At 33.9% G+C, this 57671-nt stretch carries 58 protein-coding genes (2 of these 58 only partly in view); 17 read left to right on the top strand and 41 right to left on the bottom strand.

Features of this window, described 5'->3' with window-relative positions; genetic code table 11:
- The 8 genes from AC23L6_RS02820 to AC23L6_RS02785 form a co-directional block, all read right to left on the bottom strand.
- Positions 1-640 carry the 5' portion of a DUF2851 family protein gene (locus AC23L6_RS02820; RefSeq protein WP_487560786.1) on the bottom strand. 632 nt of this gene lie to the left of the window's left edge, so only the first 640 of its 1272 coding nucleotides appear in the window; it begins with the start codon at positions 638-640; its stop codon lies off the left edge, out of view.
- 66 nt (positions 641-706) lie between these two features.
- Positions 707-1189, bottom strand: a complete 483-nt coding sequence (locus AC23L6_RS02815; RefSeq protein WP_487560784.1) for a 3'-5' exonuclease — start codon at positions 1187-1189, stop codon at positions 707-709.
- Positions 1190-1212: 23 nt separating this feature from the next.
- Positions 1213-2574 (bottom strand): pyridoxal-phosphate dependent enzyme, encoded by a 1362-nt coding sequence (locus tag AC23L6_RS02810; RefSeq protein WP_487560783.1) that lies wholly within the window; start codon positions 2572-2574, stop codon positions 1213-1215.
- Between the two features lie 89 nt (positions 2575-2663).
- Entirely contained in the window at positions 2664-4607 is a 1944-nt protein-coding gene (locus AC23L6_RS02805) for a putative porin (protein WP_487560782.1), read from the bottom strand.
- A gap of 130 nt (positions 4608-4737) precedes the next feature.
- Positions 4738-5586, bottom strand: coding sequence for a hypothetical protein (locus AC23L6_RS02800; RefSeq protein WP_487560781.1), 849 nt, complete (start codon positions 5584-5586; stop codon positions 4738-4740).
- Positions 5587-5605: 19 nt separating this feature from the next.
- A complete protein-coding gene (locus AC23L6_RS02795) occupies positions 5606-7012 on the bottom strand; it encodes a RagB/SusD family nutrient uptake outer membrane protein (RefSeq protein WP_487560780.1) in 1407 nt (468 codons plus the stop codon).
- A gap of 10 nt (positions 7013-7022) precedes the next feature.
- Positions 7023-10010: a SusC/RagA family TonB-linked outer membrane protein gene (locus AC23L6_RS02790; RefSeq protein ID WP_487570225.1), complete on the bottom strand. Its 2988-nt coding sequence runs from the start codon at positions 10008-10010 to the stop codon at positions 7023-7025.
- A gap of 223 nt (positions 10011-10233) precedes the next feature.
- Complete coding sequence (locus tag AC23L6_RS02785; protein WP_487560778.1) at positions 10234-12135, bottom strand: S8 family serine peptidase; 1902 nt, start codon at positions 12133-12135, stop codon at positions 10234-10236.
- An 88-nt stretch (positions 12136-12223) separates the two neighbouring features.
- Between AC23L6_RS02785 and rnhB the strand changes: the two genes are divergently transcribed.
- Positions 12224-12829: a ribonuclease HII gene (gene rnhB / locus AC23L6_RS02780; RefSeq protein WP_487560777.1), complete on the top strand. Its 606-nt coding sequence runs from the start codon at positions 12224-12226 to the stop codon at positions 12827-12829.
- On the opposite strand, the gene lipB is transcribed toward rnhB, so the two are convergent.
- Complete coding sequence (gene lipB, locus AC23L6_RS02775; RefSeq protein WP_487560776.1) at positions 12818-13528, bottom strand: lipoyl(octanoyl) transferase LipB; 711 nt, start codon at positions 13526-13528, stop codon at positions 12818-12820. The genes rnhB and lipB overlap by 12 nt on opposite strands.
- Positions 13529-13777: 249 nt before the next feature.
- Here lipB and lysS point away from each other — a divergent pair, with 249 nt between their 5' ends.
- From lysS to AC23L6_RS02755, 4 genes are all read left to right on the top strand, one after another.
- Positions 13778-15487, top strand: a complete 1710-nt coding sequence (gene lysS, locus AC23L6_RS02770) for a lysine--tRNA ligase (RefSeq protein WP_487560775.1) — start codon at positions 13778-13780, stop codon at positions 15485-15487.
- 176 nt (positions 15488-15663) lie between these two features.
- Positions 15664-16251, top strand: a complete 588-nt coding sequence (locus AC23L6_RS02765; protein ID WP_487560774.1) for a Crp/Fnr family transcriptional regulator — start codon at positions 15664-15666, stop codon at positions 16249-16251.
- A complete protein-coding gene (locus tag AC23L6_RS02760; protein WP_487560773.1) occupies positions 16251-17498 on the top strand; it encodes a hypothetical protein in 1248 nt (415 codons plus the stop codon). The genes AC23L6_RS02765 and AC23L6_RS02760 overlap by 1 nt, the downstream gene beginning before the upstream one ends.
- Positions 17499-17564: 66 nt before the next feature.
- Complete coding sequence (locus AC23L6_RS02755) at positions 17565-18116, top strand: fasciclin domain-containing protein (RefSeq protein WP_487560772.1); 552 nt, start codon at positions 17565-17567, stop codon at positions 18114-18116.
- A gap of 148 nt (positions 18117-18264) precedes the next feature.
- Here AC23L6_RS02755 and AC23L6_RS02750 read toward each other — a convergent pair whose 3' ends face one another.
- The 25 genes from AC23L6_RS02750 to AC23L6_RS02630 all read right to left on the bottom strand — a co-directional run bounded on the left by AC23L6_RS02750 (position 18265) and on the right by AC23L6_RS02630 (position 39115).
- Positions 18265-18951 (bottom strand): anaerobic ribonucleoside-triphosphate reductase activating protein, encoded by a 687-nt coding sequence (locus AC23L6_RS02750; RefSeq protein WP_487560771.1) that lies wholly within the window; start codon positions 18949-18951, stop codon positions 18265-18267.
- Entirely contained in the window at positions 18939-19103 is a 165-nt protein-coding gene (gene nrdD / locus AC23L6_RS02745) for an anaerobic ribonucleoside-triphosphate reductase (protein WP_487560770.1), read from the bottom strand. The genes AC23L6_RS02750 and nrdD overlap by 13 nt, the downstream gene beginning before the upstream one ends.
- The gene (locus AC23L6_RS02740) at positions 19087-21198 is read right to left on the bottom strand and encodes a ribonucleoside triphosphate reductase (RefSeq protein WP_487560769.1); all 2112 of its coding nucleotides are present in this window, start codon (positions 21196-21198) and stop codon (positions 19087-19089) included. Before AC23L6_RS02740 ends, nrdD begins: the two co-directional genes overlap by 17 nt.
- A 36-nt stretch (positions 21199-21234) precedes the next feature.
- Entirely contained in the window at positions 21235-21966 is a 732-nt protein-coding gene (gene ric, locus AC23L6_RS02735) for an iron-sulfur cluster repair di-iron protein (RefSeq protein ID WP_487560768.1), read from the bottom strand.
- Between the two features lie 220 nt (positions 21967-22186).
- Positions 22187-22558: a group III truncated hemoglobin gene (locus tag AC23L6_RS02730; RefSeq protein WP_487560767.1), complete on the bottom strand. Its 372-nt coding sequence runs from the start codon at positions 22556-22558 to the stop codon at positions 22187-22189.
- 3 nt (positions 22559-22561) lie between these two features.
- Positions 22562-23329: an ABC transporter permease subunit gene (locus AC23L6_RS02725; protein ID WP_487560766.1), complete on the bottom strand. Its 768-nt coding sequence runs from the start codon at positions 23327-23329 to the stop codon at positions 22562-22564.
- Positions 23322-24035, bottom strand: a complete 714-nt coding sequence (locus tag AC23L6_RS02720) for an ABC transporter ATP-binding protein (protein ID WP_487560765.1) — start codon at positions 24033-24035, stop codon at positions 23322-23324. The genes AC23L6_RS02725 and AC23L6_RS02720 overlap by 8 nt, the downstream gene beginning before the upstream one ends.
- Positions 24032-25267, bottom strand: a complete 1236-nt coding sequence (locus AC23L6_RS02715; RefSeq protein ID WP_487560764.1) for a nitrous oxide reductase family maturation protein NosD — start codon at positions 25265-25267, stop codon at positions 24032-24034. Before AC23L6_RS02715 ends, AC23L6_RS02720 begins: the two co-directional genes overlap by 4 nt.
- Entirely contained in the window at positions 25268-25696 is a 429-nt protein-coding gene (locus tag AC23L6_RS02710) for a nitrous oxide reductase accessory protein NosL (protein ID WP_487560763.1), read from the bottom strand. It lies immediately after the preceding gene.
- A gap of 4 nt (positions 25697-25700) precedes the next feature.
- Positions 25701-26291, bottom strand: a complete 591-nt coding sequence (locus AC23L6_RS02705; protein WP_487560762.1) for a hypothetical protein — start codon at positions 26289-26291, stop codon at positions 25701-25703.
- Between the two features lie 48 nt (positions 26292-26339).
- A complete protein-coding gene (gene nosZ, locus AC23L6_RS02700) occupies positions 26340-28322 on the bottom strand; it encodes a Sec-dependent nitrous-oxide reductase (RefSeq protein WP_487560761.1) in 1983 nt (660 codons plus the stop codon).
- 19 nt (positions 28323-28341) lie between these two features.
- The gene (locus tag AC23L6_RS02695) at positions 28342-28815 is read right to left on the bottom strand and encodes a c-type cytochrome (protein WP_487560760.1); all 474 of its coding nucleotides are present in this window, start codon (positions 28813-28815) and stop codon (positions 28342-28344) included.
- Between the two features lie 230 nt (positions 28816-29045).
- Complete coding sequence (locus tag AC23L6_RS02690; protein ID WP_487560759.1) at positions 29046-30005, bottom strand: transporter family protein; 960 nt, start codon at positions 30003-30005, stop codon at positions 29046-29048.
- A gap of 100 nt (positions 30006-30105) precedes the next feature.
- Positions 30106-31146 (bottom strand): cytochrome-c peroxidase, encoded by a 1041-nt coding sequence (locus tag AC23L6_RS02685; RefSeq protein ID WP_487560758.1) that lies wholly within the window; start codon positions 31144-31146, stop codon positions 30106-30108.
- A 61-nt stretch (positions 31147-31207) separates the two neighbouring features.
- On the bottom strand, positions 31208-32008 hold the full coding sequence (locus AC23L6_RS02680; RefSeq protein WP_487560757.1) for an MbnP family protein: 801 nt from the start codon (positions 32006-32008) through the stop codon (positions 31208-31210).
- Between the two features lie 131 nt (positions 32009-32139).
- The gene (locus AC23L6_RS02675; RefSeq protein WP_487560756.1) at positions 32140-32511 is read right to left on the bottom strand and encodes a hypothetical protein; all 372 of its coding nucleotides are present in this window, start codon (positions 32509-32511) and stop codon (positions 32140-32142) included.
- Positions 32512-32576: 65 nt separating this feature from the next.
- Positions 32577-33596 carry a GTP 3',8-cyclase MoaA gene (gene moaA, locus AC23L6_RS02670; protein WP_487565514.1) on the bottom strand — a complete coding sequence of 340 codons (1020 nt, stop codon included), beginning with the start codon at positions 33594-33596 and terminating at the stop codon, positions 32577-32579.
- Entirely contained in the window at positions 33574-34488 is a 915-nt protein-coding gene (moaCB, locus tag AC23L6_RS02665) for a bifunctional molybdenum cofactor biosynthesis protein MoaC/MoaB (protein ID WP_487560754.1), read from the bottom strand. The genes moaA and moaCB overlap by 23 nt, the downstream gene beginning before the upstream one ends.
- Complete coding sequence (locus tag AC23L6_RS02660; RefSeq protein WP_487560753.1) at positions 34489-34935, bottom strand: molybdenum cofactor biosynthesis protein MoaE; 447 nt, start codon at positions 34933-34935, stop codon at positions 34489-34491. It lies immediately after the preceding gene.
- A 2-nt stretch (positions 34936-34937) separates the two neighbouring features.
- A complete protein-coding gene (locus tag AC23L6_RS02655) occupies positions 34938-36014 on the bottom strand; it encodes a ThiF family adenylyltransferase (protein ID WP_487560752.1) in 1077 nt (358 codons plus the stop codon).
- Between the two features lie 6 nt (positions 36015-36020).
- Positions 36021-36263 (bottom strand): MoaD/ThiS family protein, encoded by a 243-nt coding sequence (locus tag AC23L6_RS02650; RefSeq protein ID WP_487560751.1) that lies wholly within the window; start codon positions 36261-36263, stop codon positions 36021-36023.
- Positions 36260-36826: a molybdenum cofactor guanylyltransferase gene (gene mobA / locus AC23L6_RS02645; RefSeq protein ID WP_487560750.1), complete on the bottom strand. Its 567-nt coding sequence runs from the start codon at positions 36824-36826 to the stop codon at positions 36260-36262. Before mobA ends, AC23L6_RS02650 begins: the two co-directional genes overlap by 4 nt.
- Positions 36826-37572, bottom strand: a complete 747-nt coding sequence (locus AC23L6_RS02640) for a sulfite exporter TauE/SafE family protein (protein WP_487560749.1) — start codon at positions 37570-37572, stop codon at positions 36826-36828. Before AC23L6_RS02640 ends, mobA begins: the two co-directional genes overlap by 1 nt.
- Positions 37572-37901, bottom strand: coding sequence for a winged helix-turn-helix domain-containing protein (locus tag AC23L6_RS02635; RefSeq protein ID WP_487560748.1), 330 nt, complete (start codon positions 37899-37901; stop codon positions 37572-37574). Before AC23L6_RS02635 ends, AC23L6_RS02640 begins: the two co-directional genes overlap by 1 nt.
- Positions 37902-37945: 44 nt before the next feature.
- Positions 37946-39115: a molybdopterin molybdotransferase MoeA gene (locus AC23L6_RS02630; RefSeq protein ID WP_487560747.1), complete on the bottom strand. Its 1170-nt coding sequence runs from the start codon at positions 39113-39115 to the stop codon at positions 37946-37948.
- Between the two features lie 324 nt (positions 39116-39439).
- Between AC23L6_RS02630 and AC23L6_RS02625 the strand changes: the two genes are divergently transcribed.
- Genes AC23L6_RS02625 through AC23L6_RS02605 form a run of 5 tightly spaced genes read left to right on the top strand, consistent with a single transcriptional unit; the run spans position 39440 to position 43175 of the window.
- On the top strand, positions 39440-39670 hold the full coding sequence (locus AC23L6_RS02625) for a hypothetical protein (protein WP_487560746.1): 231 nt from the start codon (positions 39440-39442) through the stop codon (positions 39668-39670).
- Between the two features lie 2 nt (positions 39671-39672).
- A complete protein-coding gene (locus AC23L6_RS02620) occupies positions 39673-40530 on the top strand; it encodes a hypothetical protein (RefSeq protein WP_487560745.1) in 858 nt (285 codons plus the stop codon).
- 2 nt (positions 40531-40532) lie between these two features.
- On the top strand, positions 40533-41378 hold the full coding sequence (locus AC23L6_RS02615; RefSeq protein WP_487560744.1) for a phospholipase D-like domain-containing protein: 846 nt from the start codon (positions 40533-40535) through the stop codon (positions 41376-41378).
- The gene (locus AC23L6_RS02610) at positions 41360-42142 is read left to right on the top strand and encodes a DNA methyltransferase (RefSeq protein WP_487560743.1); all 783 of its coding nucleotides are present in this window, start codon (positions 41360-41362) and stop codon (positions 42140-42142) included. Before AC23L6_RS02615 ends, AC23L6_RS02610 begins: the two co-directional genes overlap by 19 nt.
- Positions 42132-43175: a PDDEXK nuclease domain-containing protein gene (locus tag AC23L6_RS02605; RefSeq protein WP_487560742.1), complete on the top strand. Its 1044-nt coding sequence runs from the start codon at positions 42132-42134 to the stop codon at positions 43173-43175. Before AC23L6_RS02610 ends, AC23L6_RS02605 begins: the two co-directional genes overlap by 11 nt.
- Before the next feature lie 182 nt (positions 43176-43357).
- On the opposite strand, the gene AC23L6_RS02600 is transcribed toward AC23L6_RS02605, so the two are convergent.
- Positions 43358-43738: a hypothetical protein gene (locus AC23L6_RS02600; protein ID WP_487560741.1), complete on the bottom strand. Its 381-nt coding sequence runs from the start codon at positions 43736-43738 to the stop codon at positions 43358-43360.
- A 213-nt stretch (positions 43739-43951) separates the two neighbouring features.
- Between AC23L6_RS02600 and AC23L6_RS02595 the strand changes: the two genes are divergently transcribed.
- Positions 43952-44398, top strand: a complete 447-nt coding sequence (locus AC23L6_RS02595) for a GNAT family N-acetyltransferase (RefSeq protein ID WP_487560740.1) — start codon at positions 43952-43954, stop codon at positions 44396-44398.
- A gap of 63 nt (positions 44399-44461) precedes the next feature.
- Here AC23L6_RS02595 and AC23L6_RS02590 read toward each other — a convergent pair whose 3' ends face one another.
- Positions 44462-46276, bottom strand: a complete 1815-nt coding sequence (locus tag AC23L6_RS02590; protein WP_487560739.1) for a hypothetical protein — start codon at positions 46274-46276, stop codon at positions 44462-44464.
- 244 nt (positions 46277-46520) lie between these two features.
- Between AC23L6_RS02590 and nadA the strand changes: the two genes are divergently transcribed.
- The 3 genes from nadA to AC23L6_RS02575 all read left to right on the top strand — a co-directional run bounded on the left by nadA (position 46521) and on the right by AC23L6_RS02575 (position 49514).
- Entirely contained in the window at positions 46521-47450 is a 930-nt protein-coding gene (gene nadA, locus AC23L6_RS02585) for a quinolinate synthase NadA (protein WP_487560738.1), read from the top strand.
- Positions 47450-48997 carry an L-aspartate oxidase gene (gene nadB, locus AC23L6_RS02580; protein ID WP_487560737.1) on the top strand — a complete coding sequence of 516 codons (1548 nt, stop codon included), beginning with the start codon at positions 47450-47452 and terminating at the stop codon, positions 48995-48997. The genes nadA and nadB overlap by 1 nt, the downstream gene beginning before the upstream one ends.
- Positions 48998-49082: 85 nt before the next feature.
- Entirely contained in the window at positions 49083-49514 is a 432-nt protein-coding gene (locus AC23L6_RS02575) for a Spy/CpxP family protein refolding chaperone (protein ID WP_487560736.1), read from the top strand.
- 32 nt (positions 49515-49546) lie between these two features.
- Here the strand turns inward: AC23L6_RS02575 and hemL are convergent, their stop codons facing one another.
- From hemL to AC23L6_RS02550, 5 genes are all read right to left on the bottom strand, one after another.
- Positions 49547-50833, bottom strand: coding sequence for a glutamate-1-semialdehyde 2,1-aminomutase (gene hemL / locus AC23L6_RS02570; protein ID WP_487560735.1), 1287 nt, complete (start codon positions 50831-50833; stop codon positions 49547-49549).
- 4 nt (positions 50834-50837) lie between these two features.
- Positions 50838-51773, bottom strand: coding sequence for a glucosaminidase domain-containing protein (locus AC23L6_RS02565; RefSeq protein WP_487560734.1), 936 nt, complete (start codon positions 51771-51773; stop codon positions 50838-50840).
- Entirely contained in the window at positions 51766-52671 is a 906-nt protein-coding gene (locus tag AC23L6_RS02560) for a 1-aminocyclopropane-1-carboxylate deaminase/D-cysteine desulfhydrase (RefSeq protein ID WP_487560733.1), read from the bottom strand. Before AC23L6_RS02560 ends, AC23L6_RS02565 begins: the two co-directional genes overlap by 8 nt.
- Before the next feature lie 87 nt (positions 52672-52758).
- Positions 52759-54630, bottom strand: coding sequence for a T9SS sorting signal type C domain-containing protein (locus tag AC23L6_RS02555; protein WP_487560732.1), 1872 nt, complete (start codon positions 54628-54630; stop codon positions 52759-52761).
- Positions 54631-54829: 199 nt separating this feature from the next.
- The gene (locus AC23L6_RS02550) at positions 54830-55135 is read right to left on the bottom strand and encodes a hypothetical protein (protein WP_487570224.1); all 306 of its coding nucleotides are present in this window, start codon (positions 55133-55135) and stop codon (positions 54830-54832) included.
- A gap of 55 nt (positions 55136-55190) precedes the next feature.
- Between AC23L6_RS02550 and AC23L6_RS02545 the strand changes: the two genes are divergently transcribed.
- The 3 genes from AC23L6_RS02545 to AC23L6_RS02535 form a co-directional block, all read left to right on the top strand.
- Complete coding sequence (locus tag AC23L6_RS02545) at positions 55191-55367, top strand: C1orf53 family protein (RefSeq protein ID WP_487560730.1); 177 nt, start codon at positions 55191-55193, stop codon at positions 55365-55367.
- A gap of 68 nt (positions 55368-55435) precedes the next feature.
- Entirely contained in the window at positions 55436-57427 is a 1992-nt protein-coding gene (gene hutU / locus AC23L6_RS02540) for a urocanate hydratase (protein WP_487560729.1), read from the top strand.
- Positions 57428-57496: 69 nt separating this feature from the next.
- A protein-coding gene (locus AC23L6_RS02535; RefSeq protein ID WP_487560728.1) for a DUF4136 domain-containing protein crosses the window boundary here: on the top strand, positions 57497-57671 show its 5' end (the start). Its footprint extends 368 nt past the window's final position; the window shows 175 of its 543 coding nt (coding positions 1-175); it begins with the start codon at positions 57497-57499; its stop codon lies beyond the right edge, outside the window.

The raw sequence follows: 57671 nt of genomic DNA, 5'->3' as shown, positions 1-57671 counted from the left end.
GTTCAAAACTTTCTTTTCGTAGTATTGAAAAAGGAATAGATTGAGCAATTCGAAGAAACGTCTCTCCATTAGTATTCAAACCAAAATTTTTAGCTAAAAGACAAAACAAAAGAGCTTCCCAATCCTTACCTAACTTGAGTAACAATTCCTCTATCTGCTTTGATTTTCTTTCCAGACGTTCAAAAAAAAGTCGCTCTTGCCAATTTTTCAATTCGAATTCATCAATGGAGTGTAATTGTTTTTCACAAAAAATCCATGATTTGGGCGCTTTCAACGACGTATAATTATCCAGAACCTTTTTCGATACATAGTGCTTTAACTCTAAAACGGGTATCTCAGTGTTATCTTTTCTAAAAATTTCGGTATCGTGTTCCCAAACCACATGAAGAATGACACTATCATAAGCTTCATCTCTTTCGTGATGATGAACATACCAATCGGATGATTTTAGGTGAATTTCAATGTTTCCTGCCCATTTTTGATTGCCAATTGTAATTTGTGCATTAAAAAAGTCAGGCCCAGCCATTTGTAAATAACTCCCACTATTGATAATGGTAAGCGGCTCTCCATTTGAGGTTTTTAAATTTTCAATTTCAAAGTTTTTAAATTTCCAAAGATAATGGAGAAAATCTTCTTTCATTTTTTAGGCTTATAGATAATAGACTAAAGTACTAAAAAAATGAAAAAATCAAAACAAAATACTATTCTATTTCAATAAATATAGTTTGGCACAAGCTCTAGCATCAGAAAGTGCCTCGTGATGGTTTAGCGCAATATTCATTACTCTACAACAATCACTCAACTTAGTTGGTTTTAATCCTTTTGCTTTGTATATTTTAACGGTACATTCCCATCGTGAAGCAATATTCAAGTCTGAATACTCTAAACCATGAAGTGCCATAGTTTTTGCTAAAACATTCCTATCGAAACTTTCGTTATGAGCTACCACAATTTTATTTTGTAGTCGTTTCTTTATTTCAGGATACAACTCTGCAAATGATTTTGAATATAAGGTGTCTTTGGGATGAATTCCGTGAACTTGAATTGTAAATGGAGAATATACATTGTTTGGAGGTTGAATTAAAGTTACATATTCATCCACGATAACACCATTTTCAACAGACACAATTCCTACTGAGCAAGGATGATAGCCAGTTGCAGTTTCAAAATCTATTGCGACAAAAGTCATTGTATACTATTTATAAGATAAAATTATTTTATGGAACCAATTATATCCGACTTAGTGATGATGTGATGATTCCCATTTTCTAAATCTACTAAGACCGCCTGATTCTCTCTTGAGAATAACTTAGAAAGTTCTTCAATAGACGTTCCTAATTTCACAATTGGAAAAGGTTTACCCATGACTTCTTTGATAGGTTTATCGGCTACATCTTTATTGGCTACGTAACTTTGAAACAAATCGCTTTCATCTACAGAGCCTACAAATCCTGTAATATCAATCACTGGAATTTGAGAAATTTTATATTTACGCATGCGCTCTATGGCATGCGAAACTAATTCTTCGGTACGAACTACAATCAATGGTTTATCCCTATTGTCTTTGATAACATCCTCGGCTTTGGTCACATCTTCATCCAGAAAACCTCTTTCTCGCATCCAATCGTCATTGAACATTTTACCCACATAACGACTGCCCGAATCGTGAAATAAAACCACGATTACATCTTCTGGTTTAAAATGTTCCTTCAATTGCAGTAATCCTTTTATTGCGGCTCCAGCTGAATTCCCAACAAATATTCCTTCTTCTAAAGCAATTTTTCTAGTATAAACAGCTGCATCTTTATCTGTAACTTTTGTAAACCCATCTATGAGTGAAAAATCAACATTTTTAGGCAGAATATCTTCTCCAATACCTTCAGTGATATAGGAATAAATTTCGTTTTCATCGAATATTCCTGTCTCATGGTATTTTTTAAAAACAGAACCATAGGTATCTATGCCCCAAATTTTGATTTTAGGATTTTTTTCTTTTAAATATTTCGCTACACCAGAAATGGTACCTCCCGTTCCAACACCTACAATAAAATGAGTAATTTTACCTTTGGTTTGTTCCCAAATTTCAGGGCCAGTTTGTTCGTAATGAGCAATTGAATTTGATGGATTATCATATTGATTGACGTACCAAGAATTTGGAGTTTCCTCAGCTAATCTTCTTGAAACGGAATAGTACGAACGAGCGTCAGTAGGCTCGACATCTGTAGGACAAACGATAACCTTAGCTCCTACTGCTCTGAGAATATCCATTTTTTCTTTGGATTGCTTATCGGTAATGACGCAAATCAATTTATACCCTTTAACGATAGCTACTAATGCCAATCCCATTCCGGTATTTCCGGATGTACCTTCAATAATAGTTCCACCTGGTTTTAATCGACCGTCAGCTTCAGCATCCTCAATCATTTTAACGGCCATTCTGTCTTTGGCAGAGTTCCCAGGATTAAAAGTTTCTACCTTAGCCAAAACTAAAGCCTCAATCTCTGAGGTAATTTTTCTTAATTGAACTAAAGGCGTATTACCAATAGTCCCTAATATATTTTCAGAATAATTCATATATACGAACTTATATTGAATTTTTAATACTTCAACGCTCAAATATATGTATTTACTCTAAAATGGCGTGTAGCAATAATGTTAAGATTTTACTGAAAAAAGTTCCAAACTAATCCAAATCGGATTATAAAATCACGGTATGGATAATTGGGTGCAGAATAAAAGGTGTTGGTTGCAGAAAATGCAGAGTTGAAATGCTCTGCTTTGATAAAAATTCTAGTTTGACGAATTCTAGCATTTATAAAAAAATCACAATTGGCAAAGTCACCTATTTGCTTTTTGTTTTGAACAAAAAACTCAGAAATAATAGGGTTATAATCGTTTGCATAGTACTTTGTGAAATAGTTAAAAATAATCCCTGTTTGTAGATATAATGCTTTTTTAAAATAATAATTGGTAAAATACAGTGAATTTCTGGCTACTAACTCAGGAACATTTAAAACCTGATTGTCTTGATTTGTTTTTTGAAAAAGCAAGGTGTTGTCGAGTGCCAACTTCCAAAACTTAAACTCTTTATTTACTTTTAAGGAAAGATAATTTATTGTCTTATCATATTGCTCTGGAGCTACTAGCTGTATGGTATCATTGCTACTCGTATCTTGAAAATATAAAAAATCCTTCAAAGTACTTGCCTGCAATGTGGTATTCACCCATTTTGTTTTTGCATCAATAGTAATTGTATTATTTTTTTCGTTTTTAAAATCATTATACCAATTATAATGAACATAACTACTTTGATGTAAATTATAAATATGGTTTGGAAGTTCGTTATTGTTTTGATACTGAAAGCTTATCTGATTTTCATCGTTAATCTTATAATTAAGATGGGCTTCGATAGTAGTTAATGATTGATTTGTAATGGAATTTGAATACAAAAATTTGCCCTTCCACTTATTTTTTTGATATTCGTACTGCCCTCCAAAAGAATTAATTTCGTCATTTAATGAACTTGGAATTAATTGATTCGAAAGAACAAAAACAGAATTATAGTAATAATTATATCTAAAATCATCGATGAAAAACTGAAATTTTCCTAAAATAGTATTTTCATATTCTAAACCAATTTTATTGTATACTCTGTTGTATCGCACTTGGTCATTAATTCCTTTTGTAACAAAGGAATCACCAAATCTATTTACTTTTTTATCCCCAATAGTTGACGCTACTGTTGCTTGATTGTACTCGAAAAACTTGTACTCGTAATTAAATTGATGCTTTAGAGTCAAATTATTGCTACCTTCTTTTGAATTAATTCTAAAATTATGATCAAAAAATAGTCTTTTGCCTTTCATAAACGTTTTAGCATCCGTCAAAAACACCTCTAAACGTTGTCTTTCTTTATAATCAGGATTTTTACTTTCAAAATCTGAAGTCGTCGTAGTACCTCCATTCTCTCCATTCTCAGAATCTTGACCTGTAAAATGTAAATTTAAAAAATAACGCTTGTTTTTGGTATTATAGCTTGATGTGAAAGTAAAATTCCCATTACTTGAAAGCTGATTGATGTATTTACCCAAAGATCGCAAACCCTTATATGCCAGAGAGAAATTAAATCTTTCAGAAGTATTGAGAGTTATAAAAACATCCGAACTTTGTCCTTGTTGCATGACTGTCTTAAAATACATTTCGGTTAAAGGAGTAGCAACAGAATAATAATTAATATCTCCAACTTCAAGATAATTAAAATGCTTGGCTTTGTATCCAAACTCTGGGTAAGATGTAGAGCGAATTAATCCATAGTGCAATGTAGTGTAGGTATGTCCTTCGTTTGCAAAAGGCAATAGTCCAAAGTTGTCTTTTCTAAGATAATTGAATTCGTACTCCTTTTTAATAGTTAATGAAGTATCAACAAAGGTAGTATCTCTATCTAAAGAAATTATTTTATAGGAGCTAATGGGTGCTTTTTGAGCTTTTTCTTTCGCTTTTTGTTCCTCAGTTTTAATAAGGCTTCGCTTGGGTTTCTCTTGAACAGGTTCTTGCGAAAAAGCCAAAAGTGTAAAAACTAAAAATAAAGCCGAAAATGCAATTTTCATAATGAGATGTAATGTGGGGCAAAAATAAGTATTTGTTTCTTAATGGCATAAAATAGGATTAAAACTTACATCCTCAAATAAAAAAACCATCCGCATATTGGGATGGTTTTCTTTTAAAAATCTCTATTTACTATTTCTTCTCAGCATGTACTCTATAAGTACCTGTTTGAGAGGAACCTGTATTATCAGTACCAAAACGCAAACGATAGGTAAAATCAAGTGTTTTTAAACCTGCTGAAAACTTGCCAGGAAACCCTTCTACAAATACATCTCCATTTGCAGTTCCACCATCAAATAAATAATTATCTAAAAAAGGAGGAAACTTAATTTGGAAGTTAAAAGGATCTGAATCGTCTAAAATCAAAATAGTTTGTGTGCTTGGATCAGCATTATAGATGTTACCCATAATAACTTCATTATCATTTTCTCCTGCGGTAACCTCAGAATCATAACTATCTACTCTTTCTTCTACCCCATCTACTGTTTCATATTCAACAACACTATACGTCCCTAACATATCCTCTCTCACAAAAGGAGTATATTGATAGACATTCAAAGTGAATTGGTTGTCAAAATCAGCAACCACTGCCCCGCTAACTTGATCCAAATTTAATACTATGATAGAAGGAACTGTTTGTGAATATTTATCGTAAGAGCCAAATTTCACTTTTATGTATCCAACATATTTATTAGCTGGAATAAATAAACTAGCATTGTCTATGATATACTGATCTGTAGTTGCAGTACTTGAAGCATCAACGCTAACAGAAATGGTTCTATCAACACTAGAAGCTACTGTAACACCAACCTCCAGAGTAGTTTCGGAATTAGGAATGTCTTGAACATAATAATCCTTGGTTGTACCTCCAGTAAAATAAGCAATCTGCCCATCTTCCGAATTATAAACTTCAGCACTTGGATCGTTACATGAAGTAAAGCCCAAAAAAGCTAAAGCAATAAATAAAAATATTTTTTTCATTTTTTAATTGTATTATGAATTAATAAGTAGGATTTTGAGACAATTTATCATTGGCAAAAATTGCTGCCTGAGGTATGGGCAACGTAAATCTATAATCTCCAGCGGGTAAATCCTCCGCAGTTGGGTTCAAGACTACATCTGATGGAATTCTATCTATTCCTAGATTAAAACGTTTCAAATCAAAAAATCGATGTCCTTCAAAAGCCAATTCTTTTCTTCTCTCTAATAAAATTTTGTCAATCGCATCTGCTTGATTTAAAAATGTAATATCTGGAAGTGCTGATGGGGTTAGCCTTCTAGCAGCTCTTAGTGTGTTGATAGCATCTGCTGCTGCTTCAAAATCTGGAGCGGCTTTTAAAGCCTGAGCTTCAGAAAGAATCAAATACATTTCCGCAACTCGAACCACTTTTATATCTGCTAAACCGTAGTCTGTTTCAGGACCAGAATATTTACCCACTTTCCAATTGGTTTGTGTACTTCCTGGTTCTATCAAGGCACCAGGTCTTCTTCTTACATCATTAGATTGAAACTTACTGAACAAATCATTAGAAACATTGTAGAAAATGTCTCCATTGTTATCTTGAAAAATTCGTCCAACATTTCCATCTCCTGAAACCCTTGCTAACTTATAAACAACTTCAGCATTCGAGGCATCTGCCCAAATATCGATGTATTCTGATGCATCGGCAAGAGGAACTGCATTAATTACTTCAGTAGAGAATGTAATCGCATCATTATATTCTTTAGAATACAATGCAATTCTAGCACGGATTGCTTGAACAGCAAGAGGCGTAATTCGTGTAACATCACTGTTGTCACTTACTTCGTTCAATATACTGTAAGATGTCTCTAAATCTTTTTTCACAAAAGACATTACTTGGCCCACTGTATTTCTTGCCAGCTTTTCAAACACAATAGTTTTATTTACTATTGGAATGGCTAAAGCATTAGGGTCAGTATATGAGGTAGCAAAAAAACGTAATAAATCAAAATGAGCAATAGCTCTAATAGCTATTAATTCAGCATAAATTTTCTGTTTTTCTTTCTTCTCTTCTTCAGTTACTGCTGACACATTATCCATTTTAGACAGAACAATGTTGGCACTATTTATTGTCCCATAAAGACCTGAGTAATATGCTTCTGGTTCATCTGTAGCAGTATTAACAGACCATGTATGAACAGCGACACCTGCACCTCTATTTCCTATCCCTTTTCTACATTCATCTGTGAAATAAGCCGACCATTCTATAAAACTTTGTCCCCCAATCGCTCCATATACACCAGTTGTAGCTAGTCTCAATTGAGCCATAGTTGTGATAGCATTAGAATCGGTAATCTCATCTTTTGGATCTACATTAATAGCATCCTCACAGGCAACAAAAAGGATGGCAAATAATGGTATTAAAAATATATTTTTGATTTTCATAGGTATAGTATTAAAATTTAACATCAACTCCAAAAGTTACAATTCTTGGGGTAGGATATTCATAGGTAGCAATATTATTATCATCTTCTGGATCAAAACCAGTAAACTTAGTCCAAGTAGCTAAATTTTCAGCTTGAGCATATAATCTTACCCCATTGATTCCTTTAACTCTATCAAAGATTGATTTTGGTAAATTGTAAGCAACTGTAATATTTTTCAATCTTAAATAGGAAGCATCTTCAATATCCTTTGATGAAAATTCTCTTTGGTATTTATAACTCTGAACTTCAGTAATATCACCAGGATTCTGCCACATTGTCAACATAAGGGTTGATTGATTGTATTGTGCAAAGTTTGGATTTTCTTGAAAAAAGGTTTGGTTATTATATCTAAAATATTCAGCTGCGAAGGTGAATAAAGTAGAAAACTCAAATCCTTTATAGTTCAAACGAGATCCAAAACCTCCTGAATATACTGGTTCGTAACTACCAAATTTAGCTACTGAATCATCATCAGAATATTGATTTGTTATATTGTGATTCAAATCGTAATATAAAGGTTGACCATTAGCTGGATTTACTCCTGCCCATTCCACAGCATAATGGGAACCAAAAGGTAATCCTTCTCTAACTATCGAAGTTCCCAAAACATATTCGGTTACTTGACCTAAATCTTCAATTCTGTTTTTATTATAATTGAAATTTCCGTATAAGCTGAACGACAAATCGTTGTTTTTAATTAAATATCCCTCTAAAGATAAGTCAATTCCTTTATTACTCATTTTACCGGCATTAACATCAAGACTTCCTAGACCACTTTCTAAAGGCAATCTTTGCTCAATGAATAATTTTGAAGTATTATTATTATAATACTCAACTGTACCAGAAATCCTGTCGTTTAAAATTGAAAAATCAAAGCCAATATTTTTTTTCATACCCTCTTCCCATTGCAAATCAGGATTAGGAACAGAGGTTTGTACAATACTTGGATTGCCTCCGTACTGTCCAGTTCCCCATGTTGCTTCTTTTTGGAAAGAACCAATTCCAGCTTGATTTCCTGTAGTACCAATACTAGCTCTTACAATCAACGTTTGAAAAAAGTTTGTATTAGCCATAAATGACTCATTCATTACGTTCCAGTTAGCACCTGCTGACCAGAAAGTACCCCATTTATGTGCATCCGCAAATTTATTGGAAGCATCACGTCTCACAGATAAATCCAATTTAAAACGATCATCATAACCGTACTTCACAACCGTGAAGTAGGACAATAATCCATTCTCTGAATCTGAACCTCCAACAGTTGGACTTAATCCATTTCCAGGAGTATCAACAGTTCCAGTACCCGGTGTAATACCTTCGGGATAACCAACTAGAGCTGGATTGATTCCATATCCTGTAAAAGAACCTGAACGACCATGAGATTTATAGTATTCTAAGTAAGCTGCAGCTTCAATATCGTGTTTTTCACCAAAAGTATTGTTATATACTATTTTAGACGTAGTATTAAACTTTCCTAAATTAGTACTACTCTCACTGTAGGAACCTTGATTTCCTGGATCGGTGGTTAAACCAAATTGAGTTGTAGGATCTGTTGCAGCAACAAAGAAATCATTAGAAAAATCAACCCCAAAATCTATCCGTGCAGTTAAGTTCCTTACTATCTTTTTTTCTGCAAAAAGATTAATTACCGCTTTAACTTGATTATTATATTGTTGATTGACTAAAAGGTTTTCATAAGCATTTGCTCCCACTTTATTCAAACCTACATTTAATGTACCGTTTGGATTGTATAAAGCATCATAAGGACTTGCTAAATAAGCCGCAGCATATGGATTTTGCAAGAAAAGCCCACCTTCACTATCAATTAAATTTTGTTTAGAATAATTTAGTGATAAATTAATTCCAATTAATGAAGTTTCTGAGGTTTTATTCTCAAGATTTGTTCTCAGCGTAAAACGTTTTAAACTTGAACGTTGAGCTATACCCTGTTGATCAAAATAACTTAGTGAATTAAAAAAACGTGTTTTTTCAGTTCCACCTCTCATACTTATTTCTTGAGTATTAGTAACTCCAGTTCTGAAGAAAACATCTTTCCAGTTGGTGTTTACTTTAGATAATTCAGCAATTTCTCCATCGGTTAGTGGCGTTCCATTAACTCCACCTGTAGCCCCTTTACCATTTTTAACTAAGCGTTGAAAATTCAAAAGCTCATTTGAATTCATCATTTCAAATTTAGTTTTACCCACCTCTGAAAAACCAATTTGAGAGCGGTATGTAAATTGAGTTTCAGAGTCATATTTACCTTTTTTGGAGGTAATTACAATAACTCCTGCAGAAGATCTTGAACCATAAATAGAAGTGGCTGAAGCATCTTTTAGAATTGATACACTTTCAAAATCATTCGCATTTAAAGATGCAAAGTCACCAACAGTAATTGGCACACCGTCTAAAATGTATAAAGGTTCATTGTTACTACCAATAGAAGAAGTACCACGAATTCTTACTTTAGCAGATGAACCGGGTTGACCAGAACCTGATTGAACAGTAACCCCTGCAGCTTGACCTTGTAATATTTGGTCAAAAGAAGCTAGGGCTCTTGTTTCGATTTGCTTGGCAGCAACAGTTGCGATAGATCCTGTAACTTTACTTCTTTTTTCACCTTTATTATAACTATTTGTTACAATAACCTCGTTAAAGGTTGTCATCTCTTCCTCCATCTTAACATTTACCACATTAGAATTACCTACTGTCGCAGTAAAAGTCTTCATCCCTAAAAAAGTAAATACTAAAACCTCACCTGTTTTAGCTTGAATAGAGTACTTCCCATTAAAATCTGTTTGTGTACTACGTTTTACGCCTTTAATGGTGACGTTAACCCCAGGCAATGTTCCTTTTTGGTCGGTAACTGTACCTGATATTGTTTTTTCCTGTGCATAGGAAAAATTCATAATTAGTACCAATAACAGTACTAGAAATCTCGAAAACTTCGACCCCATATTTGAATTATTTGAATTAATTAGCCTGCAAACATCTTAAATATTTCTTAAATAAATGACAACTCAAATGTTAAAATTCACTTCTTCAAGATATTTTGTTAAAAAAAATTTAAGACGCTTGTGAATTTAGAGGCAATATTTGTCCCATTAATTAAATTCTCAATTATTTTTTAAAAATTGAAGCGAATCTAAACTATTGGATATTAACACTCTATCCGTAACTTTATTTGACGTTAATTTTTTGAGTATAATATTTAGCCCCTTGATTAATCTTTAGAAAATAAATCCCCGAAGCAAATGAAGATAAATCAAGACGAGTATTCAATATGTAAGAATTGTCTTTAAACTCTTGCTTTTTGACCATCCTTCCTTGAATATCATAAATGTATAAATCAATTTTTGAATTTTCATTAGATGTTAATTGAATATTTAGATTATTTTCAACTGGATTAGGATAAATAGCTATCGATTTAAATTCGTCTTTAGCAACAGATAAAGATTCAGTAACTCCATCAATGACTAATGAAAAATCCTGAGTTCCCCCAACTAAATTCCCTTTGTGAGAAATTGTTAGGGTATACTCTCCGCTTGCTTCTGGAACAGAAACGTATTCCACATTATCAACAGCATTATCTTCTTGTATTGCCGGCCCTTGTATGAATGAGGGATTTAAAACCCACGGATAATATACTTCAGCATCTTTTGTCAATCTTACATCAATGTCGTTCACCAAAACTGGAGTGGTATCATCAATAGTTCCTGTATTTACATTTCCTGAAGGATCATTCCAAACGACCGTAACATTGAGAGGCTTTGTACCTGTCACTTTAAGAGTTCGTTTATACACTTGGTCTTGATCTAAAGTTAATTCATCTATTACAGAAGAAGTTCCTTTTGAACTAATAACCTGTACCGCTTTTTCAGCATTGATTAATCCCCAACCAAATTTATAATCAGGACCAGGATCTTCTCCTGCTTCATCAGCAGTATTAATCATAAGCGCTCTCAAAGTAGCTGCTTTCATAAAAGCAGACTGTTTTTCAAAATAATGCTGTTGCATTAACAATAAACTTGCAGATACCGCAGGAGCTGCCATAGAAGTTCCTTGTTGCGATTTGTAGGATGTATCTGAAGCGGAAGATAATGAATACACACCAACTCCTTTAGCACTAATATCTGGTTTTATTCTAAAATCGTCAGTAGGTCCCCAACTACTAAAACTACTCATCACTACCGATTCAGGCCCTACATAATTAGAAACTTGATTGACAGCAGCTACGACCACTGCATTTTTAGAGTTTTTATTACCAATTAACAAATCACGTCCACCTTTTTTATCTTGTGTACTTCCTCTATCATTTCCTGCGGAAATTACTGCTTGAAAATAAGGGGCATTGTACATAATATCATCCCATTCTTTAGATTCGTCAATGTAAGCACCCGTATAATAAGTTGGAACTCCTGCGATTTCTAATCCGTAAGAATGATTGGAGACCAAAAGACCTTCTGAAGCTTCTGAAATTACTTCGGCCTCATCATTTGCAAAAGTATTAGCCCAAAGAGTCGCTTTGGAAGCTAATCCTTTTGCCTGAGTCGAACCAAATCCTGACCCTATCATAGTTCCAGAAACATGTGTACTGTGTTCTGTCGACTCGTTTGAAGTAGAAAAATTTGTTCCATCTTTGATAATAACTCTACCCGTCAATGCTTGATGTGTCGTTCTTACTGGGCCTCCATCCCAAATACCTACAACCATATTTTGACCGTCCAACTTTAGTCCAGCGCTTCCTCCTTCATTTATTCTATTCACTCTTGCGGTAATTGCTGATCCAGCATTGTGAGTAGTGTAATAAAGTGGTTTTCCTTCTTCAGAAATGCCAACAAGTTCTCTATAATTTCCTAGTTTGTTTATCTCAGCCGTAGCCCAATTTTTATTTTTAGCCTCAACCAATGCTATACTCTTTTTCAAAAAATATTTTTTTGAAAGTTTACTTTCTAAACTTTTGAGCTTTACCAAATCATACTCTTTAACGATTTGTTTTCTTTGCTCGGCAGTTTGAGCAAAAGTGACCATTGAAAATCCCAACAAAAGAATTGAGAGAGGTTTACGTAGTTTTATTTTCATCACAACTATTTTTTGCTAAACTACTAATAAAATTAAATTATAGTTAACTTTAAACCGATTTTAACCTTTGTATAGAGTTGAACTAAGTATGCTAAAACTCAATTTTTCTGGACTACTTTTAGAAACTGGCACAGACGAAGCTGGTCGGGGATGCCTTGCAGGTCCTGTAACTGCTGCTGCTGTTATTCTTCCAGAAAATTTTGAAAACAAGCTATTGAATGACTCTAAACAATTGTCTGAAAAAACTAGAGAAAAATTAAGACCAATAATTGAAGGACAAGCTATTTCATTTGCGGTAACCCATCTAGAACCTTTACTTATTGATGATATTAATATTCTGAATGCCTCTATAAAAGCGATGCAAGAGAGTATCCTAAAATTAAATCCAAAGCCTTCCTATATTATTGTGGATGGCAATAGATTTAAACCTGTTGCGGATATTCCACACAGTTGTATTATAAAAGGAGATTCTAAATTTATGAGTATTGCAGCGGCTTCTGTATTGGCAAAAACCTATCGGGATGAATATATGAATCGAATTCATGAAGAATTTCCCATGTACAATTGGAAGCAAAACAAAGGTTATCCCACCAAAGAACATCGGGAAGCGATTCGGGAATATGGCGTAACTAAATATCACAGAATGACTTTTCGATTACTGCCTGAACAGTTGAGCTTAGATTTAGGAGTTTAGATTTAGGAATTTTGCTTCAAATAAATCTGAGAAATGTTTCAGGATTTTTGCTTTTACTTCGTTCTCATCTACCACTTCAACTCCCAATTCTACATTTAAAGAAGTTACCGATTTACCTCTTATACCACAAGGAATAATGTTATCAAAATAACCCAAGTCGGCATTGACATTCAATGCAAATCCGTGCATGGTTACCCAACGGGAAGCACGAACACCCATAGCGCATATCTTTCTAGCAAATGGAGTTCCTACGCCCAACCACACTCCTGTTTCACCCTCACTTCGTCCTGATTCTATTCCGTATTCTGCCAAAGTTAGTATGATGGCTTCTTCCAGAAAACGCAAGTATTTGTGAATATCTGTAAAAAAATTTTCTAAATCCAAAATAGGATAACCTACAATCTGTCCTGGCCCATGATAAGTGATATCACCACCACGGTTAATTTTGTAGAACGTTGCTCCCTTTGCTTCTAATTGTTTCTCGGACAATAATAAATTGTCTAAATCGCCACTTTTCCCTAAAGTATATACATGTGGATGGTCTACAAAGAGAAAATAATTTGGCGTTGCAACTTGAAGTTCTTCTCTCCTATTTTTAATTTTGATATCAACCACTTCCTTGAATAAGTCTTCCTGATACTCCCAAGTTTCCTTGTAGTCTTTGAATCCTAAATCTTGAAGTTGAATGGTTTTGTTCATTTTAATTGGAGCGGAAAAGGTTTGCAGTTGCAAAGGTACAAAGTTTTAGCTTAGTTCTAAAATAGCCCCGATAGTAGCGACATCCTTATTCCTTTTTTGTCATTGCGAGCTTACGAAGCAATCAAAAAAGGAAAAGATACAGCGAATAGCGGGACAAAATAGCGTTGAAAGACCGAAAATTTCTGCTTCTAAAAACTTTGCAACTTTGGGACTTATAAAGTATCTTTGCGCTCTTAAAATCAGAATATAATGGCCTTATCCGAACAAGAAATCCTACGTAGAGAAGCACTCACCGAATTACGCAACCTAGGCATTGAGCCTTATCCTGCAGCAGAGTTCATTACTACCGCTCACTCTAGCGAAATTCTAAACAACTTTGAAAAATTTGAAGGTAAAGAAGTAGTTTTAGCAGGTCGATTGATGGGGAAACGCATCATGGGAAAAGCTTCTTTTGCAGAATTAAAGGATTCTGAAGGTCGTATTCAAGTGTATGTTTCGAGAGATGACATTTCGAATGATGAGGAGAAAACCATGTACAATGTGGTTTTCAAAAAGTTATTGGATATTGGGGATTTTATTGGAGTTCGCGGTACTGTTTTCAAAACACAGGTAGGCGAAATTTCAGTTCATATTTATGAATTAACCGTTTTGGCAAAAGCTTTAAAACCACTTCCTGTGGTAAAAATTGATGCCGATGGCAAAGCCCACGATGCCTTTGCAGACCCTGAACAAAGATACCGACGTCGCTATGTGGATTTAACCGTGAATGACCATGTAAAAGACACCTTTATCAAAAGAACGAAATTGTTCAATGCCATGCGTTCGTTTTTTAATGACAAAGGCTATTTAGAAGTAGAAACTCCAGTTTTGCAACCTATTCCAGGTGGAGCTGCAGCACGTCCTTTTATTACTCATCACAACTCACTGGATATTCCGCTCTATATGCGTATTGCAAATGAATTGTATTTAAAAAGATTGATTGTAGGTGGATTTGAAGGCGTATATGAGTTCTCTAAAAACTTCCGTAACGAAGGAATGGACAGAACGCACAACCCAGAATTTACCGCAATGGAAATATATGTAGCCTACAAGGACTACAACTGGATGATGAATTTCACCGAAAACTTGTTGGAACATTGCGCAATTGGCGTAAATGGGACTAGCGAAGTCACTTTTGGTGAACATACCATTAACTTCAAAGCACCCTATGCTCGCGTTACGATGACCGATTCTATCAAACATTTCACTGGTTTTGATATTTCTGGAAAAAGCGAAGCGGAATTGTTTGAAGCTGCTCGTGGAATGGGAATTGACGTTGATGCCACCATGGGTAAAGGAAAATTGATTGATGAAATTTTTGGAGCTAAATGTGAAGGTAATTACATCCAACCCACTTTTATCACCGACTATCCAAAGGAAATGTCTCCGCTTTGTAAACAACATCGTGACAATCCTGAGTTAACAGAACGTTTTGAATTGATGGTTTGCGGTAAGGAAGTTGCCAATGCCTATTCGGAATTGAATGACCCTATTGATCAAAGAGAACGTTTTGAAGACCAAATGCGTTTGGCTGAAAAAGGCGATGATGAGGCAAATGGCGTTATCGACGAAGATTTCTTGAGAGCTCTTGAATATGGAATGCCTCCTACTTCAGGTTTAGGAATTGGTATGGATAGATTAATGATGTTCTTAACCAACAACAGTTCTATTCAGGAAGTATTACTATTCCCGCAAATGCGTCCAGAAAAGAAACAGGTTCAAATTGAATTAGCAGATGAAGAAAAATTGATTGTTACACTTCTAAAAACGAATGACAACAAAATGGATTTGGGTGCTTTAAAAATCAAATCGGAACTGAGTGGAAAAAAATGGGATGCTGCAATGAAAGGCCTTGCAAAACATGGCTTGACAAAAGTTAGTGTTGATGGCGAAAATAAAATTGTGGAACTATTGGGATAGTTATTTTTACAGAATTAAACAAAAAGGGAATTCATAATGAATTCCCTTTTTTTATTACAATGAGTAGAAATTCTAATTTCATTTCAATAATTTTATTATTTTTATGGAACTAAATTCATAATTATTTGTTTCACTAATTATGAAATTCGCAAAAAACAGTATTATTTGAACATTCTATGCAAATAAATCTAGACTTACTTTTTTCTTGGGGTGCGATAGCCAAAGAATATAAAAAAAATGATATCATTTTTTGCGAAGATGAAATGGCCCTTTTTTATTATCAAATCATCGAGGGTAGCGTTAAAATGTTTAACTCTAATGATGATGGGAAAGAATTTACTCAAGGTTATTTTTGTAACGGACAAAGTTTTGGAGAGCCTCCTTTAATTATTGAAGAAACATATCCATCAACGGCGATTGCTTTTCAAGATAGCAAAATAATTAAATTATCTAAGGATAAGTTTCTTAAAATATTAGATGAATACCCTACAATTCAAAAAAAACTTCTTGTTCTATTGGCAAATAGAATTCATTCAAAAGCCAAAACATCTAAAGATATTATCAATCAAAAACCCGAATTTAGAATAATCGCTTTTCTAAATGCACACAAAGGCAACAGAAATGGTGCCAAAGAATTAGTTCCTTTCACACGACAAGAAATTGCAAATTTTACGGGTTTACGAGTTGAAACAGTTATTAGGGTATTCTCAAAAATGAGTGCCTGCAAAAAAGTAGAAATTATCAATCATAAAATATATTATTAATGTTCTTCAATAGTAAATTGTGGCTGAAGTTTTCTTTAATAAATCTATTAATCGTAGCCTTGCTTGGACTCTTAATGCGATATAAAATAGGTTTTGAATTTCCCTTTTTAGATCAAAAACATTTGCAACATTCCCATTCTCATTTCGCATTTACTGGATGGATTAGTCATACTCTAATGCTCCTAATGATTCAGTTTATTAAAACTAAAGCAAAATGGAGTGTAGAGAATAACAAAAACGTCAAGAAATACAATACTATCTTAATTGCCAATCTAATTTGCGCCTATGGAATGTTGATTTTCTTTATCATTGAAGGTTATGGAATGTTTTCCATTTTCTTTTCTACTGCATCTATTATAGTAGCTTGCATTTTTGGATATCATTATTACAAAGATTTAAAATTAGTCGACAAAGAAAGTCTATCTATAAGTTGGTTTAAAGCTGCTATAGGATTTAATATTTTATCTTCACTAGGAACTTTTGTGCTTGCCTATATGATGGCTACCAAAAATATTTATCAAGATGAGTATTTAGCTTCTATTTATTACTATTTACATTTTCAATACAATGGTTGGTTCTTCTTTGCTTGTATGGGATTATTTTTTGATTTTTTAAATCTGAAAAAATCTGAAAATGCATTCTATTCAAATTCATTTAAATTGTTTTTTGTGTCATGTTTTCCAGCCTATTTTTTGTCGACGCTTTGGTTAGATTTGCCATTTGGGATTTACATTCTTACTGTAATTGCTGCTTTTATTCAAGTTTTTACTTGGTTTAAACTACTCTTCATTTTGGTTAAAAACAAATTGGAAGTGCTAGAAAACTATCCGTATTTCTTACGTTATATTCTACTTTTCATTGGCTTTGCTTTAAGTATAAAATTCCTCCTTCAATTGGGTTCTACCATTCCAGCTGTTAGCCAATTGGCTTTTGGATTTAGACCTGTTGTTATTGCTTATTTACATTTGGTTTTATTGGCAATTATTTCACTTTTTTTATTGTTTTATATTTACACAAATCACTTTTTCTTCATCAACAATCAAATAAAGTTTGGTATAATCCTATTTTCAATTGGAGTTTTGTTAAACGAAATTGTTCTCGCCATCCAAGGTATTGGAGCCTTTAGTTATACTACAATTCCTTATGTGAACGAAATGCTCTTTGGGATTGCAATCATTCTTGTTTCTGGCATAGGGATTACCGCTTTTTATTCTGTAAAAAAAGTTAAAAATCACCCTGCTTTATGATTGCACTCATAAAATAACTATTTTATAATTAGGTACTTTGCTAGTGTTAACCAAGTACTTACTATTATGAAAAAATCAATTAAATTATTATTTCTAGCAACATTGGTAGCTTTTATTGGCTGTAAAAAAACAGATGAAACTTCAGTTGCAACATCAACCGATGCAACAACACAAGCTCCAGGACAAGAAGATGTGAAAGATGAAACTTCAAATCCAAATATTGTCCAAGTTGCCATAGGCAGTAAAGACCACACTACTCTGGTAGCCGCTGTAAAAGCAGCAGGACTAGTAACTTCTTTATCTAATGCTGGCCCATTTACCGTTTTTGCTCCAACTAATGCTGCATTTGACAAGCTTCCAGCTGGAACTGTAGATGATTTATTGAAACCTGAAAATAAAGAGAAATTAACCAATATCTTAGGATATCATACTTATGTTGGCACCCTAAAAACAGAATACATGCAGGACGGGCAAGAATTTGATATGGTATTTGGTGGAAAAGTAAAAATCACAAAAAAAGGAGATCAAACTTTTGTGAATGGCTCCGAAATTGTTGCCTCGATTCCAACTTCAAATGGAATAATTCATGTGATTGGAGATGTTTTACTACCCAAATGATATAATTATTAATTCAATATTGTTTTCTTTTTTTCTAAAGCGTGAAAGGTCGTGATTCACGCTTTTTTTATGCTTATATACTCCATTCGCTACATATTACAAAAGGCATTTAAGACATTTTATAATAAATGAATATACAAACAGAAAATTAATTTCTGGAAACAATATTAAATTGTAATGATGATGCCCAATTCTTATTTTGAAATTCATCTGAAAAAGGCAAATCTCCTAAAGTTGTAACATTATTTTTGAAAGACTGAATAAAATAGTTTCCGAGATAGTTTTTTGCTACAAGATACTCTATCATTTCATTTAATTTACCATCAGGAATTAACTTTGAATGATAGGTAGTTCGTATCTCAAATTCAACTTTACTTTCCTGAAGAATTTCAAAGGATTTTTCGAATTGTAAAAATAAGTCCGACTTTGTTATTTGCTGAAAATCACTTTCAGTGGCCTTAAAATCTAATGCAACATAGTCAATAAGTTCGCTATCGATTAATTCTCTCAAAATGTTTGGATTTGAACCATTGGTGTCGATTTTGACCAAAAAACCCAATTCTTTAACCTTTTTAATTTGATCTAAAATATTTTTATGAATTAAGCATTCCCCACCACTAAAAACAACTGCGTCTAGCAATCCTTGACGGGTTTTTAAAAAAGAAATTGCTTCAGAAAAAGTAATGTTTCCTTTTCCTAAAACAATCTCTGGATTATAGCAGTAAAGACATCGCATGTTACAACCTGCATACCAAAAAATACAAGCTGATTTATTGGGATAATCTAAAAGTGTAAATGGAGTAATATTGTAAATTGGTTTGCTTATGACATACATTCTTTAAAATAACTTCTCTGTTTGTGCTCTCCTTTTTTACCAATATTAAAACTTTCAACAGGGCGATGATATCCCATTACTCGAGTATAGACTAAGCATTTGGTTCTTAAATGTTGATTCTCTTCGACTACTTTGTTAGTTTTTGTTTTCATAGTTTATGTCATTTTGAAGTTCTATAATTTGTTCATCACATTTTGGGCAAAATTCGTGTTCTCCATTTAAGTAACCATGAATAGGACAAACACTGAATACAGGTGTTACTGTTATGTATGGCAGCCTAAACTTTGTTAAAACAGTTTTTACAAAGTTTTTACAAGCTTCTTGGGTACTAATTCGTTCATTCATGTACAGATGCAAAACGGTTCCACCAGTATATTTACATTGCAATTCATCTTGCATAATCAACGCTTCAAATGGATCTTGCGTAAAATCTACAGGAATTTGTGAACTATTGGTGTAGTAAATATTTTCATTTTGACCCGCTTGAAGAATGTTTGGAAATCTTTTTTTGTCTTCTTTTGCAAAACGATAAGTTGTACCTTCGGCTGGAGTTGCTTCAAGGTTGTACAGATTGCCTGTTTGCTCCTGAAACTCTTTCATCCTATTTCTGATGTAATCTAAAATTTCGAGACAAAAATCATTTCCAAAAGTGGTCGTAATGTCATCTTTATCATTAGTGAAATTACGAACCATTTCATTCATTCCGTTAACGCCAATGGTTGAAAAATGATTTCTAAAATGAGGCAAGTATCTTTTGGTATAGGGAAACAACCCTCTGTCATACATTTCTTGAATAAAGATTCTTTTTTTCTCCAAAGTTGATTTAGCAATTTCCATTAGCTTATCCAATTGCTCGAAAAAAGCGTCTTTATTACCCTCATACAAATACCCCAAACGTGCCATATTGATGGTAACAACTCCAATGCTACCCGTCATTTCTGCACTTCCAAAAAGTCCGTTACCACGTTTTAACAACTCTCTTAAATCTAGTTGTAAACGACAACACATACTGCGAACTGCATTTGGTTTGTAGGCACTTTCATTCTCAATTTTATTTCCATTTTCGTCTAATTTATACTGACTGCCAATAAAATTTTGAAAATAGGAAGAACCAATTTTTGCAGTATTTTCGAAAAGTAATGTGGTATTTTCTCCATTCCAATCAAAATCCTCAGTAATATTTACTGTTGGAATAGGAAAAGTAAAAGGTTGACCATTAGCATCACCCTCTGTCATTACGGTATAATAGGCTTTGTTTATCAAATTCATTTCCTCTTGAAAATGTTCGTAGCGCATTTCCGTTAATGAAGCAACTCCTCTTTTTTGTGCACGAATTAATAAGTCATCATTACAACCTTTAAACAAATGTTGGTCCTTTTTAGTAGGTATTTGCAGCTTCAAATCTGTTGGAACAACCCAATCTAAAGTAATATTTGTGAATGGTGATTGTCCCCAACGCGCTGGAACGTTCAGATTATAGACAAAACCTCTAACTGCTTTCAAAACTTCATCGAAAGTCAAATTATCTTTAAAAACATAAGGTGCCAAATAAGTATCAAACGAGCTAAAAGCTTGTGCTCCTGCCCACTCACTTTGTAAAATTCCAAGAAAATTAGCCATTTGTCCAAGTGCTTCTCTAAAATGAGAAGGCGGTTTGCTCTCTACACGACCTCGCACTCCATTAAAACCATCGTTTAGCAAAACTCTCAAGCTCCAACCTGCGCAATAGCCCGTCAAACAGTCTAAATCATGAATGTGAATATCTCCATTTCGGTGTGCATACCCTTCTTCTTTTGAATAAACTTTATCCAACCAGTAATTTGCAATAATTTTTCCTGCTACATTATTCACCAAGCCAGCATTAGAATAAGACGTGTTGGCATTGGCATTTATTCTCCAATCGGTTTGAAAAATATATTCTTCAATGGTTTGAGTACTATCTACATAGGTAGTATCGTCATTCAATCCTGCTATATGTTCACGCTGCAATTTTCGGGTGTGGCGGTACAACATAAACGAACGCATGACAGTAAAATATTCTTTTTGAAAAAGAATATTTTCGATATTATCTTGAATTTCTTCTACTGCCCAAGTATCTTTATTTTGAATAGTTGCAATTACATTTTCAAAAACACTATTGTCAAACGGAACAGAAACACTTGCAAAACTTTTCTTTATGGCATCTTTAATTTTATAACTTTCAAAAGGTTTATAATCACCATTTCTTTTAATAACATATTTTTCCATAATGACATTATTTTGTGTTTTTACATTCTTCTAAATTCATTCTACAATTGAAAATTGTTGTTCTAATTCTTTCGCTTTATGAAACAAAATATTGTTTTCAAGGTGAATGTGTTTGTGTAAATCTTGTTCAAATTCTTTTAGCATTGCAAAAGTCACTCTGTACGTTTCACAAGCGTCTGTTGGAGGAGTATAATTGTTGGTTAATTCTGAAATTTTGGCAAACAAATCGCCTTCCATTTCATGGTCGTGTTTGAGTAGTGCAATGGGGTTGTCTACAGTACCAAAATCTGGTTGTTGAATGGTTTGACTATTTTTTATTGCCGAATCCAAGGTTTTAATAAATGGGAACAAAATCAGTTCTTCTTTTTGCAAATGATTTAGTAATTCAGTTGCACTGATTTTGAATAAATTGGAGATTTCAAATAATTCAGGATGTCTATCGCCGTGAACTTTACATAATTTATCCAAATACATCAATAAAACTGGAGTTTTTTCTTGAATGTATTTATGATGAATTTCTAGAATATAATCGATTAATAAATTTGGAGAAAACAATTTAAAATTAATTTCTTCAGGAGCATTTGAATGAAAAAGATGATCGATTTCGTTTTGAATTTGATTTACATCCAAACCTTTGGCTTGGCAAACTTCATCAATTGTTTTGTTGCCTTTACAACAAAAATCAATTTTATATTTTGAGAAAAGTGCTGCAATTCTGTAATCTTGAGCCACATATTCTCCAACTGTTTTTTTTTCGGAGACGTTCATAGTATTTTTAGTTATGTGATACAATATTAACCTTATTCAACACAACAAAATATGAGTTAAATCATATTCAGAAAGATTTTTTAGATAAATATACTTCCTGAAAAATATTTAGATTTATAGTGACATTGAACTTAACGTAATGAAAAACAAACCATTAAAAATACACAGCAATAATAACCTATGCGTTATCGTCTTAAAATTAGAATTAGTACGAAAAAAATTATACAATAGTTTTGTATAACATCACGGCCGAAATATTCAAAGCTCTATTTTTAATCTCATCTGCCTTTGCCCCAACAAAAAGAGCATCAACAGTTTGACAAAAAAGCTGATTCCAATGCTCGAAATGCGCTTGACTTATGGCACTTTTTTGATGTAATTCTTTATGAACAGCCATTGGACTTCCACTATAATTGGCAGAATAGAATAATATATTTTCCCAAAAGTCATACATTTTAGGCAAGTGTAATTCCCAATTTACCTTGGCTACATCATTGAAAAAATAACCAATAACTTTGTCTGTTTTCACTGTATCATAAAACGTGTCTATTAACTTTTCAATATCTTTCCTATTTCTGATATCCGTTTTCATTGTTTATAAATCTTTGTTTTTAAATTTTTTAAGCGAAATAAAGAACGGAATAATTGCCCAAAGGCAAAGCAATAAAAACGAAGCTATTAACCCTGTAGATGTTCCAAAAAAGTCTTTAAAAATCGCTCCTGTATACCCCATCATTGCTGAAATATCAAGATGCAACAGTATTTGTATTCTAGCTAAATCTATAGGACTAAAAGCTGTTATGCCAACCATGGCATTTTCTATTGGATACTCTTGAAACTGAAACAATAAAAACAAAACCATTCCATCAAAAATCAAGGCAAAATACAACCAAGTCATGATAGCTATTCCAATTCCCTTGGCTTTATCACGTGTAAGAATGGAGCTCAAAAAAGCCAAAGCAACGAACACCACAGAAATCAAACTTCCAACGACAACCATCATTAAACCAACGCTATTTGGAGCATTTATCAATAATGGAATTCCAGCTCCAATTACAAAAGCCAAAATCATTGAAATTGACAATCCAAAAAACATACTTAGCCATATTTTCATTCGTTTTATAGGCTGACTCAATAACAGTTCGATAAATTCGGCACTATTGTAAATATAAATAGTTGAAAAAAGTATTGAAACCAAAGGTACCGTAAACAAAATTATATTTAAAATAGTGAGTAATCCCTTTGCAGAATTGTCCTCTAAGGCAAAAGAACTCCAGGATAAAATTGCCATAATTAAGGCATAAGCCAAAACGATTTTGTTTTTTAAAATGTCAAGTAATATGATTTTTATTAACCTATTCATTTCCTTTATTCTTTAAAATTTTAGCAATTGATTTAGATATCTTACTCTCGTTGGTTTCCAATTTTAAGTCAGACACTTTTTTATGGAAATAAATCTTACCTTCTTGCATAAAAACAATTTCAGAAACTAAATCATCCAATTCACTCAACAAGTGAGATGTAATCAAAATAAGTTTGCCCTTTTCTTTTTCAAGAATAATTTTTTCCTTTAAAATTTCAGATGCCAATGGATCTAACCCTGCTGTTGGCTCGTCTAAAATCAAAACATCTGGATTGAACAAAAAAGCCAATGCAGCACTCACTTTTTGTGTTGTCCCACCTGATAAGGTTTGCATTTGCTTAAAAAACATCTTTTCCAATTCAAAAGCATTTATTAATTCTTCATCTAATGGTTGGTTCGAATTCCGAATTTTTTTTATCATCTCAATAATTTGACCAATGGTCATATTGTCTGGATAGCGACCTATTTGTGGCATATAGCCAATACTTGAACGATAGAGATAATCACCATAAATTGATTTATTATTAAATTGTATTGAGCCTGAATCAGGAATAACCATCCCAAGAATAGACTTGATTAAAGTTGTTTTTCCGCAACCATTAGGACCAATTAATGCCACACATTCTCCTTTATGGAACGAAAGATTAATGTTTTGCAACACTTCATGTTTTCCAAATTTTTTAGTACAGTTTTCTATTATAATCATAATGGCAAAGACTTCATTAATGGTGTATTATCTACAAAATTATCTGGCGTTATACTCGGCAAAATTTTTTCTGATTTGTCTAGAAGCGTTATCATAAAACTTCTAAAAAGCAACATGGATGAGGGATTTTTTTCAGTCAATACTGCAAACAAACTCAATGGATGGTAAGACACATCTCCCACTCCATCTTTGTTTAAATCATATCCCTCATATTTATCCCAATAGTTGCTATTAAAAGTATTTAAAACCAAGCTACCATTAGTGCTAATATCAAATGTATTGCCTAAAAAATTATTACTTACCAATTCGTTATCCATGCAACTGGCTTGTACTTTTATTGCCCAACCGTTGGACTCAAAAACGTTCTTTTCCATTTTAATCCTCGTTGTGCCTTCCATATATATAGCAGAGGTATTCTTTAGAAAATGATTATTAAAAATATAACCATCTGATATTTCTTTAAGCAATAGTCCGTATGCAGAATCACCCCAATTTTCTTCAAAAGTATTATTGAACATTTTCAAACTTTTACTGAACATTACAGCAACTCCAGCTCCATTATTTTTAAACAAATTAGAAATGTAAGAATCATCATTGGAAAACATAAAATGCAATCCGTAACGGATATTTTTTTCAGAAATATTCCTCCAAATAACTGAATTGGTTACAAACTCAAAATAAATACCATCACGATGCCCTCTTACATTATTTGCAACGATTTGAAGATTGTCACTTTTCCAGCAATGGATTCCGTTGCCAATAAGTTGTTCTTCTTTCCCAAAAGCAATAATCGTATTACCTTTTATGATGCAATTAGTACAATTTTGAAGATAAATTCCAAAGAAATTGTCTTGAAGATAGTTATCAAAAATGCGAACATATTGCTTGTTGTATACTTTAATTCCGCATGGATCTTCGAGTGTTGCAAAACCAGACCGTATGATTTTAATTCCTTGAACTAAAACGCTATCTGCTTTTATAGATAATACTTCATACTTTTTTTGACCATCAATAATTGGGAAATTTTTTCCAATAAAAACTATTTTCTTATCTATTACAATATTACCTTCTTTGTATGTTCCGCTAGTTACAATAATGGTGTCACCGTCTTTTGCAATAGCAATGGCTTGTTTGATTTTTTTTATGGGATAAGCTGTCCCAACATAAATTGTAGTAGCATTTACTGTTTGAAACAAAAAAAGAGAAAGTAAAATGTAAAAAACATTCCTCATTTAATAGCTATTATAGATTTCATCCCAAGTTAACCGTTGGGCTTTCAGTTTTGGATGAAAGACTTTCCTAATTTCATCATTAGAAAATGCAGCTATATTTCCTCCCATGGGCGCACTAATAGTACCTCCTTTTAAAAAGAATCCTTTTTCAACAAGAATCATTTTGTGTGGAGTTGTATAGTCATTTACATATAATGATTTGTAAACAATGTCATCATTTGACTTAATATATTTTATCATGCATGAAGCGTCATCAAACTTGTAAACTCTGCCTTTTTCAGTGATTGCTTCACTTGCAAAAATGGAATTTGATATCGTCATCTTACAAAAATCGCATGAGTCAACATTCAACTTAATTGGTTTTGGTTCATTGGAACCACATGAAATTAAGCCTATCAATAAAATAATTATAATCCCTCTCTTTTTCATCACATTAATCTGTTTTCGATTTATTGTATTTATATTCTTTAACAACAATAAGAAGTAACAATACTCCTACTGCGGTGAGCATCCATCCCCCAGTATCTGGTATTGAATAGGCCCCAAAGTTGAGTAATTGCTTGTATCCAATAAGTGGAGGTTGATAGGACATACCCGGAACTTTTATAGCAGCATCAGGGTTAAGATTATGACCATATTCATAATTCCATCTGTAAAAATCGATTGCCGCTAAAAGAACAAAAAGTATGTAAAAAATAAAGAATAAAAAAACTGTTTTTCTTTTTGCGATGAAAATTAAAAGCAATGAAATTAGAGCAAAGCCACCAAAAATATAAGGCAAAATCGAAAACTCAAAGAAATTTTCTGTATGTAATGTTGCCATTCCTATATAGTGATTTAATCCATTGATGATTTCAACATCTCCGCCAATTTTATTAGCATACAACTGCAACACTAAACCTTCGGGATATTGTGGAGCTTCGAGTTCAATCCTCCACATCGGTACAAATAAAGAAGCTATAAATAATAACATCACTACCAAAAGTAATCCTTTTGATACCATTGAAATTTTTAATTTTTCCATTTTTTAAATCAAAAAGGGAACAAATAAATTTGTTCCCTTTGGTTAAATTTATTTAGTTGCTGCTGGTAAATTAGTTCCTAAACCAAATGTTATTGGAACAGTACTTCCTGCTGGAGATACTCTTAAATATCCTTGCATTTCCTGATGTAGAGCACTGCAAAAATCTGTGCAATAAAAAGGATACATACCCACTCTATCTGGTGTCCATTTTAATGTGGCTGTTTCTCCCGGCATAATCAGCAATTCGGCATTATTAGCTCCTTTAATTGAAAATCCGTGAGGAACATCCCAATCTTGTTCCAGATTTGTTATATGAAAATAAACTTCATCCCCCATTTTTATTCCTTCAATATTATCAGGAGAAAAATGAGAACGAATACAAGTCATGGAAATATCAACTCGTTTTCCATTTCGAACTACTTTGGTTTCCTTCTCTCCTTTGGTTACAAATGGGTGTTTGTTATCTGCTAATTTATAGAATTTCAACTGTCCGTTATTTCGAATTAAATCCGCCGGGGCAGCTTGTGCATAATGGGGTTCCCCAATAGTTGGAAAATCCAAAATCAGTTGCATCTTGTCGCCACTAATGTCATAAATTTGAGCCGATTGACACAGCTCTGGACCTGTTGGCAAATACCTATCTTTAGTAATCTTATTATATGCAATTAAATATTTACCAAAAGGTTTTTTAGAATCTCCACCAGGAATACAGAGGTGTCCAACAGAATAATACGTTGGTACTCTGTCTACAACTTGTAATGATTTAATATCCCATTTTACTACCTCAGAAGAAACAAAGAAGGTGGTATATGCATTTCCTTTTCCATCAAATTCTGTATGCAATGGTCCTAATCCTGGTTTTTGAACTTCTCCATGTAGAGCAGCTTCATATTTAATTACAGGAATTCCATCATATTCTCCTTCAAATTGTTTGTTTTTGATAGCATTTTGCAACTTATCAAAACTAAAAACTGGTATTAAAGCCGCCAATTTCCCTGAACCAACGATATATTCTCCTGTGGGATCAACATCACAACCGTGAGGTGATTTTGGACAAGGAATCATATAGCAAATGTCTTTTAACTCTTTAGAATCTAATATCAATACTTGAGTTTTCATTTCAGAAGTTGCGGAATGAGTACTCTCGTTATAGACATTATGAGCATATTTAGTAGGAGTTAATTTTCCTTTTCCTGCTTTAATATATTCTTCTGCCTTTTTCCAATTCACTGCCATAATAAAATCTTTGTCTTTTTGCGAGGCATTAACTTCCAATAAAGTGTTGGCTTGTTCGGTATTATAACAAGAAAAGAACATCCAACCATGAGATTTTCCTTTACCCGCATGCGACAAATCGAAGTTCACACCTGGACATTGAATTTGGAATGCGATGTCCATTTGACCTTCTTTACCCACTTTTACAAAGCTTAAGTGTCCTTTAAAATTTTGTTTGTAGGTATTAATTGGCACATCTCCATTTGAATTATCAGCTGGAACGCTGAAACGAGTTCCTGCAACCACATATTCTGTATTTTCAGTGATAAATGGCGAAGAGTGATTTCCTGCACTATTAGGCAATTCTATAATCTCTTTTGTTGTAAATGTTTTTAAGTCGATACGAGCAATACGTGGTGTATTATTAGCATTACCAAATACCCAACGACCATCAACTTCACCATTTGTTTGTGACATTTCAGTGTGGTGTAAATCATCCCATGGAACAAAACCATGAGAAGTATTTAACATGGGTTTAGTTTCTTCATTATACCCATATCCTTTTTCAGGATCAACTGAAAAAACAGGTATAACTCTAAAAAGTCTTCCGCTAGGAACACCATAAACACTCATCTGACCGCTAAAACCACCTGATACAAAGTTGTAGAATTCATCATACTTTCCCGGAGCAACGTATGCCTTTTGAGCTGCATCTCCGCTAACAGCATCACTTGAATTTTTTGGTTTACAAGAAGTAAACAAAGCACTTCCTAAAACGATAGCAATAACTGCCTTTATAAGTTTATCTTTATTCATAGTTTCTATTGTTTTATGATTATTTTACACCGTCTATTTTTCGCATGTACTCAAGAATATTTCTAGCCTCAGTATCACTTAATCCTTGATTTGGCATACGAACAAGGCAAATTTCAAGTTGTGCTTGCAATTTTGGATCTTTAGTAATCATAGGATCTGGATTAGTAATAAAGTTCATAATCCATTCTGGTTGGTGTCGCGAGGTAACTCCACTCCATCCAGGACCAACTAATTTTTCATCTGTAGTTTTGTGACATGAAGTACATTTAACATCGGCTACCTTTTGTCCCTCTGTAGCCATCGCTTGATCTAAGGTTGCCGCCAAATCAACTTTATCAAATTTACCTTCACCTCTTTTTGGATCATACGAAGATGGGTCTGAACTTGGTGTTTCTGTAGTTTCTGGTTTTGAAAAATCATTGTCTGAAGTTTCTTTTTTTCCACAAGAGATGTACAACAAGAATGTCATTAAAAGTATTGCAATCTTATTCATAATAATATTGGTTTAAAATTAGTTATACAAATTTCAATTTATATTATTTGAATAGGTATGATTGTAATCATACTCAAAAAGAATATTTTATCTTTTATTGAGTGGTATAAAAAAACAGTAGTAAGACTGTGCTTATTACTGTTTAAAAAAATAAAAATTAGTTCTAAATCAATATCTCAGTTCTTGTGTAAAGTTTGTTTTACTAACTAATTTAACTAAGATTTGAAAGATTATAAACCATAATTCAAATTCACACTCCATCGATAACTAGCTTCCACATTACCACCTGTAAGGTTTTGGTTAATGGGTAACATGGCGTTAATTCCCATTGACAATTTATCTTTTCCAACTTCGAATCCAATTTTTCCGAAAAATATATCTCCAGCAGTATCCTTCAATTCTTGTCCCATTTGATAATTACTTTGATATACCTCGCCCGAAAATCCCAATTGTGGCGCAAATGAAAATTGATCTTTTTCATACAAATAGAAAAAAGTTCCAGCATAATTCAATTGATTCCCAAATTGATAGTTGTTTTTATTCTCTGTTTTTAGAATATAATTCAACATGGTATTGATTCCAAATTGTTTTCTTCTAACAATATATTCCGTGGCTAAAAAATAATCCCAACTTCCTGTGCCCACCTGATAACTCGGATTTACACTTCCATTATTTGCTTGGTCAAATTTCCCCAATGGCGCTTTAATTCCACCGCCTAATTGCAAATTATGCACCAAAAACGTACTATCTTTATGAGTTTGATATAAAGTGTACATTCCTAAAACAGTAAGGTCTCCAATGCCTGATATGCTTTGACTTCCTGTTTCTGTTTGCCTATTGTGAAAATTATAAGGAAGCAAAGCAGAAATCTGGAAATTGGTTGCCACAGGAATTCGTGCCCAAACTTGAATGGTATTGAAATTTTCGTCGTACCATGGTGAATTACTATACAACCCATCAGTACTAGAATAAGATTGATAAAAATATCTTAAGCCAACAAAATTAGAATTTAACATCGACGCAAATCCCATGCTCCCTCCACTAGCCGAACAACCACAAGCATCACAATCGTCTAATTGGCGAAAGATTTTCTGATACTTTATAAACGGATTTTGTGGCACTAGACTGTCTTTCTCTGAAGCCATTCCGAGTTGAAAAGTGAATACTAAAAGTAAAATATATTTTTTCATAAATGTAAATTTTGAATTATTAGCGGTCATTCATGGAATCGCTTTTTATTAATTGGTGTTTGTTTCCAACAAACTTCTAGTATATTGCGATTTCATTGTTTTAAAATTCTGAGAATCGTTTATCGGTGAGATAGTGATTGTCGGTTAATGTCTTTAGAAATGCAATAATCTTTGTTTTTTCGGAACTCGTTAATGGAATTCCTAATGCACCATTAGTATTCAAAATTGGGTCTAAGGTTGCTGAATTAACTACTCCTTTAGAATAGTGATCTAGAACGGCCTCTAAAGTAAAAAATCGTCCATCATGCATGTAAGGTGCTGTTTTTTCGATATTTCGCAAACTTGGCACTTTAAATTTATATTTATCACTCTCAAGTTCAGTTACTCTATATCTTCCCACATCGTTTACTGCTGGATTTACAGCTAATCCATTATTCCTAAAGGAATTATCAGTAAATATATCTGTTGCATGACAAGTGGCACATTTTTGATTGAAAATAGCATAGCCATCCAATTCTTCCTCTGACAATACTCCTTGAGCTTCATTTCGTCTGTATTTGTCAAAACGAGAATTAGACGACGTTACCATTACCATGAACTGTGCTAAAGCCTTTAGCATGTTTTCGGAATTTATTTGACCGTTTGCAAAAGCTTGAGCAAATAATTTTTGATACGCCTTATCGGATTGCATCATTGCTATTGCATTAGGAAAATTGCCATTCATCTCAATAGAACTGGTAAACGGAATAATAGGTTGCAACTCTAAATGTGATGTTGTTCCGTCATACATAAAAGTAGTTTGAAAAGCTAAATTTTGAATCGGCGGCGTGTTACGAGTTCCCATTGCATTATTTACCCCATGACTAATGGAATGACCATGATGTGTAAACGCATCTTTTTGAATATGACAAAATCCACATGAAATCAATCCATCCGAAGAAAGTCTCCCATCGTAAAAAAGTTTTTTACCCAATTCAAATCCTTTTTCAGTAATGGGATTGGTTGCTAAATTGTAAGCCAACGGAGGAAAATTACTTGGAACCTTGAAATCTATTGGTATGTTTTGATATTCTTCAGAGCTGTCTTTTGAACAACTCCAAAAAATAACTACAAAAAGCACTAACAAATGTTGTGTTTTCATTTTGATTGTTTTTATAAAAAAGCTGTCAGTTAAAATCAACCAACAGCTTTTTTTTAACTAATTAATCGTTGTGAACGTGATTTACAATGAACATCCCAGAAAGATTTGAAGTTATTAAAGGCAAATTGGCTCCACCCATTATCATTGCTCCCATTCCTCCCATATTATTTTCAGTAAGATTAATCTTGTTGGTACCATCAATAATCTTAGCTACATCAGCAAAAATGTGTACATCGGGAGCAACATTAGTTCTTACGGTTGCTTTTGTAGGAAAATCAAGAGTAATAGTTGTGTAGTTGTAATTGGTTCCTGTTTTCCCTGTATGAACCATAAAACTAGTGTCTGTTGTAACTGACGAAGAAGTAAAAAGGCCTTCAAATTTAACAAACTTATACCCCGCACTCCATGACCACAACATGTCAGCAGCATCGGCATTTGTCAATAAATCTCCTTGACCTGTGGCTTCCAGATTGAACTGTTCTTCATCAACTCCAATTCCAAATGTCACCTTCGTATAATTCCCAGCAGGAATCTTTTCAAGCTCAATCATTTGACTTGCTTCATTGGATTCATCAACAATAAAATAACTTTCACTTTTTGGATAGGTAAATGTGGCCCCGTCTTCTTTGGTTAAAACGATGTTGCTTACTATGTATTTCACCTCAGTTATTTTTAGATTTTCACCTTGTGAGGTAGTGTTGGTTTGTGTATTTAATATGAGATTCGAACTGCCAAATACGTTGTCAAATTCTAATCCTATAGTACCTTCTCCACTTATTGTATCATCATTATCATTTGAACATGAGGTAAATGTTACAGCTATAGCCATTACGGCAATTATATTTTTTAATTGAAATTTCATTGTATATTTTTATTAATTAAAGTGTATTGATAATTGACCTGAAAAAACACTTTTCAGATACTAAAACATAGTCATAGTATTCCATTTCTGAAACTATCAAAAAGGAAAATGACACTTTTTACGATATAACTTTAGGAAATAAAAGTGGGTGGATGAAAAACGGAACAATTATTCAAGTAGGAATACAAGTTTGAATAATTATTATTTATGGTTTTTGATTTTAAAATCTTTTTCTTGTTGAGATTGAAAGCAACAAAATCTTGAAAGAAAAGAACTTCAAACTCATTAATGCTCATCTTTTTATCGGAAATAGGTTTTTCGTTCTCAGACGATTTTGCTAATTCTTGCATCAAATGACATTTCCCATTACATTTCATTTTGGGCTTATCTTTATTGACACATAACACTTTAGAAATATATTCATAATTAATTACGTATTCAAAAACCGGAAGTATCGGCTTTAAAAACATAACCATCGCTATTATAAATACTGCTTTTTTCACTTTGCAAATGTACAAAATTAGAATTCTGAATTTACATGATTGGAATCATATTTGATTAAAAAAAATTATCCTCCAATTTTTATCATGCTTCTATTTTGTGAAAACAATTTAGGATTCTGAAATTTTACATCATCATCCATACCGCCTCGCATGGCTTTCTTGTGCCTAATATTTTTAAAAATCAACGGCTCAATAGGCTGACCTGCTCTAAGAGTTTCCAGTAAAGAAGTTTCTGAGTTGGAGAACAGGCAATTTTTTAATTTCCCATCGGCGGTTAATCGAATGCGATTACAACTGCTACAAAATGGATTGGTAACCGAACTAATTACTGAAAAACTACCTTTATAGGATTGTATCTTATGATTTTTGGCGGTATCATTGGGTTTATCCAAAATTCGCTCCACAACCTCATCGGTGTAAAAAGAAGTTACTTGCGACAATATTTCAGCGTAGCTCACGAGTTTTTCTTTGTTCCATTGGTTACCATCAAAAGGCATGAACTCAATGAATCGTATTTGAATGGTTCTATCTTTGGTTAACTCAATAAAATCAATAATCTCATTATCATTAAATCCTTTGATAACGACCACATTTAATTTTACATGAAAGTCATTGGCGTAAAGCAAATCCAAATTCTCCCATAGTTTTTCAAAATAATTTCTTCGGGTAATGGTAGTGTATTTCTCTTTTTGCAAACTATCAATACTAACATTCAATGCTTTTATTCCAGCTTCCTTAAAAGTATCTATAAAATCATGAACCAAAATCCCATTGGTGGTCAAAGTGAGCTCTACACCAAGCTTTCCCAGTCGCTGAATTATTGTAGCCGCATCTTTCCTAACCAAAGGTTCGCCTCCTGTTAATCTAATTTTAGTTACACCAAGATGAACAAAGGTTTCTGCTATTCTAACAATCTCGTCAGCCGTCATCAAATGGGATTTGGGTGTAAGTGCAATACCTTCAGCAGGCATGCAATAGGTGCATCTTAAATTACAATGTTCTGTGATTGAAATGCGCAAATAGTTATGCTCTCGCCCATGCGCATCATACATTTGAAGATTGCTATTTACCATGGTCAAATCCATTTAGCAATTTAAACAAATGCAAAACCGACGGAAATACCGCATCCATTGACTCGCTCGCTCCTGCTGTAGAACCAGGCAGTGCCATAATTAGGGTATTGCCTTTGAATCCTACAACACTTCTTGATAACATAGCATAGGGCGTTCTGTCCTGACCATAGGAACGAATAGCTTCTTCAATTCCAGGAATACGTCTATCCAAAAGAGGAAGTACTGCTTCTGGAGTCACATCTCTATTCGATAATCCTGTTCCTCCTGTTATGAGTACTAAGTCTATTTTTTGTTCGCAGAAGGTATGTATTGAATTTTGAATGTCAATTATTTCATCAGGGATTACCAAATATTTAGAGATACTTAACCCTAAATTTTTTATTTTTTCTACGATTATTTTGCCTGCTTTATCTTCTTTTTTTCCAGATGAAACGCTGTCCGAACATACCATTACGGCTACTGAAAGTTGTTGTACCTCTTTAGTTCCATAATCGGATTTTCCTCCTTTTTTATGCAGTAATTTAATGGTTGAAATTTCAACATTTTTATCAATAGGCTTTAACATATCATACATTGTCAAAGCTACAATTGATGCACCGTGCATCGCCTCGACCTCAACTCCAGTTCGATAAATAGCTTTGACTGTAATCTCAATTTTAATTTCATTTGTTCCACATTCAAATTGAATTCCTGTGTATTCTATTGGCATAGGATGGCAGTCGGGAATAGCATTTGAGGTGTTTTTTACTGCAAACAATCCTGCCGTTCTAGATACTTCCAAAACATCTCCTTTTGGAACCGTTTTATTCAAAATGGCTTGCATTGTTTCTGGTAAGCCTACTTTTACGATGGCTTGAGCAGTGGCTGTTCGTTGTGTGATTATTTTATGAGTGATATCTACCATTTATGTATTTTTTTTCCAAGTATACGATTCATCTTCAAACAATTCTTTGCCGAAAATGGCTACTTTTTCCTTAATTTCTTCCACTAAAAATTCTAAAGCTTCATAAACCACCTTTCTTCTGGGCGCCGAAACAAATACAAATAGGCATATTTCTCCAGTTTTGACCAATCCTAAACTGTGATAAATATGCAAGCAAGACAATTCATATTTGGCGAAAGCGGCTTCACGTATGTCATAAAAACTTTGTTCCGCCATTTCTTCATAGGCTGAATATTCGATGGCAACTACTTTCTTCCCATCAATTTCATCAGCTCGCACCTGACCTAAAAAAATATTGTGTGCACCTATGGTCGTTTTGCTTTGATGTTTAGTAATTGAATTTCCTATAAAATCTGAGCTAATTGCTCCTTGTATGAAAGAGGTTTTCTTGGGTTTATCTGTTGACATAATTACTTTTTTAAATGCTGTTCGAGGCTTTGAATACCACCTTTGAGATGGGAAACTTTAAGGAATCCACGTTTTTTTAAATAATTTAATGCAATACTACTTCGTTGACCTGTTTGGCAAAACAGAACCACTTCCTGTGCTATATTCACTGTTTTTGTATAGCTTTCTATTTGATTTAATGGAACATTTACTACATTATTCCCTTTGTATCTCGGCATTTCATTTTGCTCCCGCACATCTATAATTACTACATTGGAATCATTACTTTTTTCAAAAAACCGTTCTTGGTCTAGTAGTTCATTAGATATAACTTTTTTGTTATTCAAAAGTTGAAGCCCCGTAATTAATCCTTTTTCGATTTCTTTAGGATTTTTTTGAAAATCAATTAATTGTGTTTGCGCCTGTAAGGCTTCATAAATTAATAATTTACCCGACAATATCGTTCCAATTCCTAGAATTATCTTAAATACCTCGGTAGCTTGTAAAACACCAAGAGCATTTGGCAAAACTCCTAAAACTCCGGCTTCAACACAATTCGGAATGGTATTTAAATCTTCTTTTTCTGGAAATAAACAGCGGTAACTCGGTCCATTTTTATAATTAAATACCGAAACTTGCCCTTCAAATTTATGAATGGAAGCGTACACAAAAGGAATCTTTTTTGCTAGACAAACATCATTAATGAGGTAGCGAACAGGAATCGTATCCGTACAATCTACTATAATTTCATAATCATTTACAATTTCAAAAGCATTTTCTATAGCAAAGAAATCAGGGAACACTTGAATAGCAATAGTTGGATTCAATTTTTGAATTGCAAGAGCAGCTGTAACTGCTTTATTCTTTCCGCAATCGTCGAGCGTATGCAAGAACTGTCGATGCAGATTGGTTGCTTCCACCACATCTCCATCAACAATTCCAATGGTACCAACACCTGCCGCTGCTAAATTTTGCAGTACTGGACAACCCAAACCACCCGCTCCAATAACCAGAACTTTAGCGTTTTGTATTTTCTGTTGTCCTAACTGACCAATTTCGGCAAGCGCCACTTGTCTTTTATATCGTTTTGTTTCTTCCATTTTCAATTATCCACCTGCAAAAGGAGGTAAAAAAGCAACTACATCCTGATTTTTAATTTCAACATCTGTCGTACAAATAGTTTGATTTAGCGCCACGGCATAGGTAGTATTTTGTAACCCTTCATAAAGAGTTTCCAACTTTGATTGAAGAACAGTCATAGCAATGGTTTCCTGATCCATTTGCAATTGCTCTTCTTTTTTGTTGGTCAAATCTGCCAGCAAACCAAAATATTTTACAGTTACAATCATCTTTTCAAATTTTGATATTCGTCAGGTGTGTTTATATTCACTAACTGATTTTTCCACTTTTCGGGCACTTGAATATCTTGGTGAAGTACTTCATTAACCAAATCTCTTACTTTTAATTGATTGCCCGCTATGGCTTCGCTCAATTGTATTCTAATAGACCTATCGTAAACCGCTACGAGAGGATTCGTTTTACCATTTACTACTAATTGAGTCACCAGAAATAATTCTGAATGCTTGTTGTACATCCATTGTAAAAGTTCTGTGGCAACTAGTGGAGTATCTACGCTTACTACAATATTCATTTTTGTTTTAGAATATTTCAATCCTGTATAAATACCTCCAAGTGGTCCTTTGTTGGGAATAATATCTTCAACTCGAGTACATCCTAAAAAGTCATAGTCTGAATTTGATGATACAACCATACAATTTTCACCTACAAGAGGTTGAAGCGCCTCATAAATGTGTGTTACAAAGGGCTTACCATCTAAAAGTAGTAATCCCTTATCCGTTCCCATACGCTGGCTTTTTCCACCAGCCAAAATAATTCCCGTACAATTTTCCATTAGGCTGTGGTATATAATTTTACAATTGCAATTCCGATAACTGTAGCCAAAATATATCGCAATTGCATCGTATTCAATTTTTTACTTCCATAAAAAGCACCGATTAAGCCTCCTACAAAAGCAACGAGTATTAAAAGCAAAGAAGATGAAGACAATGCACCTCCCTTACTGACAAAACCAAAAAGTCCAGAAACGGAATTCACCAAAATAAACAATGCCGATACTGCTGCCGATTGTTTTATAGTTGCCCAACCCAACAAAAGTAAAATTGGACTCAAAATGATTCCACCACCAATACCTAATAATCCTGATAAAAATCCGATTGATGCTCCTATGAATAAAGCCAAAGGAATATTAATAGGTCGAATGGTTTCGTTTTCTTTGCCAAAAAAACCTAGTATCCGCAAAACAGCAAACAGCAATACTGTAGCTAAAATTACCTTGTAATAAAACGTATCAATGGTTAGATAACCTCCAATGAAAGAAAACGGAATTGATGCAATTGCAAATGGGTAGAACAAGTTTTTTTTAAAATAATTTCCTTTGAAATAAAAATAAAAAGAAACCGAGGAAACAAAAATATTCAATATCAAAGCGGTGGGTTTCATTATTGAAATTGGGAAAGCAAATGCCGACATCAATGCCAAATAACCACTTGCCCCACCATGACCCACACTTGCATACAAGAAGGCAATCACTCCAAGAAGCAACAAAAAAAGAGGCATATTGACTGTTTCTAAAATCATTATGGTAAATGCTTTTGCAATTGGCTATCTAAAAATTCCCAACATTCTTTATTAATAGTTTCAAAAGAGGCTATCAAGGATTTTCCGTAAGAAGTCAATTGCGTTCCTCCACCTTTAGTACCGCCAACATGAGTAAGAATCAACGGTTGTGCGGATGCTCGATTGGAGTCATCAATCAACCGCCATGCTTTTTGGTAAGACAAATTCATTGCCTTGGCAGCCTTGTTTAACGAGCCCGTTTCCTCAATTAACTTCAACAATTGAAGTCGTCCTTCACTAATGAGAATACCCTCATTAGTCTCAATCCAAATCTTACTTTTGATTTTCAAAATCCTTATCGTTATATGCATGCGAAGATAACGAAATTTTCACTTTACAAAAAATAAACAGGAACTTTAACACCCTTTTTCAAGTCATAAATTCCTTCTTCAACGAACAACAATCCATTAGCTACAGAGAAAGAATTCAGCATGGAAGAAGCTTGATGTGACAAAACAGCTACTCCATCATCTGTAACACTGGCTTTGAGAAATTGAGCGCGAGAATTATTTACCTTATAATCATGAGCTAATGGAACTAATGTAGCTTGATTGTAGTTTGCTGCTTTTCCCGAAAGAATTAACAAAGTAGGCAACACATAGACATAAAAACAAGTTAAACAAGCCGCTGGATTTCCCGGAAGTGCAAAAACCATTTTCTCTTCTTGCTTTCCTACAAAGAGCGGTTTTCCGGGTTTTTGGTTTACCTTGTAAAAAAGAGTTTCCACTTCTAATTCTTTCAATGCTTGTGCCACAAAATCGTAATCACCAACCGATATTCCGCCAGAAACTAACACCACATCATTGGCGTGTAAGGCTTTTTCCAATTCCTTCTTGGTGTTTTCAAAATCATCATTAACGGCATACAAATTTACTTCTGAATAAAAAGCATCATATAAAGCCGATTGCAACATACATCCGTTGCTTTCGTAGACTTTGCCATAGCTGAGTGGAGTTCCTGGCTGCACCAATTCGTTGCCCGTAACCACAATTCCAACTCTTGGTTTAGTGTAAACGTTCACAGTAGTAATGCCTAAACTTGCCAAAAAACCAATGGCAGCGGCATTAAGAACCGTTCCTTTTTCGAGAGCTAAATCGCCACTAGCAATTTGTTCCCCAATGGGTCTCACATTCATTCCTATGACCGGCTGTTTATCGAGTTGTATTGTTGCTTCTTTTCGTTGTACTTTTTCAATGGGCACAACTGCTTGAGCGGTATCGGGAACTGCGGCACCCGTAAAAATTTTTACTGCTTGACCAGAAGTGAGCACTATTTGATGTTCATCGCCTGCTTTTACTTCGCCAATGCATTCGTAATCTAATGATTCATGCAAACAAAGAGCATAGCCATCCATAGACGATTGTCGAAACGGAGGCATGTTGATAGGGGAATATACTGCCTCTGCCAAAACATGTTTCCTAGCCTGAACCAGTGGATAAACTGCTGTTTGAGGCAAAGGTAAATTGGCTTGTAAAATGGCAAACGCTTCCTGAACTGAAATCATAGAGACTGTATTGAAAATCCAAAATTACAATTCGCAAGTGATTTATTTAGCGTTTGAAGAAAAAATTGAAGAATTTGAGAAAGGAGTGGTATATTTGGGAAACCTAGTATAGAGTAACATAAAATAAATTACAATAATTTTAGGATAGCTCAAAAGTAAATCGTCAATTTTAAAAACGAGAATTAGTAATATGTAATTTATTTTTTTAAAAGCTAATCCAAATGGATGAGAATCTCTTTTGTGATAAAAACAAATACTATATTTACTTAAATATAGTGTTTAGTTGTATATTTGCATTTACATTTTAAACATAATTTTGTATAAATGGACAATTATAACATAAAAAAAGAACGATTTAAGCGAGTTGCTTCAAAAAGAGTTTACAAGCTATTGCAGGGAATTAGAAGCCTATCGAAGTGCTCAAACATTAACAATTATGAATATTCAGAAGATGACTTTCAGAAAATGATAAAAGCAATAAAAGAAGAACTGAAAACAATGGAAACTCTTTATAAGAAGAACTTAAAAAACAATATTGACTCATTCAATTTCTAATTATGGAAAATATATTCAAAGAACTGTTAGTAGCTTATAAAGCAGAACAAGTACGAAAGGTGTTAATGAAAATCGGTGCTTCAAATTACAGATTTGAAGCTGTTGGTGGAAGGAAAAATAATTTAGCAACCATCAATATTGGGACCGACCCTGCGGCTGGAGTTACTGAAAGAATAACAAATGCCATTGATGCAGTATTAGAAAAAGAATGGAAGTTAAAAAACGAACCAACAGATATTAAAACTCCGAGACGGGCATCTGAACTTTGGTATGGTATTGAGAGTGGAAAAATTTCCAAGATTTCAGACCCTCACGACAAGCGACTAAAAGAACTTAGCGAATTAGTCAATGTCACGCTTTATGATTCAGGTCAACCTAATAAACCAACGGTAGAAATTAGAGATAAGAGAATTGGTTTAGAGCCTGAGCAATTTTCAAAAACAATACTTGACCTAAATGGAAATAATAAAATTGGAAAATTACACTTAATGGGTGCATATGGACAAGGTGGTTCGACTGCCCTGTCATACAATGACTTGACCATTATAATTTCAAAACCATTTTTTGGAGACCAACGCAAAAAGAAGAAAGTAGCTTGGACAATTGTAAGGATTAATCCAGGAGACATTAATAAAGATAAGCACGAATGGTATGAATATATGGTTGACAATTCAACTGGTCAGCCTTTCGTATGTGAAATTTCAGATGAAGAATTTGAGCCAGGTACTCTTGTTCGTCATATTATGATGGATTTGGGCGTTTCCCTGTCGGGTCGGGCTTTCCGCACTCGCTTTTTTGCTCCTAACGTCACAAAAAGAGCTCAAACAATTGCTTCAATCCCTAACGCAATAGCTGCATAGAAATGATTGAACAACTCCATATAAATTGGCATCAAAATTTAGGTTCATTAATCAATGAATCTAAAAATGAAATTTTTGTTTCATCACCTTTTGTTACCCAAAATGGAATTGATTTTATCTTGAAAAATGTTGACAACAATTTAAAGGAAAATGGAAATTTTACTTTTCTAACAAACTTGTCACCCAGTAACATAATTCAAGGCTCGAACAATCCAACAGTCTTTGAAAGGCTCAGATCTGAAATAAACAACCTTGAAATTTGGCATTTACCAAAACTTCACGCAAAGGTTTACATTTCAGACCAAAAAAAATCAATTATTACTTCTGGAAACTTAACAAATGGTGGTTTGTTTTCAAATTATGAATATGGCATACAAATAAATCAAGAAGAAGAAACCAAGAAAATATATCAAGATATCAACCAATATTGTATGCTTGGCTCACTTATAGAGTTGGGTACTTTAAAATCGCTAATTGATATCTCAAGTCAAATTACTAGTCGAGTACCACAAATTGAAAGTAGTATCTCCACTGAAATAAAAAATCTGCTCGAAGCTGCACAAAAAGAATTGATAAAAGACAGATTAAATGTTGGAGCGATTCACAATGTATTTTCAAAGACATTACTTTACGTTTTAGAAAGAAATCCATTGGGATTAAAAACGGAGGAAATTCATAAACAAATTCAAGAAATTCATCCTGATTTATGTGATGATTCGATTGATAGGATTATTGATGGAAAGAGTTTTGGCAAAAAGTGGAAACACGCAATTCGCACTTCACAACAACATTTAAAAAAGAATGGGTTAATCATTCTTGAGAATGAAAAATGGAGGTTAATAAAATGATGGTTTTAAACTTTACATATTATCCCAACACCTTTAGTATGTCTCCTGAGTATGTCAGACGCTTTGTTCAAACCAAACAACTAAACAGAGAATTTAGAGACGTTTTTCAATTATTGAGAGAAAAAACAATAAGAGTCTTTGAAAAGCATAAAACTCCTGAAAAAGAATCAACGGTTGTTGAGTGTAATGCAAAAGAAGTTTCCAAAAACTCTATCCTTAAAAAACATCTGAAAAAGGTTGATTTATTGCTTACATCACCACCCTATTTGGGAATTGTAAATTATGCAAGACAAAACTGGATTCGTTCTTGGTTTTTAGGAGCTGACCCAAATGAAGTTTCTGACAAGTTAGATGATGACCTGAACCTATTTGAGTGGATTAAATTTTCAAAAGACACTTTGAAAGAGTTTAAAAAATTTCTTAAACCAAATGGTGTCGCTGTACTTGTTATTGGAGATGTTGCAAAATCAAAGAATAGTGTTATTCCACTTGCAAGAGAGTTTGCTATGATGGTAAAAGAGAATAATATCTTTAAGAATGTTTGGATTTTTTCAGATTACATTCAAGGAGCAGATAAAACAACCAGAATTTGGGGAGAGACTAAAGGAAAAGCAACTGCAACAGATAGAATTGTAATACTCTCTGATGTGAACCCTTTTGAAAACAACCAAAGGTTAAACGGGAAATCCGTTTTAACTTATGATTTAATAAAGGAAAGCACTAAACATTTTATGGGGGACCTAATTGAAATGTATGACGAATAAACCATCAAATACCAAGTTCCTTTCTCAAATTGTTGATTTATTACAATCGGCAAGAAACAAAGTAATCCGTACCGTGAACCAAACAATGGTAATGACTTACTTTGAAATAGGAAGAATGATTGTAGAAGAAGAGCAGGACGGAAAAGAAAGGGCTGACTATGGAAAGCAAATCCTAAAAGATCTTTCTGATGTCTTGACCAAAGAATTTGGCAAAGGTTTTTCGGTTGACAACCTTGAAAATATGAGACGGTTTTATGTTGTTTATGGAAAATCCGAAACTCTGTCTCGGATTTCTGAAAATGCTATTTCCGAAACATCGTCTCGGAACTTTGATTTAAGTTGGTCTCACTATCTGAAACTAATACGAATTGATGATGAAAATGAACGAAAATTCTATGAGATTGAATCGTCTAAAAACAATTGGAGCGTAAGGGAATTGCAACGTCAGTTTGATTCTGCTTTATATACAAGATTGGTGTTGAGTAGAGACAAAGAAAAAGTAAAAGAACTTTCAGAAAAAGGATTGGTACTCGAAAAACCAAAAGATGCCATTAAAGACCCTTATATTCTTGAATTTATTGGACTTCCTGAGCATTCATCTTACTCAGAAAGCGACCTTGAACAAGAGTTAATAGACAAACTTGAACACTTTTTATTAGAACTTGGCAACGGATTTACATTTGTTGCTAGACAAAAACGAATTTCCTTTGATGATAAACATTTTAGAATTGACTTGGTTTTTTACAATCGAATTTTGAAATGCTTTGTTTTAATTGACTTAAAAATCGGAGAAATAAAGCATCAAGACCTAGGGCAAATGCAGATGTATGTAAACTACTATGACCGAGAAGTTCGATTAGAAGATGAAAACAAAACCATTGGAATAGTATTGTGCAAAGACAAAAGCAAATCTGTCGTAGAATATACATTACCTGAAAATAATGAACAGATTTTTGCAAGTAAATACAAAATGGTTCTACCAAGTAAAGACGAACTAAAACTATTAATAAACGAAAAGGAAAGCAGAAGATAAAACCTTTGTAAATTTGTAATTTACACAAACAAAAACTTTTAAAAATTATATATCATAACGACATAGTGAAAGCGGTCGAAAAGAAAAAACAAAAACAAGTAATGTATATTATAAAATTTAGGTGCCTAAATTCTTGAATATAGTTCAGCCCCTAAATGTCTTTTTGAATCAATTTTATTAATCTAATACGTCTCAATTCCATTTCGTTCTAAAATGGCTAAAAGGTAAATACTTTGGTTGGGGTCGTATTTTTCGATACCGCTTTTGTACCATTTTTCGATAACGCTAATTTGATAAGGAGTATACCCATCAGCATCTATATTCATCCCTAACATTCCCGCAAGGAGAAATTCTTCTAGCACTTTATCAGTAACCAAAAGAGCGGGAATTCCATTAGCAACATTTCCGTTTAAACTTTCATAATAAGATCTGCCACTGGTAAACCCATGGGTAAACGCAGGACTATTTTGACTACAATGATGTAATTGCATGTAAGGATTCAAACCTTTTGAGTAGCCTTCAACGTACTCATTGCGGTATACTGGGTTAAAAATATTATCCATAGTTTAAGCGTTTTTCCTGTGAATATGTAACAAACCTAAGGCGTATTTTTTGATTAAAAAATTAAAATCGTTTAAAGGATAAAAAACTCGAACTACGCCACTCTAGTCCGTGTAGTGACACATAAATCCGACCAAATGACCAATGTAATTTTACTTTCTGAATGAGATATAGTTCTTTTTCATAACTTCGTTTTTCAAATTCAATAAAAATTGATGATTATCAAAAGAACAAATTCTGATAACCCCGATTTTCAAGAACTAGTCAAAGCCTTAGATCTTGAACTGAAAATTCGTGACGGCGAAGACCATGCCTTTTATGCTGCTCTCAACAAGACAGATGCTATCAAACATGTGATTGTGGTATATGAAGAAAATAAAGCTGTAGGCTGTGGTTCATTCAGAGAATATGCACCTGGCATTATGGAAATCAAGCGAATGTATGTTCCCGAACAAGCTAGAAATAAAGGAATAGCATCAATTGTTTTAAAAAATTTAGAGTTGTGGTGTCGAGAACTTGGCATTGAAAAATGTATTTTAGAAACAGGTGTCAATCAGCCTGAAGCGATTCATCTTTACAAAAAAAACGGCTACCGAATTATCCCTAACTACGGTGCTTATAAGGATATGGAAACCAGCGTTTGTTTTGAAAAAGAAGTATAAAAAAAACGACCTTGCTCACAATTAAGCAAGCAAGGTCATTTTTCAACAATTACAAACACTATTTTAAACTAATACGAACTCAGGAATTAAAAGTGCTTCAACTTCTGACAAGTACTTTTCTAATTGATTTTGAATCTCTTCTGTTTCATTTTTAAAAAAAGAAGTGGTACTAAATAGATGCTGATAATAACCTATTCCTTCCATCAAATTATTTTTAAAAACATTCCGTTTTTTGATTTGTGCTGAAGTGATTTCATCGGAAACTTCGCTAATTTCATTCTTTAAATAATCGAGATACATTTTCAATTCTTTGACAAACAAATTCGGACGATTCGTAGTTCTCAAAACGGAAGTATAACCATAAATGTGTTGCACCATAGTAGAAAGAGATACTTCTTGGTCAAAATAGGCCATGTTAGGTCCTGGGCAGATGATAACCCCTTGCTCCTGCCCTTTAATCTTGATATTATTTTCTAAATAGGATGCATTGGCGAGACCTACACAAAGACAGGCTTTTTCTGTAATACTGAATTTCATCTTTTCATAGGTCTCTGCCGACAAAGTTTCTTTCTTTATCTCCAGTTCCTCAAGTTTGATATCTTGGTATTGTTTTGATGAAGTGCAAATCCCCTTGGCATCCAATTCTTTGCTCAGCGCCAAAAATCGTTTCGGACAGGAACTTCCTGCCTTGCTCTCGGCTATTCGTTTTTGTTTGAACTTTTCGTTTGTTGTGCCATGCAAAGTATTAAATGGAACTCCCAACGGGGAAATATGACTCAGGTATAAATCCTTTTCTTTAGCATTAATTAATAATTCTCGTGTTTGCTTATCCACCGAAGTAGCTTCAGGAACCAATAAAAATGGAGAACCCCAACCTATGGAATCTAACTTGTAATATTGTAACAGAAAATTGTGTTCCTCAGCAGTACCAACACCTCCTTGAGCCGTAATTTTTAAGGCTAATGGTTTTTCGGGAACGGGAAGCCCTTTTTGAGTTAGCGCTTTGACCATCAAATCATGAGCCGATTGAACCAATTGGTCTTTTTTATCTTTGAATTCCTCCAAAATAGGTCCAAGTAAAAACCCATCGGTTGCAAAAGCATGACCCCCACAATTGAGACCCGATTCGATTCGGTATTCCGAAACCCAAAGTCCTTTTTTAGCGAGAAAATTACCTTGAATCATGGCAGAGCGAAAATCACTCACTTTAAGAATAATTTTCTTTTGGAGCACCTGATTGCTATCTGGAAAAAAAGCGGGAAAGTTTTCGAAATAGCTAAACAACCTTGGATTCATTCCTGCCGAAAGAACTGCAGAAGAAGACAATGTACTATTTGCAAACCCACGAAGTGCAGCATGTGCATCATTAAATTCAATAGCTAGTTGTTCTTTTTTAATGAAATTGTCTTTGTCTAATTTGGTCATGATATTCACATCAATCTGACCAGCCAAAAGATAATTATCGAGAAACTTTTTAACAGTATCTTTCAAAACGGAACCTTCGTGCAATAGCTGATGTAAGCCTTTTCTCAATTCGGATGCATTAGGCAACATTGAAACATAATTTTCTAATGCCAACTTGTTTTCGGACAATTCGACTTTAAAATTTTCGAATTTATCTTTTACAATTTGGTCCACTAAATTCAAATAGGATGTAATTCGTTTGGCACGATAATCCTGAATTTTTTGAGTGATTTCTTGGTATGGTTTATCAAATTTTTCGCTGTAAAAAGCATTCATTTTTTCGATAAGCTCGTCATCCATAATCGAAATCACAGAATCTATTCCGTATTGTGCTACTCGTATAGGACTATCAATAGTAAAGGCTAGCCCCATCACAGGGATATGAAAGGTGTGTGTAGATTGATTCACTGTCATATTTGCGGTTTTATTATACATAAGCCACAAATTTCGGCAATGCAACTAATTAAAAACCTGATAAATGTCATTCCAAAGTTTGATTTGGAATTATTTTTGGTATTATTTGTATTTAAAATTCAAAATAAAAAGAGAAATACACGTTTTTGTGGTATTTTTGTGGCGTTTTAACAGCCCATTTTCTATACCGATTGGTTTTACGATAAAGAAGCTTTAGGTTGAAAATAAAATTTAAAATAGTACAATGAAAAGTCTAAAGGAGCGAATATTAGAGTTAAAAAAAGAGAAAAATGTAGTCATTTTGGCTCATTATTATCAAGAGAATGATATTCAAGACATAGCCGATTATGTTGGAGATAGTTTGGGATTGTCCCAAGAAGCTACTAAAGTTGACGCAGATATTATTTTATTTGCAGGAGTTCATTTTATGGCTGAAACTGCTAAAATCTTAAATCCAAGCAAAAAAGTAATTCTACCTGATTTGAAAGCAGGTTGTTCACTTGCAGAATCCTGTCCTCCTGATTTATTCAGAAAATTTTTAGACCAACATCCTGACCATACTGTAATCACCTATGTGAATTGCTCTGCTGAAATAAAAGCGATGACTGACATTGTTTGCACTTCTGCCAATGCCGTTAAAATCGTAGAATCGATTCCAAAGGATGTTCCTATTATTTTTGCTCCAGACAAAAATTTAGGAAAATATATTATAAGTAAAACAGGTCGTGATATGCTACTTTGGGATGGGTCTTGTGTGGTTCACGAAGCCTTTTCATTAGACAAATTAATCGAGCTTCATAAAAAACATCCTGATGCCCAAATTATTGCGCATCCTGAATCTGAAACTCATATACTTCAAACAGCCAGTTACATTGGTTCAACTTCTGGGATGATTAATTATGTGAAAACAAATCCACATAACAAATTTATCGTTGCTACAGAGTTTGGTATTTTGCACAAAATGCAACAAGAAGTTCCCGATAAAATATTAATCCCTGCTCCCGCAAAAGAAGACAATACATGTGCGTGTAGCGAATGTGGTTACATGAAAATGAATACCATGCAAAAAGTATACGATTGTTTGCTAAACGAAACTCCTGAAGTTACTGTTCCCGAGGATATTATTAAAAAAGCACTTGTCCCAATTGAGCGCATGCTTGAATTATCAAAATAATGACAGATACGAATTATTTAATTATAGGTTCTGGAGTTGCTGGATTGACCTTTGCTATTCGAATTGCAGATCGGTTTCCTGAAAAAAAAGTAACCATAGTAACTAAAGCCACCGCTGACGAATCGAATACTAAATATGCCCAAGGCGGTATTGCTATTGTTATGGATAAAGATGAAGATTCTTATCAAAAACATATAGAAGACACCCTTATTTGTGGTGATGGGTTATGTGATCCAGAAGTAGTTAAAATGGTAGTCACAGAGGGTCCAAAGCGCTTGAAAGAACTCATTGAATGGGGTGCTAAGTTTGATAAAAATTCCGAAGGCAATCTTGATTTGGGCAAAGAAGGTGGTCATTCTGAAAACAGAGTGGTACATCACAAAGACCAGACTGGTTCTGAGATTGAACGCGCCATATTGATGCAAGTGTATCAAAAAGAAAACATTACAGTATTAGATCATCATTTTGCACTTGATTTAATTACTGAAAATAATTGTTGCTTTGGAGCTATCGTATTTGATGAAAAAACCAAACAAATCAGCAGTTACCGTTCTGATATTACATTATTAGCAACCGGAGGTATTGGTCATTTATATGGACATACTACCAATCCTGTTATTGCCACCGGAGATGGTATTGCCATGGCTTACAGAGCCCATGCAAAAATAAAAGAAATGGAATTTATACAGTTCCATCCCACAGCTTTATACGACACTTCTACAGGATCAAAATTTTTGATTTCAGAGGCAGTACGAGGATTTGGAGCCTATTTGCGAACCAAAAGTGGTCACCGATTTATGCTTGATTATGACTCGCGAGGAGAATTGGCTTCCAGAGACATTGTTTCACAAAGCATTGATTTGGAGTTGAAAAAATCAGGAGAAGATTGTGTGTACTTAGATTGTACACATCTGGATTTAGAGGCATTCATGAAGCATTTTCCAATGATATACAATGTTTGTAAAAAACGAGGAATTGATATTGCTAAGGATTGGATTCCTGTTGTTCCTGCTCAACATTACCTTTGTGGTGGAATTGTTGTTGATAAGCATGGAAAAACGTCTGTTGATAATTTATTTGCCTGTGGTGAATGTTCTCGTACGGGTTTACATGGAGCCAATAGATTAGCGTCTAATTCCTTGCTAGAAGCCTTAGTCTATTCTAATGAAATCTATGAGTATATAGCCAATACAGCCATAGAAATTCCAAAATTAAATCAGACTGCTACCAACTATAATTCTATAGAAAAACCTGAAATAGAAACCGAATATTTAACAACACTAAAGTCTCAATTGCAACATTTGATGCGTCAAAACGCTGGAATTGTTCGCAACAACTCTGATTTGATGAAAGCTGAAAAACAGCTAATCGAATGGAAAAATGATATGGAAGAAAAAAGCAAACTGTATCAAATCGATTCTGCTTTTTATGAATTACTCAATATGATTACCATCGGAATTTTAATCGTTCAACAATCCATTGAAAGAAAAGAAAACAAAGGTGGCTTTGTTAAAATCGATTTGAAATCCAACAACCGAAACAATTAAAAGGGCAAGAATGATAATTTTTTGTTAACTATTAAACCTTTTACTTTCTCACTTGTCTTATCTACAAATCTTAAAAAATTATATCATGAAAAAATTATTTTTATTCGCATTGTTAGCAATTGGTCTAACTAGTTTTGCACAAGGAAGAGACGGTAGTCCTATGAAGGATAAAATGGAAAAATTAACTCCAGAACAAAAAACGGAACGACATCTAAAAAAACTAACTTCAGAGTTGAATTTAAATTCAAAACAGCAAGAGCAAATAAAGCAACTATTAACTGAACAAGGTGCGAAAAGAGAAGAATTCAAAGCAAAAAGAGAGGAATATAAAAACAGTTCCGTAAAACCATCTCCCGAGGAAAGAGCGGCATTTAGAAGTAAAGTAGAAGAAGAGAAAAAGGCAATGGATGAAAAAATGAAAGCCATTTTGACTCCGGAGCAATTTGAAAAATGGAATGCCAATAAAATTGAGAAGAAAGAAAAAATGAAAGCTAGGATGGAAGAGAGAAGAAAATAAATAAAAAATCCGGTAATACCGGATTTTTTATTTTAAAGCGTTTTAGATACTTTGTCTATAGCTCGAATGGTAAAATCCAAATCATCATAAGTGAGTGCATCAGTAATAAACCAAGTTTCATAAGCCGACGGTGCAATGTAAATCCCTTCTTTTAATAATCCGTGAAAGAATTTTTTAAAAGTCTCATTATCCCCTTTTGAAGCCGATTGAAAATCAAGAACTGGCGAAGCATCAAAGTGAACAGAAATCATCGAACCTACTCTGTTGATGGTAAATACCACTTTATTCTCTTGTAGAACTTTCCTTATTCCGTTTTCTAAGTAAGCTGTTTTTTCTTCCAATCTTTGAAAAATGGCAACATCTTCATTTAGCGCCTTCAACATGGCCAATCCTGCTGCCATCGCCAATGGGTTTCCTGATAAGGTTCCTGCTTGATATACTGGACCCAGCGGCGCCAAATAATTCATAATTTCCTCTCGTGCAGCAAAAGCTCCAACAGGCAGACCTCCTCCGATTACTTTTCCAAAACATACAATATCTGCTTTTATGGAATATAACTCTTGAACACCTCCTTTTGCCAAGCGGAATCCAGTCATCACTTCGTCAAAAATCAGTAGAATATTATTGGCAGTACATAATTCTCTCAGTCCTTGAAGAAAACCGTCTTTTGGTGGAATACAACCCATATTTCCCGCAACTGGCTCTACTATAATCGCTGCTATTTCATTTTTATTGGCCTCGATTAATTGTGCAACATTTTCTAAATCATTGTAGCGAGCCAACAAAGTATCCTTTGCTGTTCCTGCTGTAACTCCGGGACTATTTGGAGTTCCAAAAGTTATAGCACCACTTCCCGCTTGAATTAAAAAAGAATCTGAGTGACCATGGTAACAACCGGCAAATTTTATAATCTTATCTTTTTTAGTAAACCCTCTGGCCAAACGTATAGCACTCATACAGGCTTCTGTTCCCGAATTTACAAATCGTATTTTATCGATATTAGGCACCATAGAAACCGCTAGAGCAGCTATCTCTGTCTCTAGTTCAGTTGGCATCCCAAAAGAAGTTCCTAACTTAGCTCTTTGAATTACCGATTCTACAACGGGCTCGAAGGCATGTCCCAAAATCATTGGTCCCCAGGAATTGATATAATCTATTAATCTGTTTCCGTCTTCATCATATAGATAAGCTCCTTTAGCACTTTTAACAAAAATTGGAGTGCCTCCAACAGCTCTGAAAGCACGCACCGGTGAATTTACGCCTCCAGGAATTACTTTTTCAGCTTCAGCAAAGAGCTGACTGCTTCTTTGATATAACATATAATTATTTTATTTTAAGGTTTTGACCTATCGAAATAGAATTGTCGTTGATATTGTTTATTCTTTTCAAATCGTCAATAGTAATGTTGAATCTTTTTGAAATAGAATACAAGGTGTCGCCCTGACTCACTTGATAAATATCAGAATTCATAGATATTTGGTCTTTTGTATTTATAGGAATGTATTCGGTTCCTAAAACTTCTGAATCAAATCTATTTAATTGATAGCGCTCTATGATACCAATTAATTTTTCTGGGTATTTTGGATCGGTAGCATAACCTGCGGCTTTTAACCCTTTTGCCCATTGTTTGTAATCATCTTTAGGCAATTTAAACAAGGGTTGATACCAAGCTCTTCCTGTCAAAAAAAGAGAATGATCTTTATAAGATTCTCCTGGTTGTTCGTATTTTCTGAAACACTCTTTTTCTTCATCATCATCATATCTCACACTAGGACCGCTCCAATCTTTGTGACACTTAATCCCAAAATGGTTATTGGCTAAAGTACTTAATGGTCCTGTTCCCGCACCCGATTCTAGAATTCCCTGACCTAAAATAATACTTGAAGGAATTCCATATTGTACCATGTTATTTTTGGCAGTTTCTTTATACTTTGAGATATAATCCAATACCATAGCGGTAGTTACTTTGACTCTCGTAGTGGCCTCGAGGATTTCCGACTGACTATTTGATGTGTTCTCAGAACTACCCGACGATTTTACAACAGCCTTATCGCTTGTTGAAGTTGACCCTTGATAGGTTGGTTTGCTTGTTACTACTGGCTTTTTTGTTGGTGTTGGATGAGTAGTGGTTCTATTCCTCGTTGAAGCTGTCGTAGCCGGTTTTTTATAGGTGGGCTTTGTGGTTCTCACTATTGGCTGGCTAGAGGAACATCCAACTAAAATAATTAAAATTATAAAAAGTATTGCTTTTTTAATCATTGCTTTTAATTAATGGTAATTTTTTCATCTTTAATTTAATGTTCATCCCTTGAATTCCTTGAAGCCCTCCAGTATGTATCAACAAAATTTTTGACCCTTTTGGAAAATAATTAGTCTGTATTAAATCCATAACGCCAAAAACCATCTTCCCAGTATAAACAGGGTCTAAAGGAATTCCTGTTTTCTCATAGAAGGTATTTATAAACGCAATCAGTTCACTATTTATTTTTCCATAGCCACCAAAATGGTAGTCTGTAATCAATTTCCAATTTGATTTGTTTACAAATTTACGAATATCTTCTTCTAAAAAATCACCTTTTAAAGCTGGAAATCCTAAAACTTGTTGACTGTTTTTTGAACAATTTATTATCCCAGAAATTGTTCCTCCAGTTCCAACTGAACAACAAATGTAATCAAACGTGCTATCATCTGAAGTCAAAATTTCTTCACATCCTTTTATCGCGAATTCATTAGTTCCTCCCTCTGGAATTAAATAAAAGTCTCCATGTTTTTGTTTCAAATTTTCAATGAAAGTATCTTCTTGCTTCAATCGATACTTTTCTCTCGAAACAAAATCAAATTTCATTCCGCATTTTTGAGCGAATTGTAGCGTAGGATTTTCAATTGTTTTATTTACAAGTTCATCTCCTCTTATGATTCCAATAGAGTCCAAATTGTTTTCCTTTGCGGCATAAGCAACTGCAGCAATATGATTGGAATAGGCACCTCCAAATGTGAGTAAACAAGACTTATTTTCAAACTTTGCCTGAATGATATTGTATTTTAACTTTCGGAATTTATTCCCAGAAACTATGGGGTGAATCAAATCTTCCCTTTTTATGTAAAGGGAACAATTTGAAGAAAATGGCATATCAATTTTCTGATTAAGAGATAGCATTTGACAAAAGTAAAAATTAAATAAAAGTAAGCTGTAAAAAAAATCTCCTTCGCTAAAGGAGACTTATTTCAAATTTATGATGATTATCTATTTCTTCTTTACAATAACTTTTTTACTTGTCTCCAGATTATCTAAGGTTTTTAATTTGACAATGTAAACTCCATCGCTCAAAGAACTCGTTGGAAAAACATATTGGTTATTGCTGCCTAATTTTTCTTTACTAAAAATAACTTTTCCATGGATATCATAAACATAACACGATTTCATGTTTATTAATTGTGTATTAGAAATCACTAATTCATTGGATTCATTATTTTGAAAAACAGTAAAACTTTTTAAAACTTCAGCATCTGCAGTTGTTAATGATGGGTTCTTGAACGTAATTTCAAAACGATCTTTTGACTCTGAGTCAATAGTCACATCATAATATCCATTTTTGATATCATGATAAATCCCAGATAATTTATCGTAAATAAAAATATTTTCAGCCAAATCAAAATTGATCAAACTGCCTACTGTCATTTTAAAAGAGGCTCTTGAATTACATTTTAAGGCTATTGGGATTCTTTTTTCAATATCAAACGGAAGCGTACTTATCACATATTCATTTTTGCCATCTAATGGGAAATAAGTGTCGTTTGCCAAATTATTCACAGGAGACTTTGCATCTTTTCCTAAATCGTAACCATCGGTTGCATTGGTGTTAAAAGCTACAACCATTTCTTTGGTGAACTCATTATTAAGCATTGTATGAATTTTAATTTGAGGCAATCCTCGCTTGCGATATTTTGTATAATCGATACCTGCAACGTTTGGGGTTTCCTCCCAAAATTCATCATCTTTGATTTTTCTCGCAAACTGAGAATTATTTGCAACACCTTCTTTCTTAAAAACACGATAAGAATTTTTCATTACTGCTGTCCCAGTTGTTGTTGCAGATCCAAGAACCATAAAACCTTGTCCTATTGGCGAAATCATTCTAAAATAAGTTCCACCAGCTCCGGGTCCAGGTGGTATAACATTTACAGAACCATCTCCGTTATAACTTGTCCAAGTCGCAGCAGCATATACGCCTTCAGTGAAAGGATCACTAGGCAGATAAGTCCCATATCCTCCGCGATAAGCAACTAACACATGCGAATTGACAGTCGCATCTTGTTCCCAAAAATAAACCGTCCCATCCATTGCACCAGAAGCAACGTTGTCTAATATAAACATATTTAAATTTATCGCTGATGGATAAGGGTTTCCCGTTAAAGTAAGTTTATTAGCTCCTAATGATATATTGATATTCCCATCATTTGGTAATCCTCTAAAATCATAACGCTGTTTAAATCCTGTTAGGTTATTTTGAATTCCCGTACCTGTAGGTACTCCAGAAGCATCCCTACCGTCTAGAACAGTTGTATTATCAGTCCCATTTGACCCTTTCATCGTAAAACCTTCCCCTGCATTAATTGTTGAAGCAGATCCCACAGAAATCCATTGTGAATAGGCACTCGAAGATAAAAACTTAAAAACCCAACGAGACGCAATAGACAAGTTTGAATTGGATGTTGATCCGTCTAAGGTTGTTATTAACGTTGCTGGTGTACTATTGGTAAGGTCTGTAGGCCTGCTTAACATTGACACCCCAAAAGGATTTGATGTGGAAGAGGCATTCCCAACAGGTGAACACCAATAATTATAAGCATAATTATTTACTGTACCCTCTTGAAAAACAGATAATTTACCCGTTCCTTGATTTGTAGAACTTCCTGATGTTCCTTGTAATAGCTGAGATTCATTTCTTAAATAAACATTACCATCATTCTGAAGATTGATGTCTTGTTTGACATATACATAATTGTCCGCAACATACATGTAACTGTTGGGACTAACATAGAGCTGTGCAACCGTGTTTTGAAAAACAAATAATGCTACGATTAAAAGCGATAGTAAGTGAATATTTTTTTTCATAAAACGAAATATTTCACGAAATTAATCAAAAAAAACGAACAAAATCTTTTTTTTTTATCTTTGAGATGCATTTTGTCCTTTTTATCGTAAAAAACAGCCTTTAATCTGATTTTTAATACATTATGCTTTCGTGTTTTTGTCATTATATAACAAAATAACTCTGAAATTTTATTTTTTAAACTCCTTAAAAAATCAAAATCTATCCTTTCAAATACCGTGTCCAATTCCAAAAAGGTCTAGTCTGTAAATAGTCCAAATTTTCTTCATTAAGGTAAGCCTCTCTCTCAAATAGGATATTTTTATACGCCTTATTTTTGTCCTTAAAAAGGATTATTTTTAATATAAAATCTATAAAATACAACGCATAAAATGGAATAATTAACAGCTCTAATTGCTGTCTAAGATGTATTTTTTCATGATTAATTAAAACTAAATTATTGGTTTCAAAATTATCTCTAATAAGAATAAATGGAAAAAGAGCAATAGCTTTAAATCTTTTAGGCATTAAATATTTCGAAACGATTAGTATCATTATTTATAAAGTCGTTAAATTTGTATTTATGATTGACCAAAATAATGAAAATAAATTAATTGAAGGTGAAGATTATTACATCACACCAGAAGGGTATCGATGCTTTACCGAAAAACACCATTTAAACCGGGGCTATTGCTGTCGAAGTGGTTGTCGCCATTGTCCTTATGGTTTTGACAAAAAAACAGGAACTATCAAAAAGTAAACCGTTTTCAGTCATAGTTTGCCGTTTCAAACTACAAGCCATAAACTAAAAACTTCAAAAAAAGAAAAATGACTTTTCAAGAACAAATAGTACAAGGAATTCCATCGGTTTTACCAAATCCGAAGCCTTATGAAGTTGAAATAAATCATGCGCCAAAACGAAAAGAAATTCTTTCAGAAGAGGAAAAAAAATTAGCCTTAAAAAATGCTTTACGCTATTTCGAGCCAAAACATCACGCTGAATTACTTCCTGAATTCAAAACCGAATTAGAAACCCACGGAAGAATTTACATGTACCGTTTGCGTCCTGATTACAAAATGTATGCCCGACCTATTTCAGAATATCCTGGAAAATGCGAACAAGCAAAAGCTATTATGTTGATGATTCAAAATAATTTGGATTATGAAGTGGCACAACATCCACACGAATTAATTACCTACGGTGGAAACGGTTCTGTTTTTCAAAACTGGGCACAATATTTACTAACCATGAAATATTTGGCTGAAATGACAGAAGAGCAAACTTTAGTCATGTATTCAGGCCATCCAATGGGTTTATTTCCATCACATAAAGATGCGCCAAGAGTTGTAGTTACGAATGGAATGGTAATACCCAATTATTCTAAACCTGACGATTGGGAAAAAATGAATGCCTTAGGCGTTTCGCAATACGGACAAATGACAGCTGGAAGTTATATGTACATCGGTCCACAAGGAATTGTTCATGGAACTACCATCACAGTTTTAAACGGATTCAGAAAAATTAAAAAATCTCCAAAAGGCGGACTTTTCGTAACGTCAGGATTGGGCGGAATGTCTGGCGCACAACCAAAAGCAGGAAACATTGCAGGATGCGTAACCGTTTGTGCTGAAGTAAATTCAAAAATCACACACATTCGTCATTCACAAGGTTGGATTAATGAAGTGATTGAAAACATTGACGAATTAGTTCCAAGAGTAAAAAAAGCATTAGAAAATCAAGAAATAGTTTCTATTGCTTACTTGGGAAATGTAGTCGATGTTTGGGAACGTTTTAATCAAGAAAATTTATACATCGATTTGGGTTCAGATCAAACTTCACTTCACAATCCTTGGGCTGGAGGCTATTATCCCATTGGTTACACTTTTGAAGAATCGAATGATTTAATGGCTAATAATCCGACCAAATTCAAAGAAGAAGTTCAAAAAACCTTACGTCGTCATGCGGCAGCCATCAACAAACATACCGCAAAAGGAACGTATTTCTTCGATTATGGAAACGCCTTTTTATTAGAAGCTTCTCGTGCTGGCGCCGATGTGATGAACGACCATCCAACATTGGGTAGAGAATTCAAATACCCAAGTTACGTGCAAGACATTATGGACCCCATGTGTTTCGACTACGGATTTGGCCCTTTCCGCTGGGTTTGTGCTTCTGGAAATCCCGAAGATTTAGCCAAAACCGACCAAATTGCTTACGATGTTTTGGAAGAAATGATGGCAACTTCTCCAGCGGAAATTCAGCAACAAATGGCAGATAATATTCAATGGATCAAAGGTGCACAAGAAAATAAATTAGTTGTTGGTTCACAAGCTCGAATTCTTTATGCTGATGCCGAAGGAAGAATGAAAATAGCTGAAGCCTTTAATAATGCCATTGCTCGAGGAGAAATTGGTTATGTTATTTTAGGACGCGATCACCACGATGTGTCGGGCACCGATTCCCCTTACCGTGAAACTTCTAACATCTATGACGGCTCTCGTTTTACTGCCGATATGGCAATACAAAACGTAATTGGAGACAGTTTCCGTGGTGCCACTTGGGTATCCATTCACAATGGCGGCGGTGTTGGCTGGGGTGAGGTAATTAATGGTGGTTTTGGTATGGTTCTTGATGGAACTAAAGAAGCATCAAGACGCTTAGAATCAATGCTTTTCTGGGATGTCAACAACGGAATTTCAAGAAGAAGTTGGGCTCGGAACGAAGGTGCTATTTTTGCTATAAAAAGAGCGATGGAGACGCAACCTTTATTGAAAGTTACCATTCCTAATATAGTAAATGAAGATTTGTTTCAAGTTTAAAGTTTCACGTTAGTTTTAGAAAGAACTTGAAACCTGAAACTTGAAACCTAAAACTAAAATAAAAACACTATGAAAACAACAAAATTTTTACCATTACTCCTACTCTTCATTCTCGCTTCCTGTAGTTCTGTTAGAGTAGCTTCTGATTTCGATAAAAATATCGATTTTACTAAATATAAAACTTACGCCTACCAAAAAAATGGAATCGATAAAGTTGAAATATCAGACTTAGACAAAAAAAGAA

It is taken from the genome of Flavobacterium sp. R1_16, assembly GCF_057652095.1.
The sequence above is the reverse complement of the archived record's forward strand: the minus strand, read 5'-3'. Positions and strand labels throughout refer to the sequence as shown.

Excerpts from the sequence above, each read along its gene's own strand:
- AC23L6_RS02800 (WP_487560781.1), bottom strand. The coding sequence starts at position 5,586 with ATGAAAAAAATATTTTTATTTATTGCTTTAGCTTTTTTGGGCTTTACT.
- AC23L6_RS02655 (WP_487560752.1), bottom strand. The coding sequence starts at position 36,014 with ATGGAAGAAACAAAACGATATAAAAGACAAGTGGCGCTTGCCGAAATT.
- lipB (WP_487560776.1), bottom strand. The coding sequence starts at position 13,528 with ATGAACAAAACCATTCAACTTCAAGATTTAGGATTCAAAGACTACAAG.
- AC23L6_RS02605 (WP_487560742.1), top strand. The coding sequence starts at position 42,132 with ATGACGAATAAACCATCAAATACCAAGTTCCTTTCTCAAATTGTTGAT.
- nrdD (WP_487560770.1), bottom strand. The coding sequence starts at position 19,103 with ATGAAAACAAAAACTAACAAAGTAGTCGAAGAGAATCAACATTTAAGA.
- AC23L6_RS02725 (WP_487560766.1), bottom strand. The coding sequence starts at position 23,329 with ATGAATAGGTTAATAAAAATCATATTACTTGACATTTTAAAAAACAAA.
- AC23L6_RS02765 (WP_487560774.1), top strand. The coding sequence starts at position 15,664 with ATGCAAATAAATCTAGACTTACTTTTTTCTTGGGGTGCGATAGCCAAA.
- moaCB (WP_487560754.1), bottom strand. The coding sequence starts at position 34,488 with ATGGTAGATATCACTCATAAAATAATCACACAACGAACAGCCACTGCT.
- AC23L6_RS02750 (WP_487560771.1), bottom strand. The coding sequence starts at position 18,951 with ATGTATGTCATAAGCAAACCAATTTACAATATTACTCCATTTACACTT.
- AC23L6_RS02740 (WP_487560769.1), bottom strand. The coding sequence starts at position 21,198 with ATGGAAAAATATGTTATTAAAAGAAATGGTGATTATAAACCTTTTGAA.
- AC23L6_RS02810 (WP_487560783.1), bottom strand. The coding sequence starts at position 2,574 with ATGAATTATTCTGAAAATATATTAGGGACTATTGGTAATACGCCTTTA.
- nadB (WP_487560737.1), top strand. The coding sequence starts at position 47,450 with ATGACAGATACGAATTATTTAATTATAGGTTCTGGAGTTGCTGGATTG.
- AC23L6_RS02640 (WP_487560749.1), bottom strand. The coding sequence starts at position 37,572 with ATGATTTTAGAAACAGTCAATATGCCTCTTTTTTTGTTGCTTCTTGGA.
- nosZ (WP_487560761.1), bottom strand. The coding sequence starts at position 28,322 with ATGAATAAAGATAAACTTATAAAGGCAGTTATTGCTATCGTTTTAGGA.
- AC23L6_RS02710 (WP_487560763.1), bottom strand. The coding sequence starts at position 25,696 with ATGAAAAAGAGAGGGATTATAATTATTTTATTGATAGGCTTAATTTCA.
- rnhB (WP_487560777.1), top strand. The coding sequence starts at position 12,224 with ATGCTAAAACTCAATTTTTCTGGACTACTTTTAGAAACTGGCACAGAC.
- AC23L6_RS02695 (WP_487560760.1), bottom strand. The coding sequence starts at position 28,815 with ATGAATAAGATTGCAATACTTTTAATGACATTCTTGTTGTACATCTCT.
- nadA (WP_487560738.1), top strand. The coding sequence starts at position 46,521 with ATGAAAAGTCTAAAGGAGCGAATATTAGAGTTAAAAAAAGAGAAAAAT.
- AC23L6_RS02755 (WP_487560772.1), top strand. The coding sequence starts at position 17,565 with ATGAAAAAATCAATTAAATTATTATTTCTAGCAACATTGGTAGCTTTT.
- hutU (WP_487560729.1), top strand. The coding sequence starts at position 55,436 with ATGACTTTTCAAGAACAAATAGTACAAGGAATTCCATCGGTTTTACCA.
- hemL (WP_487560735.1), bottom strand. The coding sequence starts at position 50,833 with ATGTTATATCAAAGAAGCAGTCAGCTCTTTGCTGAAGCTGAAAAAGTA.
- AC23L6_RS02660 (WP_487560753.1), bottom strand. The coding sequence starts at position 34,935 with ATGTCAACAGATAAACCCAAGAAAACCTCTTTCATACAAGGAGCAATT.
- AC23L6_RS02550 (WP_487570224.1), bottom strand. The coding sequence starts at position 55,135 with ATGCCTAAAAGATTTAAAGCTATTGCTCTTTTTCCATTTATTCTTATT.
- AC23L6_RS02685 (WP_487560758.1), bottom strand. The coding sequence starts at position 31,146 with ATGAAAACACAACATTTGTTAGTGCTTTTTGTAGTTATTTTTTGGAGT.
- AC23L6_RS02620 (WP_487560745.1), top strand. The coding sequence starts at position 39,673 with ATGGAAAATATATTCAAAGAACTGTTAGTAGCTTATAAAGCAGAACAA.
- AC23L6_RS02715 (WP_487560764.1), bottom strand. The coding sequence starts at position 25,267 with ATGAGGAATGTTTTTTACATTTTACTTTCTCTTTTTTTGTTTCAAACA.
- AC23L6_RS02555 (WP_487560732.1), bottom strand. The coding sequence starts at position 54,630 with ATGAAAAAAAATATTCACTTACTATCGCTTTTAATCGTAGCATTATTT.
- AC23L6_RS02785 (WP_487560778.1), bottom strand. The coding sequence starts at position 12,135 with ATGAAAATAAAACTACGTAAACCTCTCTCAATTCTTTTGTTGGGATTT.
- AC23L6_RS02625 (WP_487560746.1), top strand. The coding sequence starts at position 39,440 with ATGGACAATTATAACATAAAAAAAGAACGATTTAAGCGAGTTGCTTCA.
- AC23L6_RS02760 (WP_487560773.1), top strand. The coding sequence starts at position 16,251 with ATGTTCTTCAATAGTAAATTGTGGCTGAAGTTTTCTTTAATAAATCTA.
- AC23L6_RS02630 (WP_487560747.1), bottom strand. The coding sequence starts at position 39,115 with ATGATTTCAGTTCAGGAAGCGTTTGCCATTTTACAAGCCAATTTACCT.
- AC23L6_RS02560 (WP_487560733.1), bottom strand. The coding sequence starts at position 52,671 with ATGCTATCTCTTAATCAGAAAATTGATATGCCATTTTCTTCAAATTGT.
- AC23L6_RS02790 (WP_487570225.1), bottom strand. The coding sequence starts at position 10,010 with ATGGGGTCGAAGTTTTCGAGATTTCTAGTACTGTTATTGGTACTAATT.
- AC23L6_RS02600 (WP_487560741.1), bottom strand. The coding sequence starts at position 43,738 with ATGGATAATATTTTTAACCCAGTATACCGCAATGAGTACGTTGAAGGC.
- lysS (WP_487560775.1), top strand. The coding sequence starts at position 13,778 with ATGGCCTTATCCGAACAAGAAATCCTACGTAGAGAAGCACTCACCGAA.
- AC23L6_RS02795 (WP_487560780.1), bottom strand. The coding sequence starts at position 7,012 with ATGAAAATCAAAAATATATTTTTAATACCATTATTTGCCATCCTTTTT.
- AC23L6_RS02705 (WP_487560762.1), bottom strand. The coding sequence starts at position 26,291 with ATGGAAAAATTAAAAATTTCAATGGTATCAAAAGGATTACTTTTGGTA.
- AC23L6_RS02730 (WP_487560767.1), bottom strand. The coding sequence starts at position 22,558 with ATGAAAACGGATATCAGAAATAGGAAAGATATTGAAAAGTTAATAGAC.
- AC23L6_RS02615 (WP_487560744.1), top strand. The coding sequence starts at position 40,533 with ATGATTGAACAACTCCATATAAATTGGCATCAAAATTTAGGTTCATTA.
- AC23L6_RS02575 (WP_487560736.1), top strand. The coding sequence starts at position 49,083 with ATGAAAAAATTATTTTTATTCGCATTGTTAGCAATTGGTCTAACTAGT.
- AC23L6_RS02595 (WP_487560740.1), top strand. The coding sequence starts at position 43,952 with ATGATTATCAAAAGAACAAATTCTGATAACCCCGATTTTCAAGAACTA.
- AC23L6_RS02590 (WP_487560739.1), bottom strand. The coding sequence starts at position 46,276 with ATGACAGTGAATCAATCTACACACACCTTTCATATCCCTGTGATGGGG.
- AC23L6_RS02650 (WP_487560751.1), bottom strand. The coding sequence starts at position 36,263 with ATGATTGTAACTGTAAAATATTTTGGTTTGCTGGCAGATTTGACCAAC.
- AC23L6_RS02545 (WP_487560730.1), top strand. The coding sequence starts at position 55,191 with ATGATTGACCAAAATAATGAAAATAAATTAATTGAAGGTGAAGATTAT.
- AC23L6_RS02680 (WP_487560757.1), bottom strand. The coding sequence starts at position 32,008 with ATGAAATTTCAATTAAAAAATATAATTGCCGTAATGGCTATAGCTGTA.
- AC23L6_RS02565 (WP_487560734.1), bottom strand. The coding sequence starts at position 51,773 with ATGATTAAAAAAGCAATACTTTTTATAATTTTAATTATTTTAGTTGGA.
- mobA (WP_487560750.1), bottom strand. The coding sequence starts at position 36,826 with ATGGAAAATTGTACGGGAATTATTTTGGCTGGTGGAAAAAGCCAGCGT.
- AC23L6_RS02805 (WP_487560782.1), bottom strand. The coding sequence starts at position 4,607 with ATGAAAATTGCATTTTCGGCTTTATTTTTAGTTTTTACACTTTTGGCT.
- AC23L6_RS02720 (WP_487560765.1), bottom strand. The coding sequence starts at position 24,035 with ATGATTATAATAGAAAACTGTACTAAAAAATTTGGAAAACATGAAGTG.
- AC23L6_RS02690 (WP_487560759.1), bottom strand. The coding sequence starts at position 30,005 with ATGAAAAAATATATTTTACTTTTAGTATTCACTTTTCAACTCGGAATG.
- moaA (WP_487565514.1), bottom strand. The coding sequence starts at position 33,596 with ATGGATTTGACCATGGTAAATAGCAATCTTCAAATGTATGATGCGCAT.
- ric (WP_487560768.1), bottom strand. The coding sequence starts at position 21,966 with ATGAACGTCTCCGAAAAAAAAACAGTTGGAGAATATGTGGCTCAAGAT.
- AC23L6_RS02815 (WP_487560784.1), bottom strand. The coding sequence starts at position 1,189 with ATGACTTTTGTCGCAATAGATTTTGAAACTGCAACTGGCTATCATCCT.
- AC23L6_RS02610 (WP_487560743.1), top strand. The coding sequence starts at position 41,360 with ATGGAGGTTAATAAAATGATGGTTTTAAACTTTACATATTATCCCAAC.